The organism is Novosphingobium terrae, from assembly GCF_017163935.1.
GTDB classification, from domain to species: Bacteria; Pseudomonadota; Alphaproteobacteria; order Sphingomonadales; family Sphingomonadaceae; genus Novosphingobium; species Novosphingobium terrae.
In genome coordinates, this window is sequence record NZ_JABVZR010000001.1 from 735379 (window position 1) to 790607 (window position 55229).

Sequence of the window (55229 nt, forward strand, 5' to 3'; positions counted from 1 at the left end):
CGCGACGATCCCTTTATCCTGACGCCCCGCCCCGTCGGCACCGCCTGGTTCGATGCCGCGCTGGAGGCTTGCGAGCTGGCCGGTTTTACCCCGCAGCTGGGGCAGGCAGCGCCGCAATTGTCCTCGGTGCTGTCACTGGTGGCAGCGGGGCAGGGTGTGTCGGTGGTGCCGGTGTCGATGCGGCAATTGGCGCTGGAGGGGGTCAGCTATCGTGCGATTGGCGATGTGAAGGCCCGCACAAGGCTGGCGCTGGCCAGCTTGCGCGGCAGTCGTACAGTGCTGGTGCGGCATTTTCTGGGGTTGGCGCTTCCCGCCTAGTCCGGTCGCCGCTTGATGACATGGATCTGCTCGACATGCCCCGGCCACAGCTGGACGCGGTAGTGGTCGTTGCCATCCAGCCCATCCTCGGAATGATCGTCGAGGTTGGCATAGCTGACGCGGACGGCATAATCGCCCGGCGGCACGGCAAAGTGCTGACTGTCTTCCATGCTGTCCGTACAGCCGAGCGCTAAAATTGTGCCGCTTGTCACGATAAGCGGGCATTCAATCACCTGATCCCATGCTGCAACATCGGCAGATGGCTGTTCGTGCAGAATTTCGAGGGTGACCGGGACGGTCATATTGCGCGCCGTGCCCACTGCGACCAGATCGGGCCCCGCAGCGAGCATGCGATCCGTGGTCAGCTGATCCCAGATTGTCCCGGTGTCGGTCTTGCGCTCCTCATCGCAGATGTAGAATTGGAAGTAATCGGCGAAAAGAGAAAGTTCGTAACGCTGATCATCCATGGCGCGATGCTATCCTTTCTATTCCTTCCGCGTAGCGGCTTAAGATAGCTTAGACATCGCGTCCTGCTTCCGACGATGAGTGGTGGCAAAACGTAGACATTAAAGGGATTGCAAAGGGCGATGGCCCTTTGCCCGCCGGAGGCTAAAACCTAAACCCCTTACTTCCCCCGACGCTTGGCATGCCGATGCGTTTCATGCTCGGCCCCCGTGAAATCATAGACCGCCACACCGGATGGATCATGCGGCAGGCGCAGCACTTCGGGATGAGTCAGCGTGTGCTGGGCATCCTCGTAACCGGCGGTCCAGTGGTCTTCCATGGTCTGGCGCGAGAATTCGTAATCCTTCGACTCGCCCTCATAGGTCTGCGATCTGTAGACCAGCTGGACGATGTTGAAGAGCGCTGGATCGGTCGCCTCGATCAGCGTCTTGGCTTCGGGCGTTTCCAGCAATTCGGGTGGCACTTGCGCGGCCAGCTTGCGGAAGGCGGCTCGCAGCAACTGGCGTTCGCGGAAGGTGTCGGTGGCGGTGCGGGTGCGGCTGGAGAACTGGATCTCCTTGGCGCGCACCGCCACGCTTTGCAGATCCGAGGGGAGCGGCCCGCGCGCGCTCCACAGATCGACCTGAAACACCAGCGTATCCAGCTCCGAACGCGACGACAGCACCCAGTCTAGCGGCGTGTTGGAGACCAGGCCGCCATCCCAGTAATGCTCGCCATCGACCTCCACGGGCGGGAAGCCGGGGGGCAGGGCGCCGCTGGCCATGATATGCTCGGGCCGGATCTTGTCGGTGGCATTGTCGAAATAGGCGAAATTGCCGGTGCGGATGTTGACCGCGCCGACGCTGAAACGGGTTTCGCGCGCATTGATGCGGTCAAAATCGACGAGCGACTCCAGCGTGGCCTTGAGCGGGGTGGTGTCATACCAGCTGGTCGCGCCCGCGCTGCCGCTGGGGTAGAGGCCGGGGGGCAGCATGCGCGGTGTGAAGAAGCCCGGCACGCCGCCGACCAGCACATGGCCCGCCGCGATCTGGTTGATGGCGCCGCGCACCGTGGCATCGCGCGCCAGATGCGGCAGCCATTCGGCCCAGCTGGCGCTATGGGCGCTGACGCCCTCCCAGAACTGCCGGAGCTTGCCCACGCGGCTGCCGCGCGGATTGCCGGCGATGATCGCGCTGTTGATCGCGCCGATGGAGATGCCCGCGATCCAGTTGGGCTCGATCTCGCGCTCGGCCAGCGCTTCATAAACGCCCGCCTGATAGGCTCCCAGGGCGCCTCCGCCCTGAAACAGCAGGGCGACGCAGCTGAAGGGCGTGCCATTGTCACCGCGGTTATGAGTGGAGGGGGCTTTCCATGGACGCAGCTTGGGCGAAGATGACATGGCGGCTCCTTCGAGAGCTTGGGGGGTGGCCCCACACTATCCGAAGAAACCGCCGATGCAAGCGCGCCCGGCGCAATCGCGATACGCCTGATTGCAAGCGATAAAGCGGGAACAAATGTGACGTTTCAGTCTTAATCCAGCCGCGCCGGTTCCAGACGCGGGCTGAGCAGATGCACCGCCAGCAGGGCCAGTACATAGGCGCTGGCGCAGATGGCGAACAGCACCTCGTAGCTGTGGGTGGCGTCCAGCACATAGCCGGTGAATTTGGCCATGCCCATGCCGCCCAGTGCGCCGATGGTGCCGCCGATGCCCACCACGCTGCCCACTGCCGCGCGGGGGAAGAGGTCCGAGGGCAGGGTGTAGACATTGGCGGAAAAGGCCTGATGCGCGGCGGTGGCAAGGCCGATCACCAGCACGGCGCCCCACACGCTCTCGATGCTCTGGGCGAACCAGATCGGGGCGACGCAGATGGCGCAGACCAGCATCGTCAGCTTGCGCGCGGCATTCACGCTGTAGCCGCGCCGGATCATGGTGGAGGACATCCAGCCGCCTGCCACGCTGCCCAGGTCGGAGATGATGTAGATCGCCGCCAGCGGCAGGCCGAAGCTTTTGAGATCGAGGTGATAGCGGTCGAACAGATAGCCCGGCAGCCAGAAGAGGAAGAACCACCAGATCGGGTCGATCAGGAATTTGGCGATGGCATAGCACCATGTCTCACGCTTGGAGAGCAGCGGGCCCCAGCCGATCTTTACGCTGGTGTCGGCCTTGTCCTGACGGATCCAGTCCAGCTCGCCCTGTGTGACATGGGGATGGACCGAAGGGTGGCGATAAAGCGCCCACCACGCCGCCAGCCAGGCCACGCCAAAGATGCCGGTGACGAAGAAGGCCGTGCGCCAGCCGAACCACAGCACCAGCGCGGGCACCAGCAGCGGGGTGATGATCGCGCCGACATTGGCGCCCGCGTTGAAGATGCCGATGGCGAGGGCCCGCTCGCGCTGGGGGAACCAGTCGGCCACGGCGCGGATGCCGGCGGGGAAGTTGCCGGATTCGCCAATGCCCAGCCCGAAGCGCGCGGCGGCGAAAGAGGCGACGCCGCTGGCGAAACCATGCGCCATATGGCCGATGGTCCAGATCACGATGGCGATGGCGTAGCCCATGCGGGCGCCCAGCTTGTCGACGACGCGCCCGAAGCTCAGATAGCCCAGCGCATAGGCCATCTGGAACCAGAAGATGATGTTGGAATAGGCGTTCTCGTCCCAGCCGAGTTCGCTTTGCAGCGTGGGTTTCAGCACGCCGATCATCTGGCGATCGATGTAATTGACGGCGGTGGCCGCAAACAGCAGCCCGCAGACCACCCAGCGATAGCGCCCTGCCTTGGCCGAAAGCCCTTCCGCCGTATCCGGGCGCGCGGCGGCCAGCGGAGCCGAAGCGTCGGCGCTGGCCGTTTTCAACACGGATTGCGGGTCTGAGGTGGCGCTGTTCATCGATCTCTCTCCATCATGGCCCTTTGCGGGCTCTTGATCGCGGCGACCCTAATGCGGATCGCCGGTGCTGTCTTTGCTGATCAGCGGGCCTTTGCGGCCACGATCCGGCATGACACCTGACCATAGGGCCCGAAGCTGGCCGTCGCGCTCTGCCCCACGGCGATGGCGTGGACGCCGGTCACTGCTCCGGTCGAGACCCAGAGGCCCTTGGAGGTGTCGATCCCGCGCTCGATCAGATTGGCGAGCAGGAAACGCACCGCGCCCAGCGGCCCGTCGAGCATGGCGGCGGCGGTGGCCTCGCCCACGATCTCGCCATTGATGGCGGTCGAGAGGGGCAGGCTGCGCAGATCGAGTGTGCGCCAGCCTTCCAGCACGGCGCCGAGAATCAGCCCATGGTTGTTGCCGAAATCCGAGACGGTGACCGTGGGCCCATCCTCGTTGATGCCGGGATAGGGGGAGGAGGCGATCTCGATGCCGATGCGCAGATCATCGAGGATGGCCAGCGTTCCGGCGTCATCGGCGGGCACGGCTCCGGTGAAGCCCGGCGCGACATGGGCCATGAATTCGGCCTCCACCGCGGCGAAGCCCTCGGCAAAGACAGGCATCTCGGGCGCGGCGCCGGGGGCGGCCCAGATCACCGTATCGGCGAAGATCGGCCCTGCCAGCCGGTCCGTGCCCAGTCGCTCGACATGGGGCGGGGGCACGCGGCCCACCTTCCAGCCGACAACCGTGCGATCCTCAAGGGCGAGGGCGCGATTCTGGATGGCATAGGCCTCGGCCATGTCCTGCGGCTTGGTGCCGGGATAGGTGGCCAGCCCTGTGGCATCCCGGCGCGCCTGCACAAAGGCGCTGGCCACTTTGTCGATCTCAAGCCTGTCGATCTCTACGGACACTCTTCCCAACCTTCCCCACTATCTTGTGTGACGTCGTCTTGAGGATAGGGTTACTGGAAACCGGTGTCATTGACAATCATCTCGCGAATTTTTGTCCTGTCCGCTGATGAAAGGCTGATTTCGCAGGTGGACCGGCTGGGAAGGCAGGCGCCAATAGGGCGATGTAAAGCGGGAAAGGAGGTTTGACGGGATATCGGTAACCGGTGTCAGATTGGCGGTAAAGGGAAGGATCTTGAGGTTGTCCGGTGTCAATCCGGTTGCCAGCGCCCTTTCCTGCGGGCAAGGCTGGGGTTTCGGCCGCATGATGAGGCTGCCGCTCAGGAGGTTGTGTGCAAAAGCACGAGGCGAAAGCGACGATCAACGATGTGGCGGAGAAGGCCGGCGTCTCGAAAAAGACGGTCAGCCGGGTGATCAACCGCTCGCCCCTGCTCAACGATGCCACGCGTGAGAAGGTGGAGAAGGTGATCGCCGAATTGGGTTATGTGCCCAATCCTCAGGCGCGCGCTCTGGCCTTGCGGCGCAATTTCCTGATCGGCCTCGTGCATGACAACCCCAATGCCCAGACGGTGCTGACCGTGCAGCAGGGTATGCTGGAGGCGATTCGCGACAGCGAGTTCGCGCTGGTGCTGCGCTCGATCGACCGCCGCAGCCCGACCCTGCTTGAGGACATCCGCTTCTTCATCCAGCAGCAGCGCCTGTTTGGCGTGCTGATCATGCCGCCCATGTCGGAAATGGATGCCTTGCCAGCGATGTGCCGCGAGCTGGGTTGCAATTATGTGCGGATGGGCTCGGCGCGACTCGACGATGAAAGCCATCTGGTCGAATCGAATGACCGGCAGGCGGTGGCGGCGGCGGTGAATCACCTGATCGCTCAGGGGCACCGGCGAATCGGCTTTGTGGCGGGGCCTCAGGGCTTCCGCTCGGCTTATGAGCGTGAGCAGGGCTATCGCGATGCGCTCTCCGCCCATGGCATTCCCGTCGATCCCGCGCTGATGGCGGGGGGGAATTACACCTTCGAAACAGGGCTGGAGGCCGGGCGCGTGCTGTTTTCCCGCGATGTGCGGCCCAGCGCGATCTTCTCCAGCAATGACGAGATGGCGGCGGGCGTTGTCCATGCCGCGCATCATGCCGGGCTGACGGTTCCCGACGATGTTTCGCTGATCGGTTTCGACGATACGCCGATCGCGGCGCATATGTGGCCGCCGCTCACCACGGTGCGCTGGCCGATCAAGGCGATGGCCTATTCGGCGGCTATCAAGCTGATTTATCCGGATCGTGCGGCCAAGGAAGTGGCCTTTTTCGAGTCCGAAACGATCCACCGCGAGTCCGTTGCCCCTTTCAAAATGTGATCTCATGGTGCATATGGTGGACATATTCTGATCGCGCGTCAGAGTGTTGACACCGGTTACCAAACCTCGCTAGACCTGCCGCAGGAAAGAGCGCGCAGATTGGCGGCCACACGCCTGCGGGCAGGGAGAGACACATGTTTGCCAAGACCTATCACGCCACCCATCCCGATATGATGGAGGGCGTCTCCAACGACGATCTGCGTGACCGCTATCTGGTGGGCGGCATGTTTGTGGATGGCGAGGTGACGCTCAACTATTCGCACAATGAGCGTTTCGTGATCGGCGGCGCGGTGCCCGGCGCCACACCCATCAAGCTGCCTGACCAGACCGTGCCGGCCAGCGCTGCCGGCCATCCCTTCCTGGAACGTCGCGAGGCGGGCATCGTCAACATCGGCACGGCCGGCGCGATCACTGTCGATGGCCAGCGTTTCGAGATGGGCAACAAGGAATGCCTCTATGTGCCCATGGGCAGCAAAGAGGTGATCTTTGAGGGTGAGGGCGCGCGCTTCTACATCGCCAGCGTTCCCGCGCATAAAACGCTGCCGATCAAGCATATCACGCTGGATCAGGCCAATCCGCTGGCGCGCGGCGACCTCGCCAATTCGAACCAGCGCACCATCTATCAGCTGGTGATCCCCGGCGTCTGCGAGAGCGCCCAGCTGCTGCTCGGCCTTACCGTGCTGGAAGAGGGCAGCGTGTGGAACACCATGCCCCCGCACCTGCATGATCGCCGCAGCGAGATCTACCTCTACTTCGACCTGCCCGAAGAGAACGACCGCATCTTCCACTATATGGGCGAGCCCGAGGATATGCGCCACATCGTCATCGCCAATGAAGAGGCGGTGATCAGCCCGCCCTGGTCGATCCATATGGGCAGCGGCACCAAGAAGTATGCCTTCATCTGGGCGATGGGCGGGGAAAACCTCGACTATACCGATATGAAGGTCCTCGACATCTGCCAGCTGAAGTGAGCGCTATGTTCGATCTGACGGGCCGCGTGGCCGTGGTGACCGGTGCCAATACGGGCATCGGTCAGGGGATTGCTGTGGCGCTGGCCGCAGCGGGGGCCGATGTTGCCGCCGTGGGCCGCACGCCGGCGGAGGAAACCGCCGAAAAGGTGCGTGCGCTGGGCCGCAAATGCGAGCTGGTCCAGGCCGATCTGTCGTCCATCGCCCCGGTGGGCGATGTGGTGGCGCAGGTGCTCGAAAAGCTGGGTGGGCTGCATATTCTGGTCAACAATGCCGGGATCATCCGCCGCGCCGATGCTGTCGATTTCACCGAGGAAGACTGGGATGCGGTGGTCGACACCAATCTCAAATCGGTGTTCTTTCTGTCGCAGGCCGCCGGTCGCCATATGATCGCGAACCATGAGGCAACCGGCCAGCGGGGCAAGATCGTCAACATCGCCTCGATGCTGTCGTTTCAGGGTGGCATTCGCGTGCCCAGCTACACAGCATCCAAATCGGGCGTGGCGGGGCTGACCAAGCTGCTGGCCTGCGAATGGGCGAGCAAGGGTGTGAACGTCAACGCCATCGCGCCGGGCTATATCGCCACTAACAACACGGCGGCGCTGCAGTCGGATGAAACCCGCAACCGCCAGATCCTTGAGCGCATCCCCGAAAACCGCTGGGGCAGCCCGGCGGATATGGGCGGGGCGGCGGTGTTCCTCTCCAGCGGTGCCGCCGATTACATTCAGGGCCATATCCTTGCCGTCGATGGCGGCTGGCTGGCACGTTAAACCATGAGTGGCGGAAACCTCACCCGCCGCGCCATGACCAAGGTTCTGGGAGCTGCCGCTCTGGCGGCTCCCGGCCTGCTGCATGGCGCAAACGCCCTCAAGCAGCCCGCCAAGGGCAAACGCGAAGGCGCCGTCTGGGCCTTCCCCGGCATCCGCTATGCCAGCGCCGCCCGCTTCGAGCGGCCCGTCATCGCCACCACCATCGAGCAGCCCTATTTCGGCAAGGCCGACTTCGCCCCCATCGCCCCGCAAACCGGGCTGGCCGGTGAGGCTCAGGCCGAGGATTGCCTTTACCTCAACATCTGGACGCCCGAAACCAACCCCGCCGCCAAGCGCGCGGTGATGGTCTATTTCCATGGCGGCGCCTACAACAATGGCAGCGTCACCGATCCCCTGACTCGCGGCGGCACGCTGGCCGAGCAGGGCGATGTGGTGGTGGTCACCGTCAACCACCGGCTCAATGCGCTGGGCTATCTGTGGCTGCAGCCCTTTGGCGCGCGCTATGCTGACAGTGGCAATCTGGGCCAGCTCGACCTGATCGCGGCGCTGCAATGGGTGAGGGCCAACATCGCCCGTTTCGGCGGTGATCCCTCGCGCGTGATGGTCTTCGGCCAGTCGGGCGGCGGGGCCAAGATCGCCACGCTGATGGCCATGCCTGCTGCCAAGGGCCTGTTCCACAGCGCCGCCACCATGAGCGGCCAGCAGGTGCAGGCCAGCGGCCCCGACCACGCATGGCAGCGCACCAAAGCCTTTATGGCCGAGCTGAAACTGGCCCCCGGCGATGTGGAAGGCCTGCGCCAGATGCCGCTCGACCGCCTTGTGGCGGGCCTGCATGCGCGCGATCCAATCATGGGCGGCTCGGCCTATTTCGGCCCGGTGCTGGATATGACCAACCTGCCGCGCCATCCCTTCTGGCCCGATGCCGCGCCCCAATCGCTGGGCATCCCGATGATCCTCGGCAATATGCTTCAGGAGACCCGCACCTTCCTCGATCCCCACGGCCCCAAGGGGCAGGGCATCACCTGGGAGAACCTGCCCGCCCGCATGAATGCCGAGGTCAAGATCGACCTCGATCCGCTCTATGTGGTGGCGCAATACCGCGCCCATCACCCGGACTGGACGCCCACGCAGGTCTTCTACGCCGCCACCACCGCCGGTCGCAGCTGGCCGGGGCAGGTGATCGAGGCCGATGCGCGCGCCGCCGCGCATGCCGACAAGACATGGGTCTATTGCCTCACCCGCCCTTCGCCAATCGACCCTCTGCGCGGCACGGGGCATACCGATGACATTCCCTATGTCTTCGGCACGCTGGATGTGCAGCACAGCGAATGGGGCCGTAGCTATTCCGGCACTGATGCCGGGGCTCAGGCCACGCGCGATTTGCTGCAAGGCGCTTTCGTCAAGCTGGCGAAAACAGGCGATGCCGGGTGGGAGCCCTACCGCCTCCCGAACCGCGCGACTCTGCTGGTCAGCGAGGCCCCGCGCGTGGAAAACGATCCGCGCGGGTGGGAGCGTGAGATGTGGGGCATCGCGCCTTACGTGCAGCCGGGGGTTTAAGGAGTTTGAAGGGCAATAAGCAGGGGGTGTTACACCCCCTGCACCCCCGGAACGTCTTCCGGCACAAAGGTGGTGTTCGGGTGCTGCTTTGCGCCACCTTCCTGCCGCCGGAGGCATTTATTTCCCTGCGGGGCAGGGACGTTGGCGCGTCTTTGCAGCCTTGCGTGACATGTCGTCGGGAGACGTAACGGGGGTGCAGGGGGCCTAGGGCCCCCTGCTTTCAACTCTTCCAATCCTCTTTAACTGTGCCTCCCCTGCATCACCCCTCATCATTCCCGCATCACGCTTCTTGACAGCACCCTCGGCTCATGCGAACACCTATGACACCGGTTACCAAATCGGACACAATATCCTTTGCGCAACGGGCGACTGCCTGGGTGACAAAGGGAAAAAGATAAGACGGACCGCATAAGCGGTGGGAATGGATGCATGGCGATGTGAGAGCAGCCGCAAAAGGCTGTCTGATCGCCTAAGGCTTCATCCGGTTTTGACACCGGTGCCATTCTCATTCTCTGGCGGCCAGCTCGCAACGCGGGCACACTGGAAGGCAATTGGGGGAGTGGTTATGCATAAGGCAGACGAGCGGCCGGGGGCCGCCAAGCGAGTTTCTTTCATCCGCCTCGCGCTGATCGCGGGCACGGCGCTGGCATCGCCCGCGCTTCATGCGCAGACCGCGCCGGAACAGGCTCCGGCTACCGCCCCGGCGGAAAATGATGCGGCGCCTTCGGACATCATCGTTACGGGCTTCCGTCAGTCGCTTCAGGCGGCGCTCAATCTGAAGAAGTCCTCGGTCAGCGCGGTGGATGCCATCGTTGCCGAAGACATCGCCAAGTTCCCGGACCAGAATCTGGCCGAATCGCTCCAGCGCATCACCGGCGTGGCCATCACGCGCGACGGTGGCGAGGGGCGCCAGATCACCGTGCGCGGCCTTGGCAGTCAGTTCACCGTTACCCGCGTGAATGGCCTGCCCGCGCAGTCCACCTCGATGCTGGCAGGATCGGGCGGCGCGCCCAACCGCGATCGCTCCTTCGATTTCAACGTCTTCGCCTCGGAGCTGTTCAAGTCGCTGGTGGTCCACAAGACCGCCGAGGCCAATCTGGACGAAGGCTCGCTGGGCGCGGTGGTCGATCTCAACACCGGCCATCCGCTGGGCGCCAAATCGGGGCTGACCGGGCTGGTCTCTGCCTCGGGATCGTACAACACGCTTTCCGGCAATGTCGGGCCGCGTCTGGCCGGGCTGCTCAACTGGAAGAATGAGGACGGCACCTTCGGCATCAACGCCTCGGCCGCCTATTCGCAGGGCTACACGCTGGAGCTGGGCAACAACACCACACGCTGGGCGCAGGCGCCTTTCGCCTCGGTCACCAGCAATGGCGTGACCACCCAGTGCTTCTCGGGCAACACCTACATCCAGTCGGCGGCGTGCAACAAGGCGGCGCTGTCCTTCCATCCGCGCATCCCGCGCTATGGCGTGATCACCCATGACCGCAAGCGTCTGGGCCTGACCGGCTCGGTCGAGTGGCAGCCCGATGACGCCACCCATCTGGAGATCGACGGTCTCTTCTCGCGCTATCACGAGGAGCGTCAGGAGGAATGGGCCGAGGTGCTGTTCCGCTCCAACGAAAAGGGCATCAGCGTCGTCAACCCGACCTATGACAGCAATGGCAACATGGTCTCGGGCACGTTCAACAATGCCTACAACCGCAATGAGCATTACCGTCAGATCCAGAATTCCACCTTCTATCAGGTCAATGCCCATCTGACGCATGATCTGACCGACCGCCTGAAAGTCGATGTGCTGACGGGTGCGTCCAAGTCGATCCTGTCGGTGCCGCTGGCCACCACCATCATGCTGGACAACCGCACGGCGCAGGGCTTCTCCTACGATTACACCAATATGGCCCATCCGGTGATCAGCTTCGGCAGTTCGGTGACCGATCCGTCGAACTATCAGCTGGCTGAAATCCGCGATGCGCCCACGCACACCAACAACACCTTCCGCACCTTCAAGACCGATTTCGAGTGGAAGACGACCGATGCGCTGACGCTGAAGCTGGGCGGTTTCTATCGCCTCTTCGGTTTCGACACCTGGGGCGCCAACCGCAACACGCTGGTCTGTCCCTCCACCACCGGCAAGGATCTGGTGCTGGGCACGATCACCTGCTCGTCCAACTCGGTGACCAACAACGGCTTCCCCGTTACCTCCAGCATGGTCGATACGGTCAATCTGGGCAATGCGGGCCAGCCTGCTGGCACCACCAGCAGCTTCATCGTCGCCAATCTGCCTGCGACCACGGCCTTCACCAACCTCTACAACCGCCCGCTGGTGGCCGACACCTCCAACACCCGCTCGGTGAAGGAAGAGGACAGCGGCTTCTTCCTACAGGGTGACTGGAAGACCCGCGCCGTGGGCATGGATGTCACGCTGGATGCGGGCATCCGCTATGCCCATACCGGCCAAAGCTCGACCGGCCTGCAGAACGGCACCACCGTGGTGACGGTGCAGCGCAGCTATGATGACTGGCTGCCCTCGGCCAACCTCAACCTGTTCCCGCATAAGGATGTGATCGTCCGCTTCGCCATCGCCAAGGTGATGACGCGCCCCGCGCTGGGCAATCTGACGCCGGGCGGCTCGGTCGACTCGTTCAACTACAAGGTCAGCTACGGCAACCCCAACCTCGATCCCTATCGCGCCACCAACTATGACGCGGCGGTCGAGTGGTATTTCGCGCCGCAGTCGCTGATCTCGGTGGCCTTCTTCTACAAGGATGTGGCCAGCTTCCCGTCGAGCACCGTCACGCAGGGCACCTTCGCCTCGACGGGCCTGCCGACCTCGATCCTGTCGCCGGGGTCGCCCGCCGCGCAGAATCCGGAAGGTCAGGTCTGGACGATCAGCTCGATCGGCAATGGCACGGGCGCCAAGCTGAAGGGTGTGGAACTGGGCATTCAGGCGCCGTTCCGCTTCCTGCCCGGCATGCTCAAGAACTTCGGCGTGATCGGCAATGTCACGCTGACCAGTTCCAACGCCACCTACAATGTCAGCGGGGCGGGCACGGCGGTCAGCTCCACCGGCACGATCACCCTGCCGGCCTCGACCGTCACCTCCACCTTCTTCGGCCTGTCGAAGACGACGTGGAACGCCACGCTCTATTACGAGAAGGGGCCAATTCAGGGCCGCATCAGCTACTCCTATCGCGGGCCCTACAACGATCAGAACAGCGCCACCGGCAATGTCTTCGAGGGATATGGCGCCTATGCCAGCCTCGATGGATCTTTGCGCTATTCGCTGACCAAGCAGCTGGAAGTCTCTGTGGATGCGGTGAATTTGCTCGATCGCTACACCTACCACTGGACCGATGCGACGGCACAGCGCAATTACGAGAGCCAGCATACCGGCCGCACCATCGTTTTTGGTGCGCGCTACAAGCTGTAACGGAAACGAGAAGGAGGAAGGGCATGCAACTCGATCGCCGAACGCTGTTGGTGGCGGGCGCGGCGGCGGGGGCCATGCCCGCGCAGGCTCTGGCGTTGAACGCGCCGGGGCCGGGCCTCCCGGCGGGAGGGAAGGGGGCTTCCTTCCCGCCCTCGTCCCCTGCCTCGGCCTTGCCTGACGTGAGCGAGGTGATCGATCTGTGGCCCGGCGGCGTGGCGCCCGGCCTGCTGCGCCCGCTGACCGAAGAGATCCCGGATCGCATGAAGCCGGGCGAGCCTCACGACCGCTATATGACCGGCCAGAGCCGCCCGCGCATGGCGGTGTTTCGCCCCAGGCAGCCCAATGGTGCAGCGGTGCTGATCACGCCGGGCGGCGGCTATGTCCGCGTGGTGGTGGACAAGGAGGGCTATGAGCTGGCCCGCTGGCTGACCGAGCGCGGTTTCACCGCCTTCGTGCTGTTCTATCGCTTGCCGGGCGGCGACGAGCATGGCTGGGACTGGGCGAGCGGCGCCGATACGCCGCTCTGCGATGCCCAACGTGCGATGCGGCTGATCCGCTATCACGCTTCGGCCTTTGGCATCGAACCCAACCGCGTGGCGGCCATGGGCTTTTCGGCGGGAGGGCATGTCTGCGCCGATCTGGCCGCGCGCTTCGGCGCTCAGGTCTATGCGCCGATTGACGATGTGGACCGCCATTCCGCGCGCCCGATCTGCGCGGCGCCCTGCTATCCGGTGATCTCGATGCATCTGCCCGTGGGGCATTCGCAATCGCGCAAACAACTGCTCGGCCCCAACACCAGCCAGACCTTCGAGGACGCCCATACGCCCTCGCAAAACCTGCCCGCCGATCCGCCGCCGCATTTCCTGCTGCATGCCGAGGATGACAGGACCGTCAATCCGCTCAACACGCTGATGCTGCGCGATGCGCTGAAGGCCAAGGGTGTCCGCGTCGAAACGCATCTGTTCGAGAAGGGCGGCCATGGTTTCGGCCTGCGCGGCACGGTGGGCCTGCCGGTGGCGATCTGGCCTCAGCTGTGGCTGAACTGGGCGCATACTATCGGTCTGCTCTGAATGTTTTTGTTACCCCAAGGATGTCCCATGCCTCGCCCGCTCGACCTGCACCCCGACCGCCTGCTGCCTTCTGACCCTGCTGTCCGCGCCATCGCGCGTGAATTGTATGGCAGCGTTGCTAGCCTGCCCATCGTCAGCCCCCATGGCCACACCGACCCGCGCTGGTTCGCGCAGAACCAGCCCTTCGGTGATGCTGCCGAGCTACTGCTGCGGCCTGACCACTATGTCTTCCGCATGCTCTATTCACAGGGCATCGCGCTGGAGAGCCTCGGCATCGGCGCCTCCAAGGCCACCTACAACCCGCGCGAGGCATGGCGCATCCTCGCCCGCAACTGGCATCTGTTTCGCGGCACGCCATCGCGCATGTGGCTGGATTGGGTGTTTGTCGAAGTCTTCGGCATGGGCGTGATGCTGGAAGAGGCCACCAGCGATCTCTATTTCGACACGATCACCGAAATGCTGGCGACCGAGGCCTTCCGCCCCCGCGCCCTGTTCAACCGCTATAACATCGAGGTGATCGCGACCACCGAAAGCCCGCTCGACACGCTGGAATGGCACGGCCAGATCATGGCCGATAACGCCAAGGGCACCTGGAACGGCAAGGTGGTGACAGCCTATCGCCCCGACCCGGTGATCGATCCCGAGTTCGAAGGCTTTGCCGAAAACCTCGCCCGTTTCGGCAAACTCACCGGCGAGGATACGCTGACATGGCAGGGCTACCTTGCCGCTCACCGCAACCGCCGCGCCTTTTTCGCGCAGCACGGCGCCACCAGCACCGACCACGGCCACCCCACCGCGCAGACCGCCAACCTCTCCACCGCCGAGGCGGAAGCCCTGTTTGCCCGTGTGGTGAAGGGCGATGTCAGCGCGGCAGATGCCGAACTCTTCCGCGCCCAGATGTTGACCGAAATGGCGAAGATGAGCCTTGAAGACGGTCTGGTCATGCAGATCCACCCCGGCTCCTTCCGCAACCACAACCAGCGCCTGTTCGAGAGCTTCGGCCGCGACAAGGGCGCCGATATCCCGACGCGCACCGATTATGTGCATGCTCTCAAGCCCTTGCTGGATGTTATGGGCAATGAGCCTGACCTCTCGATCATCCTCTTCACGCTGGACGAAACCTCTTACGCCCGCGAACTGGCGCCGCTGGCCGGGCACTATCCCTGCCTGAAGCTGGGCCCGGCATGGTGGTTCCACGATAGCCCCGAAGGTATGCGCCGCTTCCGCCTCTCAACCACCGAGACGGCGGGCTTCTACAACACCGTCGGTTTCAACGATGACACGCGGGCCTTCCTCTCGATCCCGGCCCGGCACGATGTGGCACGGCGGATCGACTGCGGGTTCCTCGCGCAGCTGGTGGCCGAGCATCGCGTTGCCGATTGGGAGGCTGCCGAACTGGCTCACGAACTGGCCTATGGGTTGGTGAAGAAGGCCTATAAGCTTTAAAGAAAGAGAACATGCGAGGGTGTTACACCCTCGCGCTCCCGGGTTTTGTCGGCGTTGCGCCTCAGGTTCGGCCTTGAGGAAGGGCGCGGCGCCGCAGGCAATATTCTCCTGCGCAGGACTATCGTTCCGGGACAGATGCCTGCGGCGCTACGCCTTGCGCAGGTGGAGAGGTGGGGCGCTATGATGCGGTGCCACTGCCCCATCGTCGGAAGACGTTCTGGGAGCGCGAGGGGGTAACCCCCTCGCATTTCCCTTCCTAACCTTCTAAGCTTCCCGGAACCATGACGTTTCCACCCGTAACCCCAACGACCACCACCCAGCTTGCCGGTCGGTCGGCGCGCCCGCTGTATATGGGCCCGCGCATCAAGCGCCTGCGCCGCGAGCTGGGGCTGACTCAGCAGGCCATGGCTGCCGATCTGGAGATTTCGCCCTCTTACGTCGCGCTGATGGAGCGCAACCAGCGCCCGGTCACCGCCGATCTGCTGCTGCGTCTGGCGCGCACCTATCAGCTCGATATCTCCGAGCTGGCCGCTGACGATGGCGCCGATTACAACCGCCGTTTGACCGAGGTGCTGCGCGACCCGATCTTCGCCGGGATCGACATGCCCGCGCTGGAAGTGGCCGATCTGGCCACATCCTTCCCCGGCATGTCGGAGGCCTTGCTGCGGCTCTATGGTGCCTACACGCGTGAGCAGGCGGCGCTGGCTGACCGTCAGGCGGAGCTGGGCGCGGGTCTGCCCGATCCGGTGGCCGAGGCGCGGCGCTTTCTGGCGGCGCATCGCAACCATTTCCCCACGCTGGAGGCGAGTGCGGAAAATCTCGCCGCCGCCATTGCGCGGGAGGGTGATGGGGCCGCTTGGCTGCAGCGCACCCATGGCATTCGCACGCGGTTTCTGCCGCCCTATGTGATGATGGGCTCGATCCGGCGGTTTGATCGGCACAACCGGCAATTGCTGCTGGATGAGGGGCTGTATCCGGCCACCCGCGCCTTCCAGATCGCTCTGCAGATCGTCTGGCATGAATGCCGCACCCAGATCACCGAGATCGCCCGCGCCATGGGAGACGAGCAGGAGGAAGGCGCCGCACGCACGGCGGTGCATCTCGTGAAGCGGGCGCTGGCCAGCTATACGGCGGGTGCGATCCTGATGCCTTATGACCGTTTCGCCCGTGTGGTGGAGGAACGGGCCTATGATATCGAGGCGGTGGCTCGCGTTTTCGGCACCAGCTTTGAACAGACCGCGCATCGTTTCACCACCTTGGGCCGGCCGAGCGGCCCGAACGGCAGCGCTCATGTGCCCTTCTTTTTCATCCGCGTCGATGGAGCGGGCAATGTTTCCAAGCGGCTGGATGGGGCTGGTTTCCCCTTTGCCGCGCACGGCGGCGGCTGCCCGCTGTGGAGCGTGCATCAGGTCTTCGCGACGCCCTTGCAGGTGGTGACGCAATGGCTGGAACTGCCGGACGGGCAGCGCTTCTTCTCCATCGCCCGCACAGTGGAGGCGGGCGGAGGCGGCTACAACCGGCCCCGTGCGATCCGCGCTGTGGCTTTGGCTTGCGCGGCGGACCATGCGCCGCGACTGGCCTATGCGCAGGGGCTCAATCCGCGCAGCGTTCCGGCCACGCCCATCGGGATTACCTGTCGCCTGTGCCATCGGCCCGATTGCGTCGCGCGAGCGTTGCCGCCGATCGGGCGGGATATCATGCCGGATGACACCAGCCGCTCGGCCACGCCTCTGGGGCTGGCGGAGGGCTGATCGGCCCCTGTGGCAAGCCCTTAGGCGCGCTTAGGCGGAACACAACCGCGACTCGTCTAAACCGAGTCTCGCAAGCGGTACCAACACATTCCCGGGCCGTTTTGCGCATGACCTTGAACGTCGTCCCCTGGCGGGCGGACCGAATTCCCTCCCCGGTCCGCCCGCTTGTTTTTGCGGGGCTCGGGCGTCAGTCGCGGAAATCTTCGCCGACAAGGTCGAGATAGGCGATCACATCATTGTCGGTAGCAAGGTACAGGCCTTCCTGCACCTCCTGCGGCTGCTGGTCGGCCACGATCAGCGCCTGAGAGAGCGGGCCGTAGAACAGGGTGGAAGCCGCGCCGCCCTCGCTGTCGCCATCGAGGTGATAGAGCCGCACCGTGGCGCCGTCGTTGGTGGTGCGCATCAGTCCTTCTCCAGCTTTGCGCCATCGACGATGCGCGTCAGGCGGGCCTCTTCCGCCGCACGGATCTGGCGCTCGCCCTTGGTGGCGCCGAATTTGGCGCGGTTGGTTGCGGCGGTCTTTTCGGCAGTGTCGCGGGCCTTGGCCTTGCGGGCCAGGCGCAGATTGATGATTTCGGCCATGGCGCGGTTATAGGCTCTGTGTGAGTGAGGGGAAGGGGGCTCGCCATCATCGCTGGCGCGGGTTAGGGATGCGGCATGACCCAGATCGCGATCCACCCCCTTGCGGGCGATGCCCTGCGCGCTGCCATTCCCGACCTTGCCCGGCTGCGCTGCGCGGTCTTTGCCGAGTGGCCCTATCTCTATCACGGCGATCCGAACGCGGAATCGGACTATCTGCGCGATTTCGGCGCTTCGGAGAAAGCCGTGCTGATCGGCGCCTATGATGGCGACCGCATCGTGGGCGTGGCCACCGCCTCGCCGATGGTGGAGCAGAAGGAGACCTACCGTCAGGCCTTCGAGGAGCGCGGGATCGTCACGGCCACCTTATTCTATTTCGGTGAAAGCGTGCTGCTGCCCGAATATCGCGGGCGCGGCATCGGCCATGCCTTCTTCGACCATCGCGAGGAGCAGGCCAAGCGCCTCGGCGCCAAGGCGGCGAGTTTCTGCGGCGTGATCCGCCCGTTGGATCATCCCGCACGCCCTGCCGATTTCCAGCCGCTCGATCCCTTCTGGCGCAAGCGCGGTTACGAGCCCATCGAAGGCCTGATCACCAACTTCGCCTGGAAGGACCACGGCGAGACCGAGGCCAGCGAAAAGCCGATGCAATATTGGATCAAGACGCTCTGATGTCGGCTTACACCATCGCTCTGGCGCAATATCCCATCGACCAATTCCCCGACTGGGCCGCCTATGAAGCCAAGCTGACGCGCTGGGTGGAGCAGGCCGCTGCGGGCGGTGCCGCTCTGGCGGTGTTCCCTGAATATGGCGCGATGGAACTGGCCAGCCTCGATGCTGCGACGCAGAGCGATCTCCATGGCTCGCTGGCCACGGTGGCGGGGCTGATGGAACGGGCGGATGCGCTGCATGCCGATCTGGCCGCGCGCCACGGCCTGCACATCCTTGCGGCCAGCGGCCCGGTGCTGGTCGAGGGCCATTATCTCAACCGCGCGCGCCTCTTCACGCCGGAAGGTAAGGTCGGCCATCAGGATAAGCTGATGATGACCCGCTTCGAGGCCGAGGAATGGGGCGTCTTCCCCGCCAGCGCGGTCAACGCGCCGCTGCATCTCTTCGAGACCGCGCTGGGCCGCATCGCCATCGCCATATGCTACGACAGTGAGTTCCCCTTGATCGCCCGCGCGGCCGTGGAAGCGGGCGCGCAGCTGTTGCTGGTGCCAAGCTGCACCGACACGCCGCAGGGCTATTGGCGCGTGCGGATCGGATCGCAGGCGCGGGCTCTGGAGGGGCAGATGTATGTCGCCCAATCGCCCACCGTGGGGTTGGCGCCGTGGTCGCCTGCGCTGGATGTAAACCATGGCGCTGCCGGGCTGTATGGCCCGCCGGATGGTCCCAAGGGCGGCGACTGGCGATTCCCGCCTGACGGCGTGATCGCCATTGGATCGATGGATGCCTCGCAATGGGTTTTCGCGCAGGTTGATCTGGCGCGGGTGGAGGCTCTGCGGGCGAATGGCGGCGTTCTGCCTGCGCGCGATTGGGTGAAGCAACCGGGGGCTGTGGCCTTGCCCAAGGTGGAAGTGGTGGATTTAAGGTAAGAAGGAAAATGCGAGGGGGTAACCCCCTCGCGCTCCCATGACGTCTCCCGACAAAAAGGTTGGTGGCATCCCATCGGTGCGTAACCTTTCCACGGACACGAAAAAGGCGCCGCAGGCAGGAAGCCCCGGCGCCTTTTCTCGTTTGAAAGCCTGCGGCGCGGCGACGTTGCTCTGTGGCCGAACCCGAAGCGCAACGCAGACATTAAAGGGAGCGCGAGGGCGATGGCCCTCGCACTTATCCTTCTTCAAATTCCCTGCACATCCCGAACCAGAGGCGCATGGCGATCCACCAAAATCGCGCTCGCCTCGTTCAACCCGAGAAGCTCCACTGCGATGCCGTGGCGGCGCATGCGGGTGACGACATCTTCCAGCGCCCCCACGGCGGTGATGTCCCACAAATGCCCTTGCGTCAGATCGATGCGGACATTTGCCGCTGTGTCACGCAGATCGAAGTGATCGGCGAAGATATCGGCGCTGGCGAAGAAGATCTGGCCGGAGACGTTGTAGAGGCGGGTATCGGTGGCGGCATCGTACTCCACCTGCACCGCCATCAGGCGTGTCACCTTGAAGGCGAAGAACACGCCGGAGAGCAGCACGCCCACGCCGACGCCTGCCGACAAATCATGCGTGGCCACCGTCACCGCCACTGTCGCCAGCATCACGATGCCGGAAACCTTGGGGTGGCGGGCCAGATCGCTGATCGAACTCCATGAGAAGGTGCTGATCGAGACCATGATCATGATCGCCACCAGCGCGGCGACGGGCACCTTTTCGGCCCATGGGCGCAGGGGCACCATCACCAGCAGCAGGAACACGCCCGCCACCAGCGTGGAGAGCCTGCCGCGTCCGCCATAGCGCACATTGCCCACCGTCTGGCCGATCATGCCGCAGCCCGCGATGCCACCGAACAGGCCGACGGCCACATTGGCAAGGCCAAGGCCGGTGCATTCGCGGGCCTTGGAACTGGTGGTCTCGGTCAGGTCATCGACCACGCTGGCGGTCATCATTGATTCCAGCAGGCCCACCGCCGCCATGGCGAAGGCGTAGGGGGTGACGATCTTCAGCGTCTCAAGGCTAAGCGGGATGGCGGGCAGGGCGAAGCCGGGCAGCGAGGAGGGCAGGCGGCCCAGATCGGCCACGGTGCGGATCGGCATGGGGATGGCGATGCTCACCACCGTCAGCACCACGATGCAGATCAGGGGCGAGGGGATGGCTGTGCTTACGCGCGGCAGCAGGTAGATGATGGCGAGGCCCAGCGCGATCATCGCATAGGTGTGCCAGTCGACGCCCAGCATCTGCGGCACCTGCGCCGAGAAGATCAGGATCGCCAGCGCATTGACGAAGCCCGTCCGCACCGAGCGGGAGACGAAGCGCAGCAGCACATCCAGCCCCAGCAGGCCGAAAAGGATCTGGAAGGCGCCGGCCATCACCGTGGCGGCCAGCAGATAGGACAGGCCATGGGCATGAACCAGCGCGGCGGCGACCAGTGCCACCGATCCCGCCGCGCCGGAGATCATGGCGGGGCGTCCTCCGGCAAAGGCGATGACGATGCCGATCACGAAGGAGGCGAAGAGGCCCACCTGCGGATCGACGCCCGCCACGAAGGAAAAGGCGATCACCTCGGGGATGAGGGCAAAGGTGCCGACCATGCCGGCAAGGATGTCGCGCTGCATTGCAGCGGCCCCGCCGAACCATTCGGCGCGGTAACGGGCAAGGGTAAGGGCAGTCATGAAAAATCCGCGTGTGATGGGGCCGCAGGCGTCGCCGGAAGGGCGAAGGGAGATGTCTGCGGCGGGGGGCCCGAAGGGATCGGGCGTTGTCCGGCGGATCGGCGGCCGGAAGAGCCACCCGGAATTTCACCGGGTCCATGCGAATGGCGCTCCTCATAACCGCCTGTCGCCGTTAAGGCAATGCGCGTGGGGCGTGGGGGCTGCTGGCCCCCTCGGATACGGCTTTGACGGGCAGCAAACAGGGGGCAAGGCATGGTTTCGCGGTTGAAGGCGGTGGCGGCGGCGATGGTGTTCGGGGCAGGGGCGGCACAAGCGGCGGACCCGGTAGCTGTCGACGGCACCACCTTTTGTGAGCGTCTGGCCGTGCCGCTCGGGATGCATGCCAGCGTCGAGGAGGCCGATGGTGCCCTGCCGGACCATCCGGTCTACCGGATGAGTCCAGGTCACGCTGGGGATGGCGTTGGTCGGGGGGAGCAGGGCGGTGAGGATCGGCGTGGAGCCGATTGGAGAAACCACCCTGGCCGAATATAAGGAAGCGCAGAACAAATGCGAATTGGTCAAGAAGGGCGCGGCTTGCCATCTTGATAGACCGCTCAGGCTGCACATCGAGACGAAGAAGCTCAAGGCCGAGGTGGAGACAAGGCCCGGCGAGCGGGCCGAGGTATGGACCACCGGGCTGGAGGTGCGCTGCCGCGACGTCTGACACGCACCCCCGCTTGACCTGAAGCGCCAACAGGCCTAAGGCGCGCCGGTTCGCGATGGGACGGCATGCCGCTGGCCCTGTCGTCAATGAGCTGAACATTGCCGGTGCGTGCCGGGCATTTGCAGGGTCAACCTGCTGAAAGCCCAGCGTTATCCGTCAAAGTAACCCGGTGCCGCTGGCAGGGGTGGAGCGTTTCGGTTCGCATCGGTTTTATCGGCAGGCCTCGCCTGTGCGATTCGCTATGCGGCTTTTCGTCTTCATCTTTGTCGATGGTATCATCTAACAAGGTGAAGTCCCTTCATGCCTACAATCAACCAGCTGATCCGCAAGGGTCGCGAGCCGCAGAAGACCAAGTCCAAGGTCCCGGCCATGGAGCAGAACCCGCAGAAGCGCGGCGTCTGCACCCGCGTCTACACCACCACGCCGAAGAAGCCGAACTCGGCTCTCCGCAAGGTGGCCAAGGTCCGTCTGACCAACAGCCGCGAAGTCATTTCCTACATCCCCGGTGAAGGCCACAACCTGCAGGAGCACTCGGTTGTGCTGATCCGCGGCGGTCGTGTGCGCGATCTTCCCGGCGTGCGCTACCACGTGCTGCGCGGCGTGCTGGATACCCAGGGCGTGAAGAACCGCAAGAAGAGCCGTTCGAAGTACGGCGCCAAGCGTCCCAAGTAAGCAGGCCCGGGGCTCAACAGCCCTGCCTCTATTCAGGCCGCTTGCCGCGAGCCGTATAAGATAAGGAATTCATACGATGTCACGTCGTCGTCGTCCCGAGAAGCGGGAAATCCTGCCCGATCCCATGCATGGTGATCAGGTTCTGTCCAAGTTCATGAACAACCTCATGCTGGACGGCAAGAAGTCGGTTGCCGAGAGCATCGTTTATGGCGCTCTGGAAACCATGCAGACCCGTGCGAAGGCTGACCCCGTTCAGCTGTTCCACGACGCTCTGAACAATGTGAAGCCGCAGATCGAAGTGCGCAGCCGCCGCGTCGGTGGTGCGACCTATCAGGTCCCCGTCGAAGTGCGCCCCGAGCGTGCCCAGGCTCTGGCCATCCGCTGGCTGATCACCGCCGCGCGCAACCGCAGCGAGACCACCATGTCGGCTCGCCTCTCGGCCGAGCTGCTGGACGCTGCCAACAACCGCGGCAACGCTGTGAAGAAGCGCGAAGACACCCACCGTATGGCCGACGCCAACCGCGCGTTCAGCCACTACCGCTGGTAATCTTCTGTCTGACGGGGCCGTTTTGCGGTCCCGTCACACGGATGTCACAGTACTGAACCTAAGGGCAGGGGCCTCACCGGCTTCAACCCGAACCCCAAGGAAGCAACCATGGCACGCAGCCATCCGCTCTCGATGTACCGTAATATCGGCATCATGGCGCATATCGACGCTGGCAAGACCACGACGACCGAACGCATCCTTTACTACACCGGCAAGTCCTACAAGATCGGCGAAGTCCACGACGGCGCCGCCACCATGGACTGGATGGAGCAGGAGCAGGAGCGCGGCATCACGATCACGTCGGCCGCCACCACCTGCTTCTGGAACGACCACCGCATCAACATCATCGACACCCCCGGCCACGTCGACTTCACGATTGAAGTCGAGCGTTCGCTGCGCGTGCTCGACGGTGCCGTTGCGTGCTTCGACGGCGTTGCCGGCGTGGAGCCGCAGTCGGAAACCGTGTGGCGTCAGGCTGACAAGTACGGCGTTCCGCGCATGTGCTTCATCAACAAGCTGGACCGCACCGGTGCCAACTTCAAGTATTGCGTGCAGTCGATCATCGATCGTCTGGGTGCCAAGCCTGCCGTGCTCTACATTCCGATCGGTCTCGAAGCCGATCTGAAGGGCCTGGTCGATCTGGTGCATAACCGCGCGATCATCTGGAAGGACGAGTCGCTGGGCGCCGAGTTCTTCTATGAAGAAATCCCCGCCGATCTCGCCGACGAAGCCGCCGAGTACCGCTCTAAGCTCATCGAACTCGCTGTTGAGCAGGACGATGACGCGATGGAAGCGTATCTGGAAGGCAACGAGCCTGACGCCGAGACGCTGAAGAAGCTGATCCGCAAGGGCACGCTGAACCAGTCGTTCGTTCCCGTGTGCTGCGGTTCGGCGTTCAAGAACAAGGGCGTGCAGCCCCTGCTCGACGCCGTGGTCGACTATCTGCCTTCGCCGCTCGACATTCCTGACGTCCAGGGCGTCAAGATGGACAGCGACGAGAAGGACAGCCGTCCCGCCACCGACGACGCGCCGTTCTCGGCTCTGGCCTTCAAGGTCATGAACGATCCCTTCGTGGGCTCGCTCACCTTCATCCGCATCTATTCGGGTACGCTCACCAAGGGCACCTACCTGAACTCGGTGAAGGACAAGAAGGAAAAGGTCGGTCGTATGCTGGAAATGCATGCGAACGAGCGTAAGGACATCGAAGAAGCCTTCGCAGGCGACATCATCGCCCTGGCCGGCATGAAGGAAACGACCACCGGTGACACGCTGTGCGCCGAGCGTCAGCCCATCGTGCTGGAGCGCATGGAATTCCCCGAGCCCGTGATCGAGCTGTCGGTGGAGCCCAAGACCAAGGCTGACCAGGAGAAGATGGGCGTCGCCCTGAACCGCCTGTCGGCTGAGGATCCCTCGTTCCGCGTCTCGACCGATCACGAATCGGGCCAGACGATCATCAAGGGCATGGGCGAACTTCACCTGGACATCATCGTCGACCGTATGCGTCGCGAGTTCAAGGTTGAAGCCAACGTCGGCGCGCCGCAGGTGGCTTACCGCGAATATCTCGGCAAGCCGGTGGACATCGACTACACCCACAAGAAGCAGTCGGGTGGTACCGGTCAGTTCGGTCGCGTGAAGGTCAAGGTCACGCCGGGCGAGCGCGGTTCGGGCTTCGTCTTCAAGGACGAAATCAAGGGCGGTAACATTCCGAAGGAATACATCCCCGCCATTGAAAAGGGCTTCCGTGAAACCGCTCTGACGGGTTCGCTGATCGGCTTCCCGATCATCGACTTCGAAGTGCTGCTGTATGACGGTGCCTACCACGACGTCGACTCGTCGGCTCTGGCCTTCGAAATCTGCGCCCGTGGCGCCATGCGTGAAGTCGCCCAGAAGGCCGGCATCAAGCTGCTCGAGCCGATCATGAAGGTCGAGGTTGTCACCCCTGAGGAATTCATGGGCGACGTGATCGGCGATCTCAACAGCCGCCGTGGTCAGATCCAGGGCACCGACAGCCGCGGCAACGCACAGGTTGTCGAGGCCATGACCCCGCTGGCCAACATGTTCGGCTACGTGAACACGCTTCGCTCGTTCACGCAGGGCCGTGCGCAGTACAGCATGCAGTTCTCTCACTACGACGAGGTTCCCTCGAACGTGGCGACCGAGCTGAAGGCGAAGATGGCCTGATCCGATTGGGCCCGGTGACAGGGTGAGGGCGGTTGCGCTCCCCTTGAAATCGGGCCTGATGGAACAGACATAACGACACGCTTGCTTGATCGATCAGATCAGGCTAGGGGCGGCGCCTGATTTTCAGGCGTGAGTCTGGCAGGTGCCGTCCCGTTGAAAATTGACATTCGAACGAAAAGAAGGTTTGAAACATGGCTAAGGCTAAGTTTGAGCGGAACAAGCCGCACTGCAACATCGGCACCATCGGTCACGTTGACCACGGCAAGACCACGCTGACCGCCGCCATCACCAAGGTGCTGGCTGAGACCGGTGGCGCGACCTTCACCGACTATGCCAACATCGACAAGGCTCCCGAAGAGCGCGAGCGCGGCATCACGATCTCGACCGCCCACGTGGAATACGAGACCGCCAACCGTCACTACGCTCACGTCGATTGCCCCGGCCACGCTGACTATGTGAAGAACATGATCACCGGTGCCGCCCAGATGGACGGCGCGATCCTGGTGGTGAACGCTGCTGACGGCCCGATGCCCCAGACCCGCGAGCACATCCTGCTCGCCCGTCAGGTCGGCGTGCCCGCTCTGGTCGTGTACATGAACAAGGTCGACCAGGTCGATGACGCCGAGATCCTCGAGCTCGTCGAGCTGGAAATCCGCGAGCTGCTGTCGTCTTACGATTTCCCCGGCGACGACATCCCCGTGATCCCCGGTTCGGCTCTGGCCGCTCTGGAAGGTCGCGACGATGCCATCGGCAAGGAATCGATCTACAAGCTGATGGAAGCTGTCGACAGCTACATCCCGCAGCCCCCCCGTCCGACCGACCGTCCGTTCCTGATGCCCGTCGAAGACGTGTTCTCGATCTCGGGTCGTGGTACGGTTGTGACCGGCCGCGTCGAGACCGGCATCGTCAAGGTTGGCGAGGAAGTCGAGATCATCGGTCTGAAGGCCACCGCCAAGACCACCGTGACCGGCGTGGAAATGTTCCGCAAGCTGCTCGACCAGGGTGAAGCTGGCGACAACATCGGCGCTCTGTGCCGCGGCATCAAGCGTGAAGACGTTGAGCGTGGTCAGGTTCTGGCCAAGCCCGGCACCTGCACCCCGCACACCAACTTCGAATCGGAAGTCTACGTGCTGTCGAAGGATGAAGGTGGCCGTCACACGCCGTTCTTCGCCAACTACCGCCCGCAGTTCTACTTCCGCACCACCGACGTCACCGGTTCGGTCACGCTGCCCGAGGGCACCGAGATGGTCATGCCCGGCGACAACGTCCAGCTGAAGGTCGAGCTGATCGCTCCGATCGCGATGGATGAAGGTCTGCGCTTCGCAATCCGCGAAGGCGGCCGCACCGTCGGTTCGGGGGTTGTCGCGAAGATCACCAAGTAATATAGGCCGCGCAGCCCGAGTGTGATTCGCTCCACTCGGGCTGACGGTTTTTTCTCGTTTCCCCCGGTTCCCCAAAAGGGATGAAAGCCGGGGGAAATGATTTTTTTGCTCTTTCTCATCGGTAGCAGGACATGGAAGCTCAGAACATCCGCATTCGCCTCAAGGCGTTCGACCACCGCGTGCTTGATCAGGCCACCGGCGAAATCGCCGACACCGCCCGTCGCACCGGCGCCCTCATTCGAGGCCCCATTCCTCTGCCGACCAAGATCGAGAAGTTCACGGTCAACCGTGGCCCTCACATCGACAAGAAGTCGCGTGAACAGTTTGAAGTGCGCACCTACAAGCGCCTCCTGGACATCGTGCAGCCCAACGCCGCCACCGTCGATGCTCTGATGAAGCTCGATCTGGCCGCTGGCGTTAACGTTGAAATCAAGCTGGCGTAAGCCGCGGGGGCCTGCTAAGGGCCCCCATCTCGCGTTGCCTGATTCGTCTTTTGGCTGAGTCTGGCGGGGTTTTCTCAGCCCCTTCGAACGCGATGATTACAGGGATACCTCCGGCAGGGGCCTTCGGGCAAAGCCGGGCAAGCGTCCCCCGTCTTGTCACAACGCTTTTTGCGTGGTGGCGCGCAGCCCGGACGGGGCTCGTTTAAAAACAGGGCTGTAAAAACACGCCTGTGGGGGATGGGCCTCCGCAGGCCTCTGTGCATTTAAGGAGTATGGATCATGCGCACCGGCGTGATCGCTAAGAAGGTGGGGATGACCCGCCTTTTCCAGGAAGACGGTCGCCACGTTCCCGTGACGGTTCTGTCGCTGGAAGATTGCCAGGTGGTTTCGGTTCGCACAGCAGAGCGTGACGGTTACGTCGCGGTCCAGCTGGGTGCGGGCGCCGCCAAGCAGAAGAATGTCGCCAAGCCGCAGCGTGAGCATTTCGCCAAGGCTGAAGTGCCGCTGAAGATGGAAGTCGCCGAATTCCGCGTCGCCGACGATGCCCTGCTCGATGTGGGTGCAACGATCGCCGCCTCGCACTTCGTCGATGGCCAGCTGGTGGACATCACGGGTCACACCCAGGGTAAGGGCTTTGCCGGCGCTATGAAGCGCTGGGGCTTCGGCGGTATGCGCGCCACCCATGGTGTGTCGATCTCTCACCGTGCGCATGGTTCGACGGGTAACCGTCAGGACCCCGGCAAGGTCTTCAAGAACAAGAAGATGGCCGGCCACATGGGTGACCGTCAGCGCACCCAGCAGAATCTCGAAGTCGTTCGCACCGACAGCGATCGCGGCCTGATCTTCGTGAAGGGCTCCGTGCCCGGCGCCAAGAACGGCTGGTTGCTGGTTCGCGATGCGGTCAAGGTTTCGCGTCACGCCGACGCGCCGTATCCCGCTGGCATCAAGTCGGCCAACGATACGGCTGCCCCGGCTGTCGAAGCCGACGCTGGTCAGGAGGGTTAAGCCGTGAAGGTCCAGATCAAGAATCTCGACGGTTCGGCCGCTGCTGGCGAAATCGAACTGAACGATGCTGTGTTCGGCCTGGAGCCGCGCGCTGACATCCTGCACCGCGTTGTCACCTGGCAGCTCGAGAACCGTCGCGGCATCGCCCGTGGCGCCCGCGAGCGTTCGGACGTTGCCCGCACCGGCAAGAAGTTCGGCAACCAGAAGGGTGGCGGTTCCGCCCGTCACGGCGATCGCAAGGCTCCCGTCTTCATCGGCGGTGGTAAGGCGATGGGTCCGCGCGTTCGCGAGTTCAACATCTCGCTGAACAAGAAGATCCGCGCGCTTGGCCTCAAGCTCGCCCTGTCCTCGAAGGTCGACAATGGCCTGATCGTGGTCGACAGCCTGGAACTGGCCGAAGCCAAGACCAAGGGCCTGGCCGCCACCTTCGCCAAGGCTGGCATTGCCGGCAAGGTGCTGGTGATCGACGGTGAAGCCGTGAACGCTGGTTTCGCGCAGGCTGCCGGCAACCTCGTGGGCGTCAATGTGCTCCCCGCCGTGGGTGCCAATGTCTACGACATCCTGAAGCATGACACGCTGGTGCTGACCCGCGCCGCTGTCGAAAAGCTGGAGGCCCGTTTCAATGGCTAACGGTATCGACACTCGTCATTACGACGTGATCGTGGCGCCCCACATCACCGAGAAGACCACGCTGCTCTCCGAGCACAACGCCGTGGTGTTCAAGGTGGCTGACAAGGCGACCAAGCCCGAAATCAAGGCAGCTGTGGAAGCGCTCTTCGACGTCAAGGTCGTTGGTGTGAACACGCTGACCCAGAAGGGCAAGACCAAGCGCTGGAAGGGCAAGCCCTACAAGCGCAGCGACGTCAAGAAGGCGGTCGTGACGCTGGCTCCCGGCCAGTCGATCGACGTCACGAGCGGGATCTAACGGGCCATGGCACTTAAGAGCTATAACCCGACCAGCCCGGCCCGTCGTGGCCTCGTTCTGGTCGACAAGTCGTCCTTGTGGAAGGGCAAGCCGGTCAAGGCGCTTACCGAAGGTAAGAGCAAGACCGGTGGCCGTAACAACAAGGGCCATGTGACCTCGCGCGGTATCGCCGGCGGTCACAAGCAGAAGTATCGTTTCATCGACTTCAAGCGTCGCAAGTGGGATGCCCCCGCGACCGTGGAGCGTCTGGAATACGATCCCAACCGCACGGCCTTCATCGCTCTGGTGAAGTACGAGGACGGCGAGCAGACCTACATCCTGGCGCCTCAGCGCCTGGCCGTGGGTGACGTGATCGTCGCCGGCGAAAAGACCGACGTGAAGCCCGGCAATGCCATGCTTCTGTCCCAGATGCCGGTCGGCACCATCATCCACAATGTGGAGATGAAGCCGGGCAAGGGCGGTCAGATCGCGCGTTCGGCCGGCACCTATGTGCAGGTCGTGGGTCGTGACCGTGGCATGGTGATCGTTCGCCTGAACTCGGGCGAGCAGCGTTACCTGCGTGGCGATTGCATGGGCACCGTTGGCGCCGTGTCGAACCCCGACAACGCCAACCAGAACCTGGCGAAGGCCGGTCGCAACCGCTGGCTGGGCAAGCGCCCGCTGACCCGCGGTGTGGCCAAGAACCCCGTCGACCACCCGCACGGTGGTGGTGAAGGCCGTACTTCGGGTGGTCGTCACCCGGTTACGCCTTGGGGCAAGCCGACCAAGGGTGCTCGCACGCGCCACAACAAGCGGACGGACAATATGATCATCCGCTCGCGCCACGCCAAGAAGAAGAGGTAATCGACAATGGCTCGTTCCGTTTGGAAAGGTCCTTTCGTCGACCTGCACCTGCTCAAGAAGGCGGAAGCCGCGCAGGATGCTGGCTCGCGCGCTGCCCCGGTGAAGACCTGGTCGCGCCGTTCGACGATCCTGCCGCAGTTCGTTGGTCTGACGTTCAACGTCTACAACGGGCACAAGTTCATCCCCGTGTCCGTCAACGAGGACATGGTCGGCCACAAGCTTGGTGAATTCGCGCCCACGCGCTCGTTCCCGGGTCACGCCGCTGACAAGAAGGGCAAGCGCTGATGAGCAAGCCTAAAGCTCCCCGTCGCGTTGGCGACAACGAAGCCCTGTCGGTCGGCACGCAGATCCGCGGTTCGGCCCAGAAGCTGAACCTGGTGGCTGCGCTGATCCGCAACCGCAAGGCGGAAGACGCGCTCAACATCCTGACCTTCTCGAAGAAGGCCATGGCTGTCGATGCGAAGAAGGTGCTGGCCTCGGCCATCGCCAACGCCGAGAACAACCACAACCTGGACGTCGACAACCTCGTCGTCGTCGAGGCGTCGGTCGGCAAGTCGATCACGATGAAGCGCTTTCATACCCGCGGCCGTGGCAAGTCCACCCGCATTCTGAAGCCCTTCAGCCGTCTGCGCATCGTGGTGCGCGAAGTTCAGCAGGAGGCTTGATCCATGGGTCATAAGTCCAACCCCATCGGTCTGCGTCTGCAGATCAACCGCACCTGGGACAGCCGCTGGTATGCGGAAGGTCGCAGCTACGGCAAGCTTCTTGAGGAAGACCTCAAGATCCGCAAGTTCATCATGAAGACGCTGCCGCAGGCCGCGATCTCCAAGGTGGTGATCGAGCGTCCTGCCAAGCTGTGCCGCGTGTCGATCTATGCCGCCCGTCCGGGCGTCATCATCGGCAAGAAGGGCGCCGACATCGAGAAGCTGCGTTCGCAGCTCGCCAAGATGACCGGCAGCGACGTCAAGCTGAACATCGTCGAAATCCGCAAGCCGGAAGTCGATTCGAAGCTCGTCGCTCAGGGTATCGCGGATCAGCTGATCCGTCGTATCGCCTTCCGTCGCGCCATGAAGCGTGCGGTGCAGTCGGCTCTGCGTCTTGGTGCCGAAGGCATCAAGATCACCTGCTCGGGTCGTCTGGGCGGCGCCGAAATCGCGCGTGTGGAGTGGTATCGCGAAGGTCGCGTGCCGCTGCACACCCTGCGTGCCAACATCGACTATGCCGACGCCGAGGCGCTGACCGCCTATGGCATCATCGGTATCAAGGTCTGGATCTTCAAGGGTGAAATCCTTGGTCACGACCCGATGGCGCAGGATCGTCTCAACATGGAGGCTCAGACCTCCGGCGTGCGTCCGTCGCGCTGAGGGCTTGAGGTAACAGATCATGTTGCAACCGAAGAAAACCAAGTTCCGCAAGGCCTTCAAGGGCCGCATCAAGGGTGAAGCCAAGGGCGGCACCGATCTGAACTTCGGTTCCTACGGCCTCAAGGCCCTGGAACCCGAGCGTATCACCGCTCGCCAGATCGAAGCTGCGCGTCGCGCCATCACCCGCCACCTGCGTCGTCAGGGCCGTCTGTGGATCCGCGTGTTCCCCGACGTGCCTGTGTCGAAGAAGCCTGCCGAAGTCCGTCAGGGCAAGGGCAAGGGTTCGATCGAATATTGGGCAGCTCGCGTGAAGCCGGGCCGCATCCTGTTCGAGGTCGACGGCGTTGCCGGCCAGCTCGCCGCGGAGGCTTTCAGCCGCGCCGCGATGAAGCTGCCGATCAAGACCAAGGTTGTTGCCCGCCTGGGCGACACCTCGCATCTGGGAGGTGAAGAATGACCAAGGCTACTGATCTGCGCGCCAAGAGCGACGACCAGCTGACCGAAGATCTGGGCAACCTGAAGCGCGAGGCCTTCAACCTGCGCTTCCAGGCCGCCACGAATCAGCTGGAGCGCCCGGCCCGCATCAAGGAAGTGCGCCGCGATATCGCCCGCATCAAGACGCTCCAGAGCGAGCGTTCGGCTGCAGCGAAGGCGTAAGGAGACAACCATGCCCAAGCGTATTCTGATCGGGACGGTTGTTTCCGACAAGACCGACAAGACCGTGGTCGTGAAGGTCGAGCGTAAGGTGAAGCATCCCATGTACGGGAAGATCATCCGTCGTTCGAAGAAGTATCACGCTCACGACGAAGACAATGCTGTAAAGGTTGGCGAAGTCGTCCGCATCGAGGAGACCGCGCCCATCTCGAAGCTGAAGACCTGGAAGGTGATCGACCGGGTTCAGGCGGGCAAGACGGCGGCTGTCGAAGCCGACGTTTAAGCCTCAACAGCGCGTTGAAAAAATCGCTGGTGCTCTAGCCGTTTTGCGGCTAGGGCGCCGGCTCGTTTTTTGGAACTGCCGGACTGGTTCCGGCAAGCCTAGCGTAAGGAACCGGATCAATGATCCAGATGCAATCCCAGCTTGACGTTGCTGACAACAGCGGCGCCAAGCGTGTCCAGTGCATTAAGGTGCTGGGCGGATCGAAGCGTCGCGTTGCGGGCGTTGGCGACATCATCGTGGTGTCGATCAAGGAAGCCCAACCGCGCGCCAAGGTCAAGAAGGGCGACGTTCACCGTGCGGTGATCGTGCGCACCCGTAAGGACGTCCGTCGTCCCGACGGTTCGGTTATCCGTTTCGACGGTAACGCAGCTGTGCTGATCAACAAGAACGCGGAGCCCATCGGCACGCGTATCTTTGGCCCCGTGGTTCGCGAACTGCGCGCCAAGGGCTACATGAAGATCATCTCGCTGGCTCCGGAGGTGCTGTAATGTCCGCTGCTAAGATCAAGAAGGGCGACAACGTTGTTGTGCGCTCGGGCAAGGACAAGGGCCGCACCGGCACCGTCCTGCAGGTTCTCCCCAAGGAGGACAAGATCGTGGTTGCCGGCGTGAACATCGCCGCGCGTCACCGCAAGCCCAGCCAGGCGAATCCTCAGGGCGGCATCGACCGTCGCGAGGCTCCCATGGCGATCAGCAAGGTCGGTCTGGCCGATCCGAAGACCGGCGCGGCCACCCGCGTGCGCTTCGAGACGATCGATGGCAAGAAGGTCCGCGTTGCGGTCAAGTCCGGGGAGAAGATCGATGGCTGATAAGTATACGCCCCGCCTGAAGGGCAAGTACGACGCCGAGATCGCCAAGGCGATGACCGAGAAGTTCGGTTATACCAACGCCCTGCAGATCCCGCGCATCTCCAAGATCACGCTCAACATGGGCGTGGGTGAGGGCACTCAGGACCGTAAGAAGGTCACGACTGCCGCCGCTGAAATGGAGCTGATCGCCGGTCAGAAGCCGGTCGTGACGCGCGCGAAGAAGTCGGTTGCCCAGTTCAAGCTGCGCGAAGGCATGGCGATCGGCTGCAAGGTCACGCTGCGTCGCGAGCGCATGTATGAATTCCTGGACCGTCTGATCACCGTCGCGATGCCCCGCATCCGCGACTTCCGTGGCCTGAACCCGAAGAGCTTCGATGGCCGTGGCAACTATGCCATGGGTCTGAAGGAGCAGATCATCTTCCCGGAAATCAGCTACGACCAGATCGACAAGGTTCGTGGGATGGACATCATCGTGACCACCACGGCCAACACCGACGAAGAAGCTCGTGAGCTGCTGCGTCTTTTCGGCTTCCCCTTCCCTCAGGAAGAAGAAGCCAAGCAGGCTGCTTGAGTGCAGCCTCGCAAGGTTTAAGAAAGAGAGCTTAAGTCCATGGCGAAACTGAGTTCGATCAACAAGAACGAGCGTCGCAAGGCCCTCGTCAAGAAGTATGCTGCGAAGTATGCCAAGCTGAAGGCTGTGGCGGACGATCAGCAGGCTGATGATACCGAGCGTCTCATTGCCCGTCTGAAGCTGGCGGAAATCCCGCGCAACGCGAATCCTACCCGCGTTCGCAACCGCTGCGCCACCACCGGCCGCCCGCGCGGCTACTATCGCAAGTTCGGCCTGTGCCGTGTTGAGCTGCGTGATCTGGCCAACAAGGGCCTGATCCCCGGCGTGACCAAGTCGAGCTGGTAAGGATACTTCGATGGCTTTGACCGATCCCCTGGGTGATATGCTCACCCGCATCCGCAACGGGCAGCAGGCGAAGAAGGATTCCGTCCTTTCGCCCGCGTCCAAGCTGCGCGCCCGCGTGCTGGAAGTTCTCCAGCGCGAGGGTTACATCCGCGGTTTCACGGAGGATGCCACTGGCCTCCATCCGCAGCTGCGCATCGAGCTGAAGTACTTCGAAGGCGAGCCCGCCATCAAGCACGTCGCTCGCGTCTCCAAGCCCGGTCGCCGGGTGTACTCGGGTAGCAAGGAGCTCCCCGTGGTGCGCAACGGCCTTGGCATCACCATCGTCTCGACGCCGCGTGGCGTGCTTTCGGATGCCGAAGCGCGCGCTGCCAACGTCGGTGGCGAAGTGCTGGCGGAGGTGTTCTAATGAGCCGCATCGGCAAAAAGCCGGTCGTCATTCCGGCCGGCGTCACCGCCACCATCAATGATGGTGTGCTCACCGTGAAGGGTGCCAAGGGCACGCTCACGCTGGGTCTGGCTGACGAGATCACCTACGCGATCGAAGATGGCGCGATTTCGATGCAGCCCGCCAACGACACCAAGCGCGCTCGCGCGTTCTGGGGTCTGCAGCGCACTCTGGTCGCCAATCTGGTGACCGGCGTGACCGAAGGCTACAGCAAGACCTTGCTCATCACCGGCGTTGGCTACCGTGCCACCGCCCAGGGCAAGACTCTTAAGCTGCAGCTGGGCTACAGCCACGACGTCAACTTCCCTGTGCCCGAGGGCATCGAGGTCAAGACCCCGGATAACACCACGGTCGAGATCTCGGGCATCGACAAGCAGAAGGTTGGCCAGGTGGCCGCGGAGATCCGTCGCTGGCGCAAGCCCGAACCCTACAAGGGCAAGGGTATCAAGTATCGCGGCGAGTTCATCTTCCGCAAGGAAGGGAAGAAGAAGTAATGGCCAAGCTGTCACTTTTTGCGCGCCGCCGTCGGCGCGTTCGCACCGCGCTCAAGGCGCGTGCCGGTGGGCGTCCTCGCCTGTCCGTGCATCGCACCGGCCGCCACATCTACGCCCAGATCATCGACGACGCTTCGGGTCGCACGGTCGCTTCGGCCTCTTCGCTCAAGAAGGGTTCCAAGGAGATCGGCGCGAACGTTGCTTCGGCGACTGCCGTGGGCAAGGAGCTGGCCGAGGCTGCCAAGGCTGCCGGCATCACGACTGTCGTGTTCGATCGCGGTGGTTTCCTGTTCCATGGCCGCGTCAAGGCGCTGGCCGATGCCGCCCGTGAAGGCGGGCTGGAGTTCTGATCATGGCTGACGAAACCAACCAGGAAGTCGAGACCGTCGCAGCTGCCGCCCCCGAGGGTGGTGAGCGCGAAGGTCGTCGTGGTCGCGGTCGCGGCGGTGAGCGTGGTGGCGAGCGTGGCGAACGCCGCGGTCGCCGCGATGATCGTCGTGGCAAGCCCGAGGAAGAGCAGGGCGAAGAGCTGATCGAGAAGCTGGTTCACATCAACCGCGTCTCGAAGACCGTCAAGGGCGGTAAGCGCTTCGGTTTTGCCGCTCTGGTCGTCGTTGGCGACGGCAAGGGCCGCGTGGGCTTCGGTCATGGCAAGGCGCGCGAAGTGCCTGAAGCCATCACCAAGGCCACTGCTTCGGCCAAGAAGAAGATGATCCGCGTCGCTCTGAAGGAGGGTCGTACCCTTCATCACGACGGCAAGGGCCACTTCGGCGCCGGCAAGGTGAATGTGCGTTCGGCCCCGGCCGGTACGGGCATCATCGCGGGCGGCCCGATGCGCGCTGTCTTCGAGAGCCTGGGCGTTCATGACGTGGTGACCAAGTCGGTCGGCACCTCGAACCCCTACAACATGATCCGCGCCACCTTCGCGGCTCTGGGTGAGCAGACCTCGCCCAAGTCGGTGGCGCAGCGTCGCGGCAAGAAGGTCACCGACCTGCTGTCGCGCGATGGTCATCACCACAGCGAGGCGCAGCTTGAAGCTGCTGCCGCTGCGATTACGGAGTAAGCGCAATGGCAACCATCAAGCTCAAGCAGATCGGTTCGCCGATCCGCCGCCCCGAGCATCAGAAGAAGATGCTGATCGGCCTGGGTCTTAACAAGATGAATCGCGTCGTCGAGCTTCAGGATACCCCTGAAGTGCGCGGCACGGTCGCCAAGCTGCCGCATCTGGTCGCCGTGATCGACTGATCACTGCCTTGATGTGCAAGGAATTGGGCCTCGGCGGAAACGCCGGGGCCTTTTTCTTTGGCGGTGGGGAAGGGGGCAAGGAAACCACAAAATATGGTGACAAACCCTGACTCTTGCCCTATGGGCCCCGCTTCCATTCAGCGCGTGGCCGCAAGGTTGCGCGCTTCTTTCAGCGCGACAATAGCGAAAGCGAGTGCATATTATGACCAAGCTTAACGAACTCTTCGACAACTATGGCGCCCGTCACCGTCGCATGCGCGTCGGCCGTGGCATCGGCTCGGGCAAGGGCAAGACTGCCGGCCGTGGTCAGAAGGGTGCCAAGGCGCGTTCGGGCGTCTCGGTGAACGGCTTCGAAGGCGGCCAGATGCCGCTCCACATGCGTCTGCCGAAGCGCGGCTTCAACAACCCCTTCGGCAAGGACTATGCCGAGGTGAACCTGGGCCTGATCCAGAAGTTCATCGAAGCCGGCAAGCTGGACATCTCGGGCGTCGTCGATCACGCTGCTCTGAAGGCCGCTGGCCTGGCCCGTGGCGGCAAGGACGGCGTGCGTCTGCTGGCCAAGGGTGAATTCTCCTCGAAGGTTTCCTTCAAGGTTGCCGGTGTCTCGAAGGGCGCGCGCGCCGCTGTCGAGGCCGCTGGTGGTTCGGTCGACGTGCCGGCCCCCAAGGCTGCTGCGGAATAATTCGCAATGAATTGACGGGCGGGGTTCCAGAGACCCCGCCCGTCTCTTATATGGGGTCTTCCGAAACCGGAGAGACTACCGCCGCTCATGCGACACGGATGTGTGCGGCCCCATCCAAGGCTTGACCATCTCATGGCTTCACGCGCCGACAATATCGCGAGCACGCTCAGTCTCGCCAATTTTTCCAAGGCGACCGAACTCAAGAACCGCATCTGGTTCACGGTGGGCGCCCTGATCGTTTTCCGCTTCCTCAGCTTCGTGCCGCTGCCCGGGATCAATCCGCTGATCCTCGACAAGCTCTATTCGCGCACGCAGGGCGGTATCCTCGACATTTTCAACACCTTCTCGGGTGGTTCGCTTCAGCGCATGAGCCTGATCGCACTGGGCGTGATGCCTTACATCACCGCCTCGATCGTGGTTCAGCTGGGCGCCTCGCTGCACCCCGCGCTGGCCTCCCTGAAGAAGGAAGGCGAGAGCGGCCGCAAGAAGATGAACCAGTACACCCGCTATGGCGCGGTGCTGCTGACCGCCATTCAGGGCTATTTCGTCGCCACCGGCCTCGAAGCCTATGGCGCGTCGAGCGGCCTGCAGGCGGTGGTGCTGCCCAGCATGATCTTCCGCATCTCGGCTGTCATCAGCCTGATCGGCGGCACGATGTTCCTGCTGTGGCTGGGTGAGCAGATCACCTCGCGCGGGATCGGCAACGGTACGTCGCTGATCATCATGGCGGGTATCGTCGCCCAGATGCCGCAGTTCTTCACCCAGCTGTTCGAAGGCGGCAGCTCGGGCTCGGTCAGCCCGATCGTCATCATCGGCATGCTGGCGCTGGTCATCGGCATGATCCTGTTCATCAGCTTTATGGAGCGCGCCACGCGCCGCCTGCTGATCCAGTATCCCAAAAGGCCAACGCAGAATGGCATGATGCATGCCGACCGCAGCCACCTGCCTCTGAAGATCAACACCGCGGGCGTGATCCCGCCGATCTTCGCCAGCTCGCTGCTGCTGCTGCCGCTGACCATCACGCAGTTTGCCGGTAAGTCGGTTTCGCCCGACAGCAAGCTGGGCGGGGTGATCGTGGCGCTCAACCAGTATCTGGGCCATGGCAAGCCGCTCTATATGCTGCTCTATGCCCTGGGCATCGTGTTCTTCTGCTTCTTCTACACCGCGGTTGTCTTCAACCCGGAGGAGACGGCGGACAATCTGAAGCGCAATGGCGGCTTCATCCCCGGCATCCGCCCGGGCAAGAACACGGCGACCTACCTGGATTACGTGCTGACGCGAATCACGGTTCTGGGCGCTGCCTATATTACTATAGTCTGCATTGTGCCTGAGTTCTTCATGGAACAGACTGGCCTGCGTCTGGTGGTGGCCGGTGGCACCAGCCTGCTGATCGTGGTGAACGTGACCGTGGATACGATCACGCAGATCCAGTCGCATCTGCTGGCGCATCAGTATGGCGATCTCATCAAGAAGGCGAAGCTGAAGGGCCGCATGCGCTAAGCGCGGCCCCAAAGCCTGATTTCTGAACCGCCGATTCAGTGGGGGAATAAGGACGTGAACATCATTCTGCTTGGGCCGCCGGGGGCGGGCAAGGGAACCCAGGCGCAACGTCTGGTCGAGCGTTTCGGGATGAAGCAGCTTTCCACCGGTGACATGCTGCGCGCCGCGGTGAAGGCGCAGACCGCCGTTGGCCTTCAGGCCAAGGCGGTGATGGAGCGTGGTGAACTGGTCTCCGACGAGATCGTCTCGGCGCTGATCGGTGAAGAGCTGGACGCGATGGGTGCCGACACCGGCGCGATCTTCGACGGCTATCCCCGCACCGAGGCGCAGGCCGAATCGCTCGATGGCATTCTGGCCTCGCGCGGTCGCAAGCTGGATCATGTGATCGAGCTGGAGGTCGATGAGGACGCTCTGGTTGAGCGCATCACCGGTCGCTACACCTGCGCCACCTGCGGCAAGGGCTATCACGATCACTTCGAGAAGCCCAAGGTCGAGGGCGTCTGCGACAAGTGCGGCGGCACTGAGTTCAAGCGTCGTCCTGACGATAATGAGGCCACTGTCCGCACCCGCATGGCCGAATATCGCGCGAAGACCGCGCCGATCCTGCCGGTCTATGAGGCGCGCGGCATCGTGCATCGCGTCGACGGCATGGCGCCGATGGATGATGTGACCGCTGCCATTGCGGGCATCATCGGCTGACGTCTCAAAGTGATACGTTTTCGGGGGTAGGGGAGTGCCAAGTGGCACCTTTGACCTGCTTCCTGCTTTGGTGTAACAATCGGGCGGAGCTGATCCCATGGATCGGCTCCGCTTTCGGCTTTTTAGCCCGAAGTCACGTTGACTTTCCGGTCAGCGTTGACACTTGGCGCGAATCGGTTTAGTCGCGCCCTTCACTCGACAAAAATAGGACAGTTCGGTTAGGGATTCGCCATTGGAATTGCCATGGTGGGGCCAGCCGAATGGTTTTGTTTGGGTTTTCGGGTGCATGAGCGTTGAGATGGAGGCCTTGAAGCACCCTCCGGCATCCCCATATGGAGATGCACCGGATTGTTGCCATGGGCTTCTGTGGAGCATGGAGAAGTAAGTGGCTCGTATTGCCGGGGTAAACATCCCCACCAACAAGCGCGTGATCATCGCGCTGACCTACATTCACGGCATTGGTGCGTTCAAGGCCAAGCAGATCGCCGACAAGCTGGGTATCGACCATACCCGCCGCGTGCAGGACCTTTCCGACCAGGAAGTGCTCCACATCCGCGAGACGATCGACGCTGAGCACACCGTGGAAGGCGACCTGCGTCGCGAAACCGCGATGAACATCAAGCGTCTGATGGACCTGGCCTGCTACCGCGGCCTGCGTCACCGTAAGGGCCTGCCGGTCCGCGGTCAGCGCACGCACACCAACGCCCGCACCCGCAAGGGCAAGGCCAAGCCCATCGCTGGCAAGAAGAAGTAAGCCCTAAACCGGCTCACCCTCTCTTTTTGTACAGAATACAGGATTTTATCCAATGGCACGTGAACCCCAGCGCCTTCGTAAGCGGGAGCGCAAGAACATCACCAGCGGCATTGCACACGTCAATGCCAGCTTCAACAACACCATGGTCACCATCACCGATGCCCAGGGCAATGCGATCAGCTGGTCGTCTGCCGGCATGATGGGCTTCAAGGGCTCGCGCAAGTCGACCCCTTATGCTGCCCAGGTGGCCGCTGACGACGCCGGCAAGAAGGCCGCCGAACACGGCGTGCGCACGCTGGAAGTGGAAGTGAAGGGCCCGGGTTCGGGTCGTGAGAGCGCCCTGCGCGCCCTCCAGGCGGTCGGTTTCACCATCACGTCGATCCGCGACGTGACGCCGATCCCGCACAACGGCGTTCGCCCCTCCAAGCGTCGTCGCGTCTGACGATGCATCGGTGACAAGCGCCTGATCTGGCGCTTGTCGCTTTTCTGCAAGGCCGCCGCATCACGCGCGTGATGCGCGGCCTTTCCCGCCAGAATAACCCCAGGGGAAGTCCATGACTGTCAACATCAAGAACTGGCAGGAACTGAAGAAGCCCAACGCCCTCGAGATCAAGCCGGGTGCCGATGGCAAGCGCCGTGCGACGTTCGTCGCCGAGCCGCTTGAGCGCGGTTTCGGCCTGACGCTGGGCAACGCGCTGCGTCGCGTGCTGCTCTCGTCGCTTCAGGGCGCGGCGATCACCTCGATCAAGATCGAGAATGTCCTGCATGAGTTCTCCAGCCTGGCTGGCGTCCGCGAGGACGTGACCGACATCGTGCTGAACGTGAAGCAGATCGCCCTGCGCATGCAGGGTGAGGGCCCCAAGCGCCTCCAGCTGTCGGCCACCGGCCCGGCTGAGGTCAAGGCGGGCGACATCGCCGTCACCGGCGATATCGAGGTGATGAACAAGGATCTGGTGATCTGCCATCTCGACGAAGGCGCCACCCTGAACATGGAACTGACCGCCGACACCGGCAAGGGTTACGTTCCGGCCGTTCAGAACCGCCCCGTCGACGCGCCGATCGGCCTGATCCCCGTTGACTCGCTCTACTCGCCGGTGCGTCAGGTCAGCTACAAGGTTGACAACGCCCGTATCGGCCAGGAGCTGGACTACGACAAGCTGAACCTCTCGGTGGAAACCGACGGCACCATCACCCCCGAAGACGCCGTGGCCTATGCCGCGCGCATCCTTCAGGACCAGCTGGCGCTGTTCGTCCACTTCGAGGACGTTGCTCCCATCGGTGCGCCTTCGCTCGCCGGTCTGGGCGGTGCTGCCAGCGCCGCTCCGGAAGAGGGCGACACCAACCAGCTCAACCGCTACCTTCTCAAGAAGGTGGACGAGCTGGAGCTTTCGGTCCGTTCCGCCAACTGCCTCAAGAACGACAACATCATCTACATCGGCGATCTGGTTCAGAAGACCGAAGCCGAGATGCTGCGCACGCCGAACTTCGGCCGCAAGTCGCTCAACGAGATCAAGGAAGTTCTCTCTTCGATGGGTCTGCGCCTCGGCATGGACATCCCGGGCTGGCCGCCCGAGAACATCGAGGAAATGGCCAAGAAGCTCGAACAAGAGTTGCTGGGCTAAGGAATTGGGAAGGCGCTCCGCAAGGGGCGCCTTCTGCCTTTAAGTGAGGGCTTCGTTTTCGAAGCTCTGACAAAACGGCGACAGGTGGCTGCCGTGAATGCCACCAGGATCGGGCTACCTGATACGGGCCCCCTACGAACGGAAGGACTTATTTATGCGTCATAAGCACGGTCAGCGTAAGCTGCAGCGCACCAGCGGTCATCGCGCCGCCCTCCTGCGCAACCTGTCGGCTTCGCTCATCAAGCACGAGCAGATCACCACCACGCTGGCCAAGGCCCGCGAGCTGCGTCCCTACATCGAAAAGCTGATCACGCTGGGCAAGCATGGCGGCCTTTCGAACCGCCGTCTGGCTCACGCCCGTCTGCAGGACGACGCTCAGCTGGTGAAGCTGTTCGACACCCTCGCCGAGCGTTATGCTTCGCGCGCCGGTGGCTACACCCGCATCGTGAAGGCCGGTTTCCGCGCTTCGGACGCCGCTCCGATCGCGATCATCGAGCTGGTGGACCGCGACGTCTCGGCCAAGGGCCAGGACTCGGGCCCGGTGCTGGTCGCCGAGGGCGAAGAGGCGTAAGCCTTTCGGTTTTAGCGTCTCGCTGAAACAAAAAGAGCGGCTCCGGAAGCAATTCCGGGGCCGCTTTTTTTTGTTTTGGAAGGGGATTGAGAAGGGGACATGCGAGGGCCATCGCCCTCGCGCTCCCTTTATTGTCTACGTTGCGCGTCCTGCGAAACCTTCGGCACGCATTCCAGCCATGCCTGCCTGCGGCGTCTTCCTGTGGGCAACATGCCTGTCACATTGCGCCTGCTGACAAGCATGTTAGTGTCACCGTCAACAAGACACAGATGGGGGCGGCATTGTTGCGTGACGGATCGAATGGGGCAGGGCGTGTTGGTTTGCTTTCCATCGCGGCAGTTTCGGTTTTGACCATGGCCTCCATCGCCTCCGCTCAGCCACCGGCTCCCGCTTATCCGCAAACCCGGCAGGGCGATGTGGTCGAGCAGAAATTCGGCGAAACCATCCACGATCCCTATCGCTGGCTGGAAAACAACGTCCGTTCCGATCATGAAGTCGCCGATTGGGTCGAGCGCGAGAACGCCGTCACCCAGACCTATCTCGCCCAGCTTCCTGGCCGCGACTGGTTCGCCCAGAACATCCGCGAGCTGACCAATTTCGAACGCTTCGGCCTGCCTCACAAAGCCGGGCACCGCTATTTCTACCTGCGCAACTCCGGCCTGCAAAATCAGGCCCAGCTTTTCGTGCGCGATGGGCTGCATGGTGAGCCGCGCCTTTTGCTCGACCCCAACACATGGGCCAAGGATGGCGCCACTGCGCTCGATCAATGGGTGGCCTCGCCCGATGGTCATCATCTGGCCTATTCCATTCAGGACGGCGGCAGCGACTGGCGCAGCCTGAAGGTCGTCGATGCCACCACCGGCAAGCTGCTGCCTGACGAGATCCATTGGGTGAAGGAATCCGACATCGCCTGGGTCGGGCGCGAGGGCTTTCTCTATTCCCGCTTTCCCGCTCCGCCCAAGGGGCAGGATTTCGAGGCGATCAACTACAACCACGCCCTCTATTTCCACCGCCTCGGCACGCCGCAGAGCGCCGACGAGCTGGTCTACAACTCCCCGGACCATCGGGACTGGAACCATGTCGCTCAGGTGACCTCGGACGGTCGCTATGCCGTGATCACCACGGCCATCGGCACCGATGCCCGCTTCCAGATCCATGTCATCGATCTCAAGCAGCGCCGGGATAAGGGGTGGACCGCCCGCCCGCTGATCACCGGCTTCGACAATTCGTGGAAGCTGGTGGACAGCATGGGCACGCGCCTGTGGTTCCTCACCAACTGGCAGGCGCCGCGCTATCGCCTCGTGTCGATCGATCTGGCTGAGCCCAACCCCCAATGGCGCGAGGTGCTGGGGCAGGGCGAAGCCACCTTGCAGCAGGCCAGCATCGTCGGCCATCGCCTGATCGTCTCGATGCTGAAAGATGCCGCAACCCGCGCCATCATCATCGATCTCAACGGCAAGCCGATGCGCGGGCTGGCGCTCAATGGCATCGGCACGGCCAGTGGCTTCAACGGCAAGCCGGGCGACGATGAGACCTTCTACAGCTTCTCCAGCTTCAACCGGCCTTCGACAGTCTATCGCCTCGATCTGAAAAGCGGCAACAGCGAGATCTTCGCCCAGCCCAAACTCAGCTTCGATCCCGAGGATTACGCCATCGAGCAGCGCTTCTACGCCTCGAAGGATGGCACCAAGGTGCCGATGTTCATCGTGCGCAGCAAGGCCGCTGTGGGCAAGGCGGTGCCGACGCTGCTCTATGGCTATGGCGGCTTCGATATTGCGCTCACGCCGGGCTTCTCAGCGGCGCGTATGGCATGGCTGAGGGCCGGCGGCGCCTTCGCCATGGCCAATTTGCGCGGCGGCGGCGAATATGGCGCGGCGTGGCACGATGCCGGGCGTCTGGCCAACAAGCAGAACGTTTTCGACGACTTTATCGCGGCGGGCGAATTCCTGATCCGCGAGGGCATCACCCCCAAGCATGGTCTGGCCATTCAGGGCGGATCGAACGGCGGCCTGCTCGTCGGCGCCGTCACCAACCAGCGGCCCGATCTTTTTGCGGCGGCCAATCCGGCAGTGGGCGTGATGGATATGCTGCGCTTCGACCAGTTCACGGCGGGGCGCTATTGGGTCGATGATTACGGCTATCCAAGCAAGGAGGCCGATTTCCGCAACCTGCGCAGCTACTCGCCCTATCACAACATCCGCAGCGGGGTGGACTATCCCGCCATCATCGTCACCACCGCCGACACCGACGACCGCGTGGTGCCGGGCCACAGCTTCAAATACACCGCCGCTTTGCAGGCGGCGCCTCTGGGGCCGAAACCGCATCTGATCCGCATCGAGACGCGCGCGGGCCATGGCGCAGGCAAGCCGACCGACAAGGCCATTGCCGAAAGCGCCGATGTGCTGGCGTTTCTGGCCGCGTGGTCAGGTTTGAATGTGTCAGGCCTGAAGGTGGGGGGCTGAGGCGGGGGCTTCCCGCTCCCCCTCGACCGCGCGGGGCTTGTTCCAGATCAGCGGCCAGATCAGCACCTCGCCTAGCGACTGCGGTCGCCTGGGCATGCCGGTGGTGGGGCGCCCCTCGGGGCGGCGATAGAAGCCGCAGAGCAGATCGAAGATCGGCAGCACAGCCGCGAAATTCTGATCGTAATGTTCGGGCTGCGTCGAGTGGTGGCGCCGGTGATAGGCGGGGCTGTTAAGCACCCATGACCATCGCCCGAAATTGATCGGCAGATCGGCATGAGCGAAGAAATTCCACAGGCTGGCGATGCCGAAAGCGAAAGCGATCGCACCCGTGGGGCGGATCACCATCAGTGTGGCCGACCAGATCGTCACCTGCTTGATCAGCGGATCGGCCCAGTAATGGCGCTGGGTGGTCAGCACGCTCATGTTCGGGTCGGAGTGATGCAGCGAATGCAGCGCCCAGAGGAAGGGAATGCGGTGCTGGGCGACGTGGAACAGCCACTCCAGCCCGTCACGCACCACAAAGAAGATCAGAAGGCCTGCCCAGAAAGGCAGATGCGCGCCATCGATCAGCGCAGGCCCCGCCCAGCCGTGCAGCAGCGGCACGAGGAACAGCACCACCGCGATCTGCAACAGCGTCACCTGCAGATTGCGCCAGCCGTCATGCTGGCCCTGCCCCTTGCGCTGTTCGATCAGCAGCAGGACAAGCACGACCACCAGTTCGGGCAGAAAGGCATAGAACAGATCCATGGCTCCGTTCTAGGCGAGGCTGGTTAACAAAGCGCGCAGGGCGTGTTGGAGCGTCGGATGAGGAAGCCGACGCCCAGATTGGGTCACAATCACGCATTAGCCTGCTGGCATGCGCCTGCGACCCTCTTTGCCATCGATCCCCGCGATCCTGCTGCTGATCGGCTCGGCGCATGCGCAGGAGGCGCCGCCCGAACATGCGCCGCTCAACCATGTGCAGGATATGATGGAGGAGGAGCGCCGCCTGGTTCACCCCGGCCAGCACCGCGCCGATTGCCCGGCGGAGGACCCTTTCAACAAGGCCATCGTGGTCTGCGCGCCTGATAACAGCCAGCGCTACCGCGTCCCGCCTTCCAGCGATGATCCGCATGATCCCGCAGCAACGCGCGGAGGGCCCTTGAAGGCACCCGATATGTATGGTGGCCCGCCATGCACGCAGGTCTGTATTCATGGCGGTTATGCCCCGCCGCCGGTCTATTACATTGACCTCTCGAAAATCCCCGAGGCGCCCCCCGGCAGCGATGCCGACAAGATCGCCAAGGGCGAAATGCGCGCGCCCTGAGCCAAAGAAAAGGGCGCTTCCGCGCGATGCGGAAACGCCCTTTGCTGTTGCTTGCCGGAAGGCCGATCAGATGTGGATCGGCTTGCCCTGCACGGCCATGGCCGCTTCCTTGATCGCTTCCGAGTGGGTCGGGTGAGCGTGGCAGGTGTAGGCGATGTCTTCGCTGGTCGCGCCGAACTCCATGGCCTGCGCGGCCTGAGCGATCATCGTCCCGGCAACGCTGGCGATGATCCACACGCCCAGCACGCGGTCGGTGGTGGCGTCAGCGATCACCTTCACGAAGCCATCGGGCTCGCGGTTGGTCTTGGCGCGGCTGTTGGCCAGCATCGGGAACTTGCCGACCTTCACCGTGTGACCGGCGGCCTTGGCGGCCTCCTCGGTCAGGCCCACGCCCGCGAATTCGGGAGTGGTGTAGACCACGCCGGGGATCACGTCATGGTTCACGATGCCGGTCAGGCCCGCGATGTTCTCGGCGACGGCAATGCCCTCGTCCTCGGCCTTGTGGGCCAGCATCGGGCCGGGGATCACGTCGCCGATCGCCCAGACGCCATCGACCTTGGTGCGGAAGTCATGATCGGTTTCGATCTGACCGCGCGCGTTCAGCTCCAGACCGATGTTTTCCAGACCCAGACCCGAGGTGTTGGCGCGGCGGCCAATGGCCACCAGCACGGCGTCAGCCTTCAGCTGCTCGGCATTGCCACCGGCGGCGGCTTCGATGTCGAGCGTGACGGTCTTGCCCTCGACCTGAGCGCCGGTGACCTTCGTCGAAAGCTTCAGCTCGAAGCCCTGCTTCTTGAAGATCTTGGCGGCTTCCTTGCGCACGTCGCCGTCCATGCCGGGGAACAGCTGGTCGAGGAACTCGACCACCGTCACCTTGGCACCCAGACGGCGCCACACCGAACCCAGCTCCAGACCGATCACGCCGCCGCCGATGACGACCAGATGCTCGGGGATGCGGTCCAGCGCCAGGGCGCCGGTGCTGTCCACGATGATCCCGGCGTCATTGTCGACTTCCACGTTGGGCAGCGGCATCACCGAGGAACCCGTTGCGATCACGATGTGCTTGGCGGTGTAGGTCGTGCCGGCCACCTCAACGGTGTGTGCGTCCTTGAACTGCGCATAGCCCTTGAGCCAGTCGATCTTGTTCTTCTTGAAGAGGAACTCGATGCCGCCGGTCAGATCCTTGACCGCCGCAGCCTTTTCACCCTGAAGCACCGAGAGGTCGATCTCGACGCCGGTGGTCTTCACGCCGAACTTGGCGGCGGTGCCATGGGCGACTTCCTCGAACAGCTCCGAGCCATGCAGCAAGGCCTTCGAGGGAATGCAGCCCACGTTGAGGCAGGTGCCGCCCAGCGTCTCGCGGCCCTCGGCGCAGGCGGTCTTCAGACCAAGCTGCGCCGCACGGATGGCGGCCACATAACCGCCGGGGCCCGCGCCGATGACGAGAACGTCGTACTGATAATCAGCCATTCTTCTATCCTTCCAGCGCTCAGAGGTCGATCAGCAGACGGTTGGGGTCTTCGATCGCTTCCTTGATGGTCTTGAGCGCGGTCACGGCTTCGCGACCGTCGATCAGGCGGTGATCGTAGGACAGGGCGATGTACATCATCGGGCGGATCACGATCTGGCCGTTGCGGACCACCGGGCGGTCCTCGATACGGTGCAGGCCGAGCACGGCCGACTGGGGCGGGTTGATGATCGGGGTCGACATCAGGCCGCCGAACACGCCGCCGTTGGAGATCGTGAAGGTGCCGCCCTTCATGTCTTCCATGGTCAGCTTGCCTTCCTTGGCAGCCTTGCCATAGTTGGCGATGGCCTTCTCGATGTCGGCGAAGGACATCTTGTCGACATTGCGCACCACCGGCACCATCAGGCCCGAGGGAGCCGACACGGCGACCGAGAGATCGACGTAATCGAAATAGACGATCTCATCGCCGACGATCTGCGCGTTGACGCCCGGAATGTCCTTGAGCGCCAGGCACGAGGCCTTGGCGAAGAAGGACATGAAGCCCAGCTTCACGCCATGCTTCTTCTCGAAGCTGTCCTTGTACTTGTTGCGCGCTTCCATCACCGCCGACATGTCGACGTCGTTGAAGGTGGTCAGCAGGGCGGCAGTGTCCTGCGCGCTCTTCAGACGCTTGGCGATGGTCTGGCGCAGGCGGGTCATCTTGACGCGCTCTTCGCGGCGCTCATTGCTGGGCGCGGCGACCGGGGCCGAGACGGCAGCGGCGGCAGGCGAGGAGGCCTTGGCCTGAGCGGCGGCAACCACGTCTTCCTTGGTGATGCGGCCGTCCTTGCCCGAACCCTTGATGGTGGCCGGATCGATGCCGTATTCCAGCACGGCGCGACGCACGGCGGGGCTCAGCACGGCCGGATCGCTGCTTTCGGCAGCGGCGGGCTCGGCGGGGGCCACCGGGGTGACGGGGGCAGCAGCAGCCGGGGCAGGGGCCGCGGCGGCAGGCGCAGCAGCCGGAGCGGCGGCAGCGCCGCCGGCTTCGATGGTGGCGATCACGGTGCCGACGGTGACGGTTTCACCCTCGGGGAACAGCTGGGCGCCCAGCACGCCCGCGACGGGCGAGGGCACATCGACAGCAACCTTGTCGGTTTCGAGGCTGGCGATGGGCTCGTCGAGGGCGACGGTCTCGCCGGGCTTCTTGAGCCACTGGCCGATGGTGGCTTCGCTGACCGATTCGCCGAGCGTGGGGACTTTGACTTCCGTGGACATGATGGATTCCGATCTTTCAGACGGGAAAATTAGATAAACCGTTCAGGGAGAACTGAGCCCGAAGGCTCAGCTCTTCTGCTGACGGCGGATTTCCGAACGGACCGACAGGCCCAGCGCATCGGCAACCAGCGCGCCCTGTTCGAGCGTGTGGCGCTTGGCCGAACCCGTGGCGGGCGAGGCCGAAGCATTGCGACCGGCGTAACGGGCGCGGCCCGTCTTGGCGCCGGCGGCTTCCACCGCTTCCTCGATCAGCGGCTCCACGAAGAACCAGGAACCGTTGTTCTTGGGCTCTTCCTGGCACCAGACGATCTCTTCGAGCGCAGGCAGCTTGGCCAGACGCGCGGCGAGCGGCTCGCCGGGGAAGGGATAGATCTGCTCGATGCGGACGATCTGCGTGTCGGTGATGCCGGCGGCATCGCGCGCTTCCATCAGATCAAACGCCACCTTGCCCGAGCAGAGCACGATGCGCTTGGTCTCGGCATCGCTCGGCGCCTTGGGGTCCGACAGGATGCGCTGGAAGTGACCATCCTGGAACTCATGGGCCTGCGACTTGGCCAGCGGGTGGCGAAGCAGGCTCTTGGGGGCCATGATGATCAGCGGCTTGCGGAACTGGCGGTGCATCTGGCGACGCAGCACGTGGAAGTAGTTCGCAGGGCTGGTGATGTTGCAGACCTGCATGTTGTCTTCCGCGCAGAGCTGCAGATAGCGCTCCAGACGGGCCGACGAGTGCTCCGGACCCTGGCCTTCATAGCCATGGGGCAGCAGCATCACGAGGCCGTTGGCACGCAGCCACTTCGATTCCGACGAGGCGATGTACTGGTCGATGACGATCTGGGCGCCATTGGCGAAATCGCCGAACTGGCCTTCCCACAGCACCAGCGTCTTGGGATCGGCGCTGGCATAGCCATATTCGAAGCCCAGCACGCCATATTCCGACAGCGTCGAGTCATGCACCTCGAAGTGACCATGCGGCACCGTGGTGAGGGGCACATATTTGTGCTCATCGTTCTGGTCGACCCACACCGCATGGCGGTGCGAGAAGGTGCCGCGACCCGAGTCCTGACCCGAGAGACGCACCGAATAGCCTTCCGAAACGAGGCTGCCGAACGCCAGCGCCTCGGCGGTGGCCCAGTCGAAGCCTTCGCCCTTGGTGAACATCTCGCGCTTGGCATCCAGCACGCGGCCCAGCGTCTTGTGGACGGTCAGGCCTTCGGGGATGGTGGTCAGCGTGCGGCCCAGGCTGTCGAACAGCTTGCTCTCGATGCCCGTGGCCACATTGCGGCGCGCGCTTTCGGAATCGGCAGGCTTGGTGAAGCCCGACCAGCGGCCGCCGAACCAGTCCGCCTCATTCGACTTGTAGGTCTTGGAGGCCTCGAAATGCTCTTCGAGATGGGCGTTGAAGGCCGAAACCTGCTCACCCAGGAAGCCCGCGTCGATCACGCCTTCCTGCTGCAGACGGGCAGCGTAAATCTCGCTGACCGGCTGATGCTGGCGGATCTTGGCATACATCAGGGGCTGCGTGAACGAAGGCTCATCGCCTTCATTGTGGCCGAAGCGGCGATAGCACCACATGTCGATCACGATGTCGCGGCCGAAGGTCTGGCGATAGTCCATGCCCAGCTTGCAGGCGAAGGTCACGGCTTCGGGATCGTCGCCGTTCACATGGATGATCGGGGCCTGCACGCCCTTGGCCACGTCCGACGGATATGGGGACCCGCGCGAGAACTGGGGCGAGGTGGTGAAGCCGATCTGGTTGTTGATGATGAAGTGGATGCAACCGCCGGTGTCGTAACCCTTCACGCCCGAGAGGCCGAAGCATTCCCACACGATGCCCTGACCTGCGAAGGCGGCATCGCCGTGGATCAGCACGGGCAGCACCTGCTTGTGCTTGGCGCCGGCGCCCACATCGGTGCCGATGTCATCGCGCAGCACCTGATAGGCGCGCGTCTTGCCCAGCACGACGGGATCGACGGTTTCGAGATGCGAGGGGTTGGGCATCAGGCTCATGTGAACCTTGGTGCCGTCGAACTCACGGTCGGTGCTGGTGCCCAGGTGATACTTCACGTCACCCGAACCGCCGACATCCTCGGGGTTGGCGGTGCCGCCCGAGAATTCGTGGAAGATCACCTTGTAGGGCTTGGCCATCACGTTCGCCAGAACGTTCAGGCGGCCACGGTGAGCCATGCCGTAAACGATCTCCTTGACGCCGAGCTGGCCGCCATACTTGATCACGGCTTCGAGGGCAGGGATCATGGACTCGCCACCATCCAGGCCGAAGCGCTTGGTGCCGACCCACTTCTTGCCGCAGAACTTCTCGTACTGCTCACCGCGCACCACCGCGCCCAGAATGGCCTTCTTGCCTTCGGGGGTGAAGTCGATGCTCTTGTCGGCGCCTTCCATGCGCTCCTGCAGGAACTTGCGCTCCTGCGTGTCGGCGATGTGCATGTATTCCAGGCCGACCTTGCCGCAGTAGTTCTGGCGCAGGATCGCGACGATCTCATTGACCGTGGCCCATTGCACGCCCAGCGCGCCGCCCAAATAGACCTTCTTGTCGAGCGCGGCGCCCGAGAAGCCGTGATATTCCGGCGTAAGGTCGGCAGGCAGGTTGCGGCGGTTCAGACCCAGCGGATCGAGATCGGCGGCCAGATGGCCACGCACGCGATAGGTGCGGATCAGCATGGCGGCGCGCAGCGCATCGCTGGCGGCCTCTTCCACCGAAGCTTCGCTGACCTGGGTACCGGCCTTCTTGGCGGCTTCCTTGATCGCGGCTTTCAGAGTGGTGGGGTCCAGCGCCCGGGTCAGCTCATCCTCGGCATCGCCGCCGACCAGAGGCCAGCCCTTGCGCTGCCAGCTTGGTCCCGCCTGAGGGGGCTCCTGCGCCATATCGGGAAGAAAATCGTGGCTTTCGTTACCCATGGGAATCACCTTCCACGCGCCGGTCCGCTCCGGCACTCTTATTCATTCATCTGTCGCGGCGGGCCCCCGGATGGGGCAGGCGCGAGACATGTCTTCAATCAAACAACCGGCATGGTGAACCCGGGCTGGCCTCCGCGAGGCCCACCATGCCTGATGCAATGCTTAGCCCTTGATCGCTTCGACCAGGGTCTCGCCCAGCAGCGAGGGGCTGGCCGAAACCTTGATCCCGGCCGCTTCCATGGCCGCGATCTTGTCCTCGGCGCCGCCCTGGCCGCCCGAGACGATGGCACCGGCGTGGCCCATGCGGCGGCCCGGAGGCGCCGTGCGGCCAGCGATGAAGCCGGCCATCGGCTTCTTGCGGCCCTTCTTGGCCTCGTCCTGCAGGAACTGGGCGGCTTCTTCTTCGGCGCTGCCGCCGATTTCACCGATCATGATGATCGACTTGGTCTCGTCGTCGGCCAGGAACAGCTCCAGCACGTCGATGAAGTTGGTGCCGTTGACCGGGTCGCCGCCGATGCCGACAGCGGTGGTCTGGCCCAGGCCGATGTTCGAGGTCTGGAACACAGCCTCATAGGTCAGCGTGCCCGAACGCGACACGACGCCGACCGAGCCCTTCTTGAAGATGTTGGCGGGCATGATGCCGATCTTGCACTCGCCGGGCGTCAGCAGGCCGGGGCAGTTCGGGCCGATCAGGCGCGAGCTGGAACCGGCCAGAGCGCGCTTCACGCGGACCATGTCGGCCACGGGGATGCCCTCGGTGATGGCAACGATCAGCTCGATCTTGGCGTCGATGGCTTCCAGGATCGAGTCAGCGGCGAACGGTGGCGGCACGTAGATGACCGAGGCGGTCGCGCCCGAAACAGCCTTGGCTTCAGCCACCGTGTTCCAGATCGGCAGGCCGGTCTCGTCATGGGTGGTGCCGCCCTTGCCGGGGGTCACGCCGCCGACCATCTGGGTGCCATAGGCCAGCGCCTGCTGGGTGTGGAAGGTGCCGGTCTTGCCGGTCATACCCTGGGTGATGACCTTGGTATTCTTGTCAATAAGGATCGACATGGATGTCTCCGATAAAACGGGGGAGGCAGGCAGTCAAAAGGTGCCCGCTTTGCGAAGCGGGCACCTTGTGCGATTGGAATCAGGCCAGCGAAGGATCGATGTTCTTGCAGGCCACCAGCAGTTCCTTGACCGCGTCGACCGAGATCTGGAGGTTGCCCTTGGCTTCCGCGTCCAGCTCGATCTCGACGATCTTTTCAACGCCATCGGCGCCGATCATGGCGGGCACGCCGACATAGAGGCCGTCAACGCCATAGGCGCCGTCAACGTAAGCAGCGATCGGCAGGATGCGCTTCTGGTCGAACAGATAGGCCTCGGCCATGGCGATCGCCGAAGCGGCCGGAGCATAGAAAGCCGAACCGGTCTTGAGCAGGCCGACGATCTCGCCGCCGCCCGAACGGGTGCGGGCCACGATGGCGTCGATCTTTTCCTTGGTCGACAGGCCCATCTTGATCAGATCGGGGACGGGGATGCCGTTGACGGTCGAGTACTGGGTCACGGGCACCATGGTGTCGCCGTGGCCGCCGAGCACGAAGGTGTTCACGTCGCGGATCGAGACGCCGAACTCCCAGGCCAGGAAGGTCGAGAAGCGGGCCGAGTCCAGCACGCCAGCCATGCCGACGACCTTGTTGGCGGGCAGGCCCGAGAATTCGCGCAGAGCCCAGACCATCGCGTCGAGCGGGTTGGTGATGCAGATCACGAAAGCGTCAGGCGCGTTGGCCTTGATGCCTTCGCCCACGGCCTTCATCACCTTCAGGTTGATCGACAGCAGGTCGTCGCGGCTCATGCCGGCCTTGCGGGGCACACCGGCGGTCACGATGATGACGTCGGCGCCGGCGATGTCGGCATAGTCGTTCGAACCGGTGATCTTGGCGTCGAAGCCTTCGACCGGGCCGCACTGCGACAGGTCAAGCGCCTTGCCCTGGGGGATGCCTTCGGTGATGTCGAAGAGGACGATGTCGCCCAGTTCCTTCTGCGCGGCCAGGTGAGCCAGCGTACCACCGATGTTGCCGGCGCCAATGAGGGCGATCTTCTTGCGTGCCATGAACTTCCAGTCCTCTACGCTTCTGCGGGGCTCCCACCAGCACCCCGGGAGTGAGGTGCTGACAGAGCTGGATCGATCCGGGCTTCCCGTACAGTCCCGCAAGCGCGCGGGGGCCCTTGGTTGGATTTGGAGGGTGCCCTATTCCTCTGTGCTGACCATTGCAAGGCACGAAACACATAGGGATGCAAAGAGTTTGCGCAATTCATTCGCAATAGCGATAACTCGGTCAAAATGCACGTTTCGTTACAAAAATGAACCTGTCTGGTACGTGAACTGCGGGTGCGGCTTGCGCATGGTGCATCGCTCGATGCGGAAAACGCATCGAGGGCGGTCAGGCAGGCGGGCAACAATGCGGCGGGGCAGGCCGACTCGTAACGCTAACAGGCCCGAGTCTCGCGACCGGGCCTGTTTTGAAATGCCTTGCGTGTCAGCGGCGGCGCGGCGAACCGATCGCATCGGCCATCCGGCGGTCGAGCTGGCGGCAGACGGCACGCCAGTGGTGCGATTGATCGCGGTCGCCGCGCTCATGGGCGAGCAGGGTGAGGCGGCGGGCCTCGGCGGCGGCGTTCAGGCCATGGAGCGCGAAATGGCGCAGCGTGCTGACCAGCAGCGCATCGGCCCTGATCGGCGCATCGACATCATTGGCCGCCATGCTCAGGGCGGGGGTACTCAGGACCCGTGCGACTGCTTTACATTCCCCGCTGCCTGCTGCTGCGAAACGGATGGACATGGGGGTATGCTTCCTTGACTTGGCTTGTTTGTGAACCTTGGCGACGCAACCGGTCTAGGGCCAAGGGCCTAAACCTTTGTGATGCGGCTTGGTTATCGAAATGTTGCGCTGTGTAAATTGCGCCGGAACGAGGGCCGGCGCGGGACGGCGCCCGCTTATTGCGGCGTGCCGATCCACTGGCCGCTGTTGCGGTAATCCTCGCGCACGCTGTCGCTGCCGGGCAGGCCGCCCGGGAGATTGCTGGCTCGATAGGCCTTGTCGCCGCCGCGCCGGATGACATCATCGGTGTAGGCAGGCGGGGTTTCCGCAGGCGCGTTGGCGGCGGCGACCTGCAGTTGCGCGGCGCTGCCTCCGGCCTGTTTCAGGCTGGCGTCATAGGCGCGCTCCACCGCCAGCGGATCGGCGGTGGCCAGCATATCGGCGCTCTGGCCATTGCGGGCATGGGGCGCGGCGAGCGGTTCTCCACCGGCATAGGCGAAGCGGAAGGCGGTGCTTTCCCCGGCAGGCCCGGGCAGGCGATAGAAGCGATGCGCGCCGATCTGGCCGATGAAGTTCATCGCCGCGTCCCAATAGGGATGGACGGCGAAGGTATGGTAATGCGTCGCCAGCCCGACGGGGCGGAAGACATAGCCAGCCAGCGCCGCGCGGGCCACGGCTTGCGCCCGGTCCCAGAAATAGCGGCTGGGCAGGCGGGCCAGAGCGCCATCGCAGGTGAAGGTGAACTGGCAGCCGGTGCTTTTCTCGGAGCCCTGAAAGACCACGCCGCACACCGTCTTGGGAAAGCTGGGATGCGCCACACGGTTCAGCACCACCTGAGCCACGGCGCGCTGGCCGTCATCGGGCTCGCTGGCGGCTTCGTAATAGATGGCGCTGGTCAGGCATTGCAGGGCGCGGTCGTGATCCTGTCCTGCCGCCGCCGCGATCAGGGCGCGCGCGGAACCGGCGGGGCCGGTGAGGGGGGCGGGATCGCTATCGTCGTGGGCATCGGGGGCGAGGGTTTGCTGGCCGTCGCCGGGCAGCTGGTCCCACGCGGCCAGATAGTACCAGGCCGAGCCGGGGAAGCTTTCGCCCGGGCGCTCGAAAGGCATGGGGGTGACTTGCTGGGCGCTGTCATCCTCGGTGAGGGCAGCGAAGCCATTGTGCTGCTGGGCCTGCACCTGCCAGCTGGCGGCGACCACCACGGCGGCAATCGAGAGCGCGGCGGCGCGCAGCCCCACGGCATGATGCAGATGCTGGCGGCGGGCGCGGGCGATTGTCAGCGGCTTGCGGCGCGAGAAGCGGCCACGAAAATCCGCCGCGCGCGGCAGATCTGCCAGCGCGTGGATCGGAGTTTCAGCCATGTCACGCGCTTGCGGGTGCATCCGCAGAACCTTTGCAGAAATGGGACAGCCTGTCGCCTAGACGGTTCAACCATCCGTCGCATCTGTCGATTTGCCGCCGTTCCAAAGCGGCACGGACGGGGGCCTTAACCGTT

60 protein-coding genes and 1 other annotated feature (1 of these 61 running past the window's edge) are annotated in these 55229 nt (G+C 63.6%); of the genes, 45 read left to right on the top strand and 15 right to left on the bottom strand.

What is annotated here, in order from left to right:
- On the top strand, positions 1-318 hold the end of the coding sequence (locus HGK27_RS03440; RefSeq protein ID WP_206238760.1) for a LysR family transcriptional regulator. The gene continues 570 nt to the left of window position 1, outside the view; the window shows 318 of its 888 coding nt (coding positions 571-888); the start codon falls outside the window, past its left edge; its stop codon occupies positions 316-318.
- Here HGK27_RS03440 and HGK27_RS03445 read toward each other — a convergent pair.
- The 4 genes from HGK27_RS03445 to HGK27_RS03460 form a co-directional block, all read right to left on the bottom strand.
- Positions 315-785 (bottom strand): hypothetical protein, encoded by a 471-nt coding sequence (locus HGK27_RS03445; protein ID WP_206238761.1) that lies wholly within the window; start codon positions 783-785, stop codon positions 315-317. The two genes, HGK27_RS03440 and HGK27_RS03445, sit on opposite strands and share 4 nt — an antisense overlap.
- A gap of 158 nt (positions 786-943) precedes the next feature.
- On the bottom strand, positions 944-2161 hold the full coding sequence (locus HGK27_RS03450) for a patatin-like phospholipase family protein (RefSeq protein ID WP_206238763.1): 1218 nt from the start codon (positions 2159-2161) through the stop codon (positions 944-946).
- 131 nt (positions 2162-2292) lie between these two features.
- Positions 2293-3645 carry an MFS transporter gene (locus tag HGK27_RS03455; RefSeq protein WP_206238765.1) on the bottom strand — a complete coding sequence of 451 codons (1353 nt, stop codon included), beginning with the start codon at positions 3643-3645 and terminating at the stop codon, positions 2293-2295.
- An 80-nt stretch (positions 3646-3725) separates the two neighbouring features.
- Complete coding sequence (locus tag HGK27_RS03460) at positions 3726-4538, bottom strand: 2-keto-4-pentenoate hydratase (RefSeq protein WP_206238766.1); 813 nt, start codon at positions 4536-4538, stop codon at positions 3726-3728.
- Positions 4539-4867: 329 nt separating this feature from the next.
- Here HGK27_RS03460 and HGK27_RS03465 point away from each other — a divergent pair, with 329 nt between their 5' ends.
- The 8 genes from HGK27_RS03465 to HGK27_RS03500 all read left to right on the top strand — a co-directional run bounded on the left by HGK27_RS03465 (position 4868) and on the right by HGK27_RS03500 (position 16882).
- Positions 4868-5887 (top strand): LacI family DNA-binding transcriptional regulator, encoded by a 1020-nt coding sequence (locus tag HGK27_RS03465; RefSeq protein WP_206238768.1) that lies wholly within the window; start codon positions 4868-4870, stop codon positions 5885-5887.
- 134 nt (positions 5888-6021) lie between these two features.
- A complete protein-coding gene (kduI, locus tag HGK27_RS03470) occupies positions 6022-6858 on the top strand; it encodes a 5-dehydro-4-deoxy-D-glucuronate isomerase (RefSeq protein WP_206238769.1) in 837 nt (278 codons plus the stop codon).
- Positions 6855-7625: a 2-dehydro-3-deoxy-D-gluconate 5-dehydrogenase KduD gene (gene kduD, locus HGK27_RS03475; protein WP_206238771.1), complete on the top strand. Its 771-nt coding sequence runs from the start codon at positions 6855-6857 to the stop codon at positions 7623-7625. The genes kduI and kduD overlap by 4 nt, the downstream gene beginning before the upstream one ends.
- 3 nt (positions 7626-7628) lie before the next feature.
- Positions 7629-9182: a carboxylesterase/lipase family protein gene (locus tag HGK27_RS03480; protein WP_206238773.1), complete on the top strand. Its 1554-nt coding sequence runs from the start codon at positions 7629-7631 to the stop codon at positions 9180-9182.
- Between the two features lie 565 nt (positions 9183-9747).
- Entirely contained in the window at positions 9748-12615 is a 2868-nt protein-coding gene (locus HGK27_RS03485) for a TonB-dependent receptor (RefSeq protein WP_206238775.1), read from the top strand.
- 23 nt (positions 12616-12638) lie between these two features.
- Complete coding sequence (locus tag HGK27_RS03490; RefSeq protein WP_206238777.1) at positions 12639-13685, top strand: alpha/beta hydrolase; 1047 nt, start codon at positions 12639-12641, stop codon at positions 13683-13685.
- Between the two features lie 27 nt (positions 13686-13712).
- The gene (gene uxaC, locus HGK27_RS03495; RefSeq protein WP_206238778.1) at positions 13713-15131 is read left to right on the top strand and encodes a glucuronate isomerase; all 1419 of its coding nucleotides are present in this window, start codon (positions 13713-13715) and stop codon (positions 15129-15131) included.
- 281 nt (positions 15132-15412) lie between these two features.
- Positions 15413-16882, top strand: coding sequence for a helix-turn-helix domain-containing protein (locus tag HGK27_RS03500; RefSeq protein ID WP_206238779.1), 1470 nt, complete (start codon positions 15413-15415; stop codon positions 16880-16882).
- A gap of 187 nt (positions 16883-17069) precedes the next feature.
- Here HGK27_RS03500 and HGK27_RS03505 read toward each other — a convergent pair whose 3' ends face one another.
- Together HGK27_RS03505 and HGK27_RS03510 are read right to left on the bottom strand one after the other, a co-directional pair.
- Positions 17070-17285, bottom strand: coding sequence for a hypothetical protein (locus tag HGK27_RS03505; RefSeq protein WP_068091618.1), 216 nt, complete (start codon positions 17283-17285; stop codon positions 17070-17072).
- Positions 17285-17464: a DUF4169 family protein gene (locus HGK27_RS03510; RefSeq protein ID WP_206238780.1), complete on the bottom strand. Its 180-nt coding sequence runs from the start codon at positions 17462-17464 to the stop codon at positions 17285-17287. The genes HGK27_RS03505 and HGK27_RS03510 overlap by 1 nt, the downstream gene beginning before the upstream one ends.
- A gap of 75 nt (positions 17465-17539) precedes the next feature.
- Between HGK27_RS03510 and HGK27_RS03515 the strand changes: the two genes are divergently transcribed.
- The gene (locus HGK27_RS03515; protein WP_206238781.1) at positions 17540-18130 is read left to right on the top strand and encodes a GNAT family N-acetyltransferase; all 591 of its coding nucleotides are present in this window, start codon (positions 17540-17542) and stop codon (positions 18128-18130) included.
- A complete protein-coding gene (locus HGK27_RS03520) occupies positions 18130-19053 on the top strand; it encodes a carbon-nitrogen hydrolase family protein (protein WP_206238782.1) in 924 nt (307 codons plus the stop codon). Before HGK27_RS03515 ends, HGK27_RS03520 begins: the two co-directional genes overlap by 1 nt.
- Positions 19054-19298: 245 nt before the next feature.
- Here HGK27_RS03520 and HGK27_RS03525 read toward each other — a convergent pair whose 3' ends face one another.
- Positions 19299-20783 (bottom strand): SulP family inorganic anion transporter, encoded by a 1485-nt coding sequence (locus tag HGK27_RS03525; RefSeq protein WP_206238783.1) that lies wholly within the window; start codon positions 20781-20783, stop codon positions 19299-19301.
- A gap of 84 nt (positions 20784-20867) precedes the next feature.
- Positions 20868-20923: a sequence feature (sul1 is cis-regulatory element that is thought to sense ions involved in sulfur or methionine metabolism; They are found in Alphaproteobacteria), on the bottom strand.
- A gap of 341 nt (positions 20924-21264) precedes the next feature.
- Here HGK27_RS03525 and HGK27_RS03530 point away from each other — a divergent pair.
- The 33 genes from HGK27_RS03530 (at position 21265) to HGK27_RS03690 (ending at position 43983) form a co-directional block, all read left to right on the top strand.
- Entirely contained in the window at positions 21265-21486 is a 222-nt protein-coding gene (locus tag HGK27_RS03530; RefSeq protein WP_206238784.1) for a hypothetical protein, read from the top strand.
- Between the two features lie 300 nt (positions 21487-21786).
- Positions 21787-22158: a 30S ribosomal protein S12 gene (rpsL, locus tag HGK27_RS03535; protein ID WP_206238785.1), complete on the top strand. Its 372-nt coding sequence runs from the start codon at positions 21787-21789 to the stop codon at positions 22156-22158.
- 76 nt (positions 22159-22234) lie between these two features.
- Positions 22235-22705, top strand: a complete 471-nt coding sequence (gene rpsG / locus HGK27_RS03540) for a 30S ribosomal protein S7 (protein ID WP_068091601.1) — start codon at positions 22235-22237, stop codon at positions 22703-22705.
- Between the two features lie 108 nt (positions 22706-22813).
- The gene (gene fusA / locus HGK27_RS03545; protein ID WP_206238787.1) at positions 22814-24886 is read left to right on the top strand and encodes an elongation factor G; all 2073 of its coding nucleotides are present in this window, start codon (positions 22814-22816) and stop codon (positions 24884-24886) included.
- Between the two features lie 191 nt (positions 24887-25077).
- Positions 25078-26268 (top strand): elongation factor Tu, encoded by a 1191-nt coding sequence (gene tuf, locus HGK27_RS03550; protein WP_206238788.1) that lies wholly within the window; start codon positions 25078-25080, stop codon positions 26266-26268.
- 131 nt (positions 26269-26399) lie between these two features.
- Positions 26400-26711, top strand: a complete 312-nt coding sequence (rpsJ, locus tag HGK27_RS03555) for a 30S ribosomal protein S10 (protein WP_007011873.1) — start codon at positions 26400-26402, stop codon at positions 26709-26711.
- Positions 26712-26990: 279 nt separating this feature from the next.
- Entirely contained in the window at positions 26991-27716 is a 726-nt protein-coding gene (gene rplC / locus HGK27_RS03560) for a 50S ribosomal protein L3 (protein ID WP_206238790.1), read from the top strand.
- 3 nt (positions 27717-27719) lie between these two features.
- Positions 27720-28346 (top strand): 50S ribosomal protein L4, encoded by a 627-nt coding sequence (gene rplD, locus HGK27_RS03565; protein WP_068091582.1) that lies wholly within the window; start codon positions 27720-27722, stop codon positions 28344-28346.
- Entirely contained in the window at positions 28339-28641 is a 303-nt protein-coding gene (locus HGK27_RS03570; protein WP_068091579.1) for a 50S ribosomal protein L23, read from the top strand. Before rplD ends, HGK27_RS03570 begins: the two co-directional genes overlap by 8 nt.
- Before the next feature lie 6 nt (positions 28642-28647).
- Positions 28648-29484 carry a 50S ribosomal protein L2 gene (gene rplB / locus HGK27_RS03575; RefSeq protein ID WP_206238792.1) on the top strand — a complete coding sequence of 279 codons (837 nt, stop codon included), beginning with the start codon at positions 28648-28650 and terminating at the stop codon, positions 29482-29484.
- 6 nt (positions 29485-29490) lie between these two features.
- Complete coding sequence (rpsS, locus tag HGK27_RS03580; RefSeq protein WP_206238793.1) at positions 29491-29769, top strand: 30S ribosomal protein S19; 279 nt, start codon at positions 29491-29493, stop codon at positions 29767-29769.
- Positions 29769-30149, top strand: coding sequence for a 50S ribosomal protein L22 (gene rplV, locus HGK27_RS03585; RefSeq protein ID WP_206238795.1), 381 nt, complete (start codon positions 29769-29771; stop codon positions 30147-30149). Before rpsS ends, rplV begins: the two co-directional genes overlap by 1 nt.
- A gap of 3 nt (positions 30150-30152) precedes the next feature.
- Positions 30153-30848: a 30S ribosomal protein S3 gene (gene rpsC, locus HGK27_RS03590; RefSeq protein WP_068091565.1), complete on the top strand. Its 696-nt coding sequence runs from the start codon at positions 30153-30155 to the stop codon at positions 30846-30848.
- A 19-nt stretch (positions 30849-30867) separates the two neighbouring features.
- Positions 30868-31305, top strand: coding sequence for a 50S ribosomal protein L16 (rplP, locus tag HGK27_RS03595; RefSeq protein ID WP_206238797.1), 438 nt, complete (start codon positions 30868-30870; stop codon positions 31303-31305).
- Positions 31302-31505, top strand: a complete 204-nt coding sequence (gene rpmC / locus HGK27_RS03600; RefSeq protein ID WP_206238798.1) for a 50S ribosomal protein L29 — start codon at positions 31302-31304, stop codon at positions 31503-31505. The genes rplP and rpmC overlap by 4 nt, the downstream gene beginning before the upstream one ends.
- A gap of 10 nt (positions 31506-31515) precedes the next feature.
- Positions 31516-31785, top strand: coding sequence for a 30S ribosomal protein S17 (gene rpsQ / locus HGK27_RS03605; protein WP_206238800.1), 270 nt, complete (start codon positions 31516-31518; stop codon positions 31783-31785).
- Between the two features lie 119 nt (positions 31786-31904).
- Positions 31905-32273 (top strand): 50S ribosomal protein L14, encoded by a 369-nt coding sequence (gene rplN / locus HGK27_RS03610; protein WP_068091552.1) that lies wholly within the window; start codon positions 31905-31907, stop codon positions 32271-32273.
- The gene (gene rplX, locus HGK27_RS03615) at positions 32273-32593 is read left to right on the top strand and encodes a 50S ribosomal protein L24 (RefSeq protein ID WP_068091549.1); all 321 of its coding nucleotides are present in this window, start codon (positions 32273-32275) and stop codon (positions 32591-32593) included. Before rplN ends, rplX begins: the two co-directional genes overlap by 1 nt.
- On the top strand, positions 32586-33164 hold the full coding sequence (rplE, locus tag HGK27_RS03620; RefSeq protein WP_068091546.1) for a 50S ribosomal protein L5: 579 nt from the start codon (positions 32586-32588) through the stop codon (positions 33162-33164). Before rplX ends, rplE begins: the two co-directional genes overlap by 8 nt.
- 39 nt (positions 33165-33203) lie before the next feature.
- Positions 33204-33509 (top strand): 30S ribosomal protein S14, encoded by a 306-nt coding sequence (gene rpsN / locus HGK27_RS03625; protein WP_206238802.1) that lies wholly within the window; start codon positions 33204-33206, stop codon positions 33507-33509.
- A 10-nt stretch (positions 33510-33519) separates the two neighbouring features.
- Positions 33520-33915, top strand: coding sequence for a 30S ribosomal protein S8 (gene rpsH / locus HGK27_RS03630; protein WP_068091540.1), 396 nt, complete (start codon positions 33520-33522; stop codon positions 33913-33915).
- Positions 33915-34448 (top strand): 50S ribosomal protein L6, encoded by a 534-nt coding sequence (rplF, locus tag HGK27_RS03635; RefSeq protein ID WP_206238804.1) that lies wholly within the window; start codon positions 33915-33917, stop codon positions 34446-34448. The genes rpsH and rplF overlap by 1 nt, the downstream gene beginning before the upstream one ends.
- Positions 34448-34798, top strand: a complete 351-nt coding sequence (rplR, locus tag HGK27_RS03640; protein WP_206238806.1) for a 50S ribosomal protein L18 — start codon at positions 34448-34450, stop codon at positions 34796-34798. The genes rplF and rplR overlap by 1 nt, the downstream gene beginning before the upstream one ends.
- Before the next feature lie 2 nt (positions 34799-34800).
- Positions 34801-35511 (top strand): 30S ribosomal protein S5, encoded by a 711-nt coding sequence (rpsE, locus tag HGK27_RS03645; protein ID WP_206238808.1) that lies wholly within the window; start codon positions 34801-34803, stop codon positions 35509-35511.
- Between the two features lie 5 nt (positions 35512-35516).
- A complete protein-coding gene (rpmD, locus tag HGK27_RS03650; protein WP_206238809.1) occupies positions 35517-35693 on the top strand; it encodes a 50S ribosomal protein L30 in 177 nt (58 codons plus the stop codon).
- A 202-nt stretch (positions 35694-35895) separates the two neighbouring features.
- Positions 35896-36375: a 50S ribosomal protein L15 gene (gene rplO, locus HGK27_RS03655; RefSeq protein ID WP_206238811.1), complete on the top strand. Its 480-nt coding sequence runs from the start codon at positions 35896-35898 to the stop codon at positions 36373-36375.
- 132 nt (positions 36376-36507) lie between these two features.
- Positions 36508-37875 (top strand): preprotein translocase subunit SecY, encoded by a 1368-nt coding sequence (gene secY, locus HGK27_RS03660; protein WP_206238813.1) that lies wholly within the window; start codon positions 36508-36510, stop codon positions 37873-37875.
- A gap of 54 nt (positions 37876-37929) precedes the next feature.
- A complete protein-coding gene (locus HGK27_RS03665) occupies positions 37930-38574 on the top strand; it encodes an adenylate kinase (protein WP_206238815.1) in 645 nt (214 codons plus the stop codon).
- 385 nt (positions 38575-38959) lie between these two features.
- Entirely contained in the window at positions 38960-39328 is a 369-nt protein-coding gene (rpsM, locus tag HGK27_RS03670) for a 30S ribosomal protein S13 (protein ID WP_206238817.1), read from the top strand.
- Positions 39329-39380: 52 nt separating this feature from the next.
- Positions 39381-39770, top strand: coding sequence for a 30S ribosomal protein S11 (rpsK, locus tag HGK27_RS03675; protein ID WP_068091513.1), 390 nt, complete (start codon positions 39381-39383; stop codon positions 39768-39770).
- A gap of 112 nt (positions 39771-39882) precedes the next feature.
- The gene (locus HGK27_RS03680; protein ID WP_068091510.1) at positions 39883-40950 is read left to right on the top strand and encodes a DNA-directed RNA polymerase subunit alpha; all 1068 of its coding nucleotides are present in this window, start codon (positions 39883-39885) and stop codon (positions 40948-40950) included.
- Between the two features lie 154 nt (positions 40951-41104).
- Entirely contained in the window at positions 41105-41521 is a 417-nt protein-coding gene (gene rplQ / locus HGK27_RS03685) for a 50S ribosomal protein L17 (protein ID WP_206238818.1), read from the top strand.
- A 353-nt stretch (positions 41522-41874) separates the two neighbouring features.
- A complete protein-coding gene (locus tag HGK27_RS03690) occupies positions 41875-43983 on the top strand; it encodes a prolyl oligopeptidase family serine peptidase (RefSeq protein WP_206242779.1) in 2109 nt (702 codons plus the stop codon).
- Here HGK27_RS03690 and HGK27_RS03695 read toward each other — a convergent pair.
- Positions 43960-44730 (bottom strand): sterol desaturase family protein, encoded by a 771-nt coding sequence (locus tag HGK27_RS03695; RefSeq protein WP_206238820.1) that lies wholly within the window; start codon positions 44728-44730, stop codon positions 43960-43962. The genes HGK27_RS03690 and HGK27_RS03695 overlap by 24 nt on opposite strands.
- A 109-nt stretch (positions 44731-44839) precedes the next feature.
- Here HGK27_RS03695 and HGK27_RS03700 point away from each other — a divergent pair, with 109 nt between their 5' ends.
- Positions 44840-45289 (top strand): hypothetical protein, encoded by a 450-nt coding sequence (locus tag HGK27_RS03700; protein WP_206238821.1) that lies wholly within the window; start codon positions 44840-44842, stop codon positions 45287-45289.
- 66 nt (positions 45290-45355) lie between these two features.
- Here the strand turns inward: HGK27_RS03700 and lpdA are convergent, their stop codons facing one another.
- The 7 genes from lpdA to HGK27_RS03735 all read right to left on the bottom strand — a co-directional run bounded on the left by lpdA (position 45356) and on the right by HGK27_RS03735 (position 55095).
- Complete coding sequence (gene lpdA, locus HGK27_RS03705; RefSeq protein ID WP_206238823.1) at positions 45356-46759, bottom strand: dihydrolipoyl dehydrogenase; 1404 nt, start codon at positions 46757-46759, stop codon at positions 45356-45358.
- Positions 46760-46778: 19 nt separating this feature from the next.
- Positions 46779-48014: a 2-oxoglutarate dehydrogenase complex dihydrolipoyllysine-residue succinyltransferase gene (gene odhB / locus HGK27_RS03710; RefSeq protein ID WP_206238825.1), complete on the bottom strand. Its 1236-nt coding sequence runs from the start codon at positions 48012-48014 to the stop codon at positions 46779-46781.
- 66 nt (positions 48015-48080) lie between these two features.
- A complete protein-coding gene (locus HGK27_RS03715) occupies positions 48081-50930 on the bottom strand; it encodes a 2-oxoglutarate dehydrogenase E1 component (protein ID WP_206238826.1) in 2850 nt (949 codons plus the stop codon).
- Positions 50931-51092: 162 nt separating this feature from the next.
- Positions 51093-51983, bottom strand: coding sequence for a succinate--CoA ligase subunit alpha (gene sucD / locus HGK27_RS03720; protein WP_068095151.1), 891 nt, complete (start codon positions 51981-51983; stop codon positions 51093-51095).
- A gap of 79 nt (positions 51984-52062) precedes the next feature.
- Complete coding sequence (gene mdh / locus HGK27_RS03725; protein WP_206238829.1) at positions 52063-53025, bottom strand: malate dehydrogenase; 963 nt, start codon at positions 53023-53025, stop codon at positions 52063-52065.
- Between the two features lie 427 nt (positions 53026-53452).
- On the bottom strand, positions 53453-53677 hold the full coding sequence (locus tag HGK27_RS03730) for a hypothetical protein (protein ID WP_241126821.1): 225 nt from the start codon (positions 53675-53677) through the stop codon (positions 53453-53455).
- Positions 53678-53910: 233 nt separating this feature from the next.
- The gene (locus HGK27_RS03735; protein ID WP_241126822.1) at positions 53911-55095 is read right to left on the bottom strand and encodes a cell wall hydrolase; all 1185 of its coding nucleotides are present in this window, start codon (positions 55093-55095) and stop codon (positions 53911-53913) included.
- Positions 55096-55229: the final 134 nt, after the last annotated feature.

Excerpts from the sequence above, each read along its gene's own strand:
- rplC (WP_206238790.1), top strand. The coding sequence starts at position 26,991 with ATGCGCACCGGCGTGATCGCTAAGAAGGTGGGGATGACCCGCCTTTTC.
- HGK27_RS03570 (WP_068091579.1), top strand. The coding sequence starts at position 28,339 with ATGGCTAACGGTATCGACACTCGTCATTACGACGTGATCGTGGCGCCC.
- HGK27_RS03735 (WP_241126822.1), bottom strand. The coding sequence starts at position 55,095 with ATGGCTGAAACTCCGATCCACGCGCTGGCAGATCTGCCGCGCGCGGCG.
- tuf (WP_206238788.1), top strand. The coding sequence starts at position 25,078 with ATGGCTAAGGCTAAGTTTGAGCGGAACAAGCCGCACTGCAACATCGGC.
- rplR (WP_206238806.1), top strand. The coding sequence starts at position 34,448 with ATGGCCAAGCTGTCACTTTTTGCGCGCCGCCGTCGGCGCGTTCGCACC.
- rpsE (WP_206238808.1), top strand. The coding sequence starts at position 34,801 with ATGGCTGACGAAACCAACCAGGAAGTCGAGACCGTCGCAGCTGCCGCC.
- HGK27_RS03490 (WP_206238777.1), top strand. The coding sequence starts at position 12,639 with ATGCAACTCGATCGCCGAACGCTGTTGGTGGCGGGCGCGGCGGCGGGG.
- rpsL (WP_206238785.1), top strand. The coding sequence starts at position 21,787 with ATGCCTACAATCAACCAGCTGATCCGCAAGGGTCGCGAGCCGCAGAAG.
- HGK27_RS03510 (WP_206238780.1), bottom strand. The coding sequence starts at position 17,464 with ATGGCCGAAATCATCAATCTGCGCCTGGCCCGCAAGGCCAAGGCCCGC.
- rpsK (WP_068091513.1), top strand. The coding sequence starts at position 39,381 with ATGGCACGTGAACCCCAGCGCCTTCGTAAGCGGGAGCGCAAGAACATC.
- rpsG (WP_068091601.1), top strand. The coding sequence starts at position 22,235 with ATGTCACGTCGTCGTCGTCCCGAGAAGCGGGAAATCCTGCCCGATCCC.
- HGK27_RS03700 (WP_206238821.1), top strand. The coding sequence starts at position 44,840 with ATGCGCCTGCGACCCTCTTTGCCATCGATCCCCGCGATCCTGCTGCTG.
- secY (WP_206238813.1), top strand. The coding sequence starts at position 36,508 with ATGGCTTCACGCGCCGACAATATCGCGAGCACGCTCAGTCTCGCCAAT.
- rpsQ (WP_206238800.1), top strand. The coding sequence starts at position 31,516 with ATGCCCAAGCGTATTCTGATCGGGACGGTTGTTTCCGACAAGACCGAC.
- fusA (WP_206238787.1), top strand. The coding sequence starts at position 22,814 with ATGGCACGCAGCCATCCGCTCTCGATGTACCGTAATATCGGCATCATG.
- rplO (WP_206238811.1), top strand. The coding sequence starts at position 35,896 with ATGACCAAGCTTAACGAACTCTTCGACAACTATGGCGCCCGTCACCGT.
- HGK27_RS03680 (WP_068091510.1), top strand. The coding sequence starts at position 39,883 with ATGACTGTCAACATCAAGAACTGGCAGGAACTGAAGAAGCCCAACGCC.
- HGK27_RS03445 (WP_206238761.1), bottom strand. The coding sequence starts at position 785 with ATGGATGATCAGCGTTACGAACTTTCTCTTTTCGCCGATTACTTCCAA.
- rpmC (WP_206238798.1), top strand. The coding sequence starts at position 31,302 with ATGACCAAGGCTACTGATCTGCGCGCCAAGAGCGACGACCAGCTGACC.
- rplF (WP_206238804.1), top strand. The coding sequence starts at position 33,915 with ATGAGCCGCATCGGCAAAAAGCCGGTCGTCATTCCGGCCGGCGTCACC.
- sucD (WP_068095151.1), bottom strand. The coding sequence starts at position 51,983 with ATGTCGATCCTTATTGACAAGAATACCAAGGTCATCACCCAGGGTATG.
- kduI (WP_206238769.1), top strand. The coding sequence starts at position 6,022 with ATGTTTGCCAAGACCTATCACGCCACCCATCCCGATATGATGGAGGGC.
- lpdA (WP_206238823.1), bottom strand. The coding sequence starts at position 46,759 with ATGGCTGATTATCAGTACGACGTTCTCGTCATCGGCGCGGGCCCCGGC.
- rpsC (WP_068091565.1), top strand. The coding sequence starts at position 30,153 with ATGGGTCATAAGTCCAACCCCATCGGTCTGCGTCTGCAGATCAACCGC.
- HGK27_RS03485 (WP_206238775.1), top strand. The coding sequence starts at position 9,748 with ATGCATAAGGCAGACGAGCGGCCGGGGGCCGCCAAGCGAGTTTCTTTC.
- rplE (WP_068091546.1), top strand. The coding sequence starts at position 32,586 with ATGGCTGATAAGTATACGCCCCGCCTGAAGGGCAAGTACGACGCCGAG.
- odhB (WP_206238825.1), bottom strand. The coding sequence starts at position 48,014 with ATGTCCACGGAAGTCAAAGTCCCCACGCTCGGCGAATCGGTCAGCGAA.
- rpsJ (WP_007011873.1), top strand. The coding sequence starts at position 26,400 with ATGGAAGCTCAGAACATCCGCATTCGCCTCAAGGCGTTCGACCACCGC.
- rpsN (WP_206238802.1), top strand. The coding sequence starts at position 33,204 with ATGGCGAAACTGAGTTCGATCAACAAGAACGAGCGTCGCAAGGCCCTC.
- rplB (WP_206238792.1), top strand. The coding sequence starts at position 28,648 with ATGGCACTTAAGAGCTATAACCCGACCAGCCCGGCCCGTCGTGGCCTC.
- HGK27_RS03505 (WP_068091618.1), bottom strand. The coding sequence starts at position 17,285 with ATGCGCACCACCAACGACGGCGCCACGGTGCGGCTCTATCACCTCGAT.
- HGK27_RS03690 (WP_206242779.1), top strand. The coding sequence starts at position 41,875 with ATGGCCTCCATCGCCTCCGCTCAGCCACCGGCTCCCGCTTATCCGCAA.
- HGK27_RS03500 (WP_206238779.1), top strand. The coding sequence starts at position 15,413 with ATGACGTTTCCACCCGTAACCCCAACGACCACCACCCAGCTTGCCGGT.
- HGK27_RS03450 (WP_206238763.1), bottom strand. The coding sequence starts at position 2,161 with ATGTCATCTTCGCCCAAGCTGCGTCCATGGAAAGCCCCCTCCACTCAT.
- HGK27_RS03515 (WP_206238781.1), top strand. The coding sequence starts at position 17,540 with ATGACCCAGATCGCGATCCACCCCCTTGCGGGCGATGCCCTGCGCGCT.
- HGK27_RS03525 (WP_206238783.1), bottom strand. The coding sequence starts at position 20,783 with ATGACTGCCCTTACCCTTGCCCGTTACCGCGCCGAATGGTTCGGCGGG.
- HGK27_RS03695 (WP_206238820.1), bottom strand. The coding sequence starts at position 44,730 with ATGGATCTGTTCTATGCCTTTCTGCCCGAACTGGTGGTCGTGCTTGTC.
- rplQ (WP_206238818.1), top strand. The coding sequence starts at position 41,105 with ATGCGTCATAAGCACGGTCAGCGTAAGCTGCAGCGCACCAGCGGTCAT.
- rpsS (WP_206238793.1), top strand. The coding sequence starts at position 29,491 with ATGGCTCGTTCCGTTTGGAAAGGTCCTTTCGTCGACCTGCACCTGCTC.
- HGK27_RS03730 (WP_241126821.1), bottom strand. The coding sequence starts at position 53,677 with ATGGCGGCCAATGATGTCGATGCGCCGATCAGGGCCGATGCGCTGCTG.
- rplX (WP_068091549.1), top strand. The coding sequence starts at position 32,273 with ATGTCCGCTGCTAAGATCAAGAAGGGCGACAACGTTGTTGTGCGCTCG.
- HGK27_RS03480 (WP_206238773.1), top strand. The coding sequence starts at position 7,629 with ATGAGTGGCGGAAACCTCACCCGCCGCGCCATGACCAAGGTTCTGGGA.
- rplN (WP_068091552.1), top strand. The coding sequence starts at position 31,905 with ATGATCCAGATGCAATCCCAGCTTGACGTTGCTGACAACAGCGGCGCC.
- HGK27_RS03520 (WP_206238782.1), top strand. The coding sequence starts at position 18,130 with ATGTCGGCTTACACCATCGCTCTGGCGCAATATCCCATCGACCAATTC.
- HGK27_RS03715 (WP_206238826.1), bottom strand. The coding sequence starts at position 50,930 with ATGGGTAACGAAAGCCACGATTTTCTTCCCGATATGGCGCAGGAGCCC.
- uxaC (WP_206238778.1), top strand. The coding sequence starts at position 13,713 with ATGCCTCGCCCGCTCGACCTGCACCCCGACCGCCTGCTGCCTTCTGAC.
- rplP (WP_206238797.1), top strand. The coding sequence starts at position 30,868 with ATGTTGCAACCGAAGAAAACCAAGTTCCGCAAGGCCTTCAAGGGCCGC.
- rpmD (WP_206238809.1), top strand. The coding sequence starts at position 35,517 with ATGGCAACCATCAAGCTCAAGCAGATCGGTTCGCCGATCCGCCGCCCC.
- HGK27_RS03455 (WP_206238765.1), bottom strand. The coding sequence starts at position 3,645 with ATGAACAGCGCCACCTCAGACCCGCAATCCGTGTTGAAAACGGCCAGC.
- rplV (WP_206238795.1), top strand. The coding sequence starts at position 29,769 with ATGAGCAAGCCTAAAGCTCCCCGTCGCGTTGGCGACAACGAAGCCCTG.
- rpsH (WP_068091540.1), top strand. The coding sequence starts at position 33,520 with ATGGCTTTGACCGATCCCCTGGGTGATATGCTCACCCGCATCCGCAAC.
- mdh (WP_206238829.1), bottom strand. The coding sequence starts at position 53,025 with ATGGCACGCAAGAAGATCGCCCTCATTGGCGCCGGCAACATCGGTGGT.